At 64.4% G+C, this 53,716-nt stretch carries 56 protein-coding genes, 1 other RNA gene and 1 riboswitch (1 of these 58 cut by a window edge); of the genes, 24 read left to right on the top strand and 33 right to left on the bottom strand.

Features of this window, described 5'->3' with window-relative positions:
* Positions 1-124, bottom strand: the start of a protein-coding gene (gene clpS / locus AC0KW6_RS07305) for an ATP-dependent Clp protease adapter ClpS (protein ID WP_036762377.1). The gene continues 200 nt to the left of window position 1, outside the view; 124 of the gene's 324 nt are visible here — the first part of the coding sequence; it begins with the start codon at positions 122-124; its stop codon lies beyond the left edge, outside the window.
* Positions 125-230: 106 nt separating this feature from the next.
* Between clpS and AC0KW6_RS07300 the strand changes: the two genes are divergently transcribed.
* From AC0KW6_RS07300 to AC0KW6_RS07290, 3 genes are all read left to right on the top strand, one after another.
* Positions 231-944, top strand: a complete 714-nt coding sequence (locus tag AC0KW6_RS07300; protein ID WP_323778353.1) for an HAD family hydrolase — start codon at positions 231-233, stop codon at positions 942-944.
* A 115-nt stretch (positions 945-1,059) separates the two neighbouring features.
* Complete coding sequence (locus tag AC0KW6_RS07295) at positions 1,060-1,386, top strand: hypothetical protein (protein WP_323778352.1); 327 nt, start codon at positions 1,060-1,062, stop codon at positions 1,384-1,386.
* 261 nt (positions 1,387-1,647) lie between these two features.
* Positions 1,648-3,258: a D-alanyl-D-alanine carboxypeptidase family protein gene (locus tag AC0KW6_RS07290; RefSeq protein WP_474034564.1), complete on the top strand. Its 1,611-nt coding sequence runs from the start codon at positions 1,648-1,650 to the stop codon at positions 3,256-3,258.
* A 374-nt stretch (positions 3,259-3,632) separates the two neighbouring features.
* On the opposite strand, the gene ccoS is transcribed toward AC0KW6_RS07290, so the two are convergent.
* From ccoS to AC0KW6_RS07265, 5 genes are all read right to left on the bottom strand, one after another.
* Complete coding sequence (gene ccoS, locus AC0KW6_RS07285; RefSeq protein WP_323784112.1) at positions 3,633-3,791, bottom strand: cbb3-type cytochrome oxidase assembly protein CcoS; 159 nt, start codon at positions 3,789-3,791, stop codon at positions 3,633-3,635.
* A 30-nt stretch (positions 3,792-3,821) separates the two neighbouring features.
* Entirely contained in the window at positions 3,822-5,999 is a 2,178-nt protein-coding gene (locus AC0KW6_RS07280) for a heavy metal translocating P-type ATPase (RefSeq protein WP_474034563.1), read from the bottom strand.
* A gap of 5 nt (positions 6,000-6,004) precedes the next feature.
* Complete coding sequence (locus AC0KW6_RS07275) at positions 6,005-6,469, bottom strand: FixH family protein (protein WP_474034562.1); 465 nt, start codon at positions 6,467-6,469, stop codon at positions 6,005-6,007.
* A gap of 3 nt (positions 6,470-6,472) precedes the next feature.
* Positions 6,473-7,903: a cytochrome c oxidase accessory protein CcoG gene (ccoG, locus tag AC0KW6_RS07270; protein WP_474034561.1), complete on the bottom strand. Its 1,431-nt coding sequence runs from the start codon at positions 7,901-7,903 to the stop codon at positions 6,473-6,475.
* Between the two features lie 229 nt (positions 7,904-8,132).
* On the bottom strand, positions 8,133-9,008 hold the full coding sequence (locus AC0KW6_RS07265) for a LysR family transcriptional regulator (RefSeq protein WP_474034560.1): 876 nt from the start codon (positions 9,006-9,008) through the stop codon (positions 8,133-8,135).
* A gap of 96 nt (positions 9,009-9,104) precedes the next feature.
* Between AC0KW6_RS07265 and AC0KW6_RS07260 the strand changes: the two genes are divergently transcribed.
* Together AC0KW6_RS07260 and AC0KW6_RS07255 are read left to right on the top strand one after the other, a co-directional pair.
* The gene (locus AC0KW6_RS07260) at positions 9,105-9,284 is read left to right on the top strand and encodes a hypothetical protein (RefSeq protein ID WP_474034559.1); all 180 of its coding nucleotides are present in this window, start codon (positions 9,105-9,107) and stop codon (positions 9,282-9,284) included.
* Between the two features lie 263 nt (positions 9,285-9,547).
* Positions 9,548-10,240 carry a DUF2270 domain-containing protein gene (locus tag AC0KW6_RS07255; protein WP_323780079.1) on the top strand — a complete coding sequence of 231 codons (693 nt, stop codon included), beginning with the start codon at positions 9,548-9,550 and terminating at the stop codon, positions 10,238-10,240.
* Between the two features lie 23 nt (positions 10,241-10,263).
* Here AC0KW6_RS07255 and AC0KW6_RS07250 read toward each other — a convergent pair whose 3' ends face one another.
* From AC0KW6_RS07250 to ccoN, 5 genes are all read right to left on the bottom strand, one after another.
* Positions 10,264-11,079, bottom strand: a complete 816-nt coding sequence (locus AC0KW6_RS07250) for a class I SAM-dependent methyltransferase (RefSeq protein WP_323780081.1) — start codon at positions 11,077-11,079, stop codon at positions 10,264-10,266.
* Between the two features lie 142 nt (positions 11,080-11,221).
* On the bottom strand, positions 11,222-12,091 hold the full coding sequence (gene ccoP / locus AC0KW6_RS07245; protein WP_474034558.1) for a cytochrome-c oxidase, cbb3-type subunit III: 870 nt from the start codon (positions 12,089-12,091) through the stop codon (positions 11,222-11,224).
* Positions 12,088-12,300 (bottom strand): cbb3-type cytochrome c oxidase subunit 3, encoded by a 213-nt coding sequence (locus tag AC0KW6_RS07240; RefSeq protein WP_474034557.1) that lies wholly within the window; start codon positions 12,298-12,300, stop codon positions 12,088-12,090. Before AC0KW6_RS07240 ends, ccoP begins: the two co-directional genes overlap by 4 nt.
* 11 nt (positions 12,301-12,311) lie before the next feature.
* Positions 12,312-13,040, bottom strand: a complete 729-nt coding sequence (ccoO, locus tag AC0KW6_RS07235) for a cytochrome-c oxidase, cbb3-type subunit II (protein ID WP_323780089.1) — start codon at positions 13,038-13,040, stop codon at positions 12,312-12,314.
* A gap of 14 nt (positions 13,041-13,054) precedes the next feature.
* Positions 13,055-14,665, bottom strand: coding sequence for a cytochrome-c oxidase, cbb3-type subunit I (gene ccoN / locus AC0KW6_RS07230; protein WP_474034556.1), 1,611 nt, complete (start codon positions 14,663-14,665; stop codon positions 13,055-13,057).
* 204 nt (positions 14,666-14,869) lie between these two features.
* On the opposite strand from ccoN, the gene AC0KW6_RS07225 reads away from it, so the two are divergent.
* Positions 14,870-15,709, top strand: coding sequence for a universal stress protein (locus tag AC0KW6_RS07225; RefSeq protein WP_474034555.1), 840 nt, complete (start codon positions 14,870-14,872; stop codon positions 15,707-15,709).
* Positions 15,710-15,791: 82 nt separating this feature from the next.
* Here the strand turns inward: AC0KW6_RS07225 and AC0KW6_RS07220 are convergent, their stop codons facing one another.
* The 6 genes from AC0KW6_RS07220 to AC0KW6_RS07195 all read right to left on the bottom strand — a co-directional run bounded on the left by AC0KW6_RS07220 (position 15,792) and on the right by AC0KW6_RS07195 (position 23,374).
* Positions 15,792-16,049 (bottom strand): GlsB/YeaQ/YmgE family stress response membrane protein, encoded by a 258-nt coding sequence (locus AC0KW6_RS07220; RefSeq protein ID WP_474034554.1) that lies wholly within the window; start codon positions 16,047-16,049, stop codon positions 15,792-15,794.
* Positions 16,050-16,337: 288 nt separating this feature from the next.
* On the bottom strand, positions 16,338-17,078 hold the full coding sequence (gene fnrL, locus AC0KW6_RS07215; protein ID WP_323780110.1) for a transcriptional regulator FnrL: 741 nt from the start codon (positions 17,076-17,078) through the stop codon (positions 16,338-16,340).
* Positions 17,079-17,573: 495 nt separating this feature from the next.
* Positions 17,574-19,169, bottom strand: coding sequence for an ABC transporter ATP-binding protein (locus tag AC0KW6_RS07210; RefSeq protein WP_474034553.1), 1,596 nt, complete (start codon positions 19,167-19,169; stop codon positions 17,574-17,576).
* Positions 19,170-19,243: 74 nt separating this feature from the next.
* Positions 19,244-20,350, bottom strand: a complete 1,107-nt coding sequence (locus AC0KW6_RS07205) for an ABC transporter permease (RefSeq protein ID WP_474034552.1) — start codon at positions 20,348-20,350, stop codon at positions 19,244-19,246.
* A gap of 3 nt (positions 20,351-20,353) precedes the next feature.
* The gene (locus tag AC0KW6_RS07200) at positions 20,354-21,439 is read right to left on the bottom strand and encodes a microcin C ABC transporter permease YejB (RefSeq protein WP_474034551.1); all 1,086 of its coding nucleotides are present in this window, start codon (positions 21,437-21,439) and stop codon (positions 20,354-20,356) included.
* A 9-nt stretch (positions 21,440-21,448) separates the two neighbouring features.
* Complete coding sequence (locus AC0KW6_RS07195) at positions 21,449-23,374, bottom strand: extracellular solute-binding protein (protein ID WP_474034550.1); 1,926 nt, start codon at positions 23,372-23,374, stop codon at positions 21,449-21,451.
* Positions 23,375-23,590: 216 nt separating this feature from the next.
* On the opposite strand from AC0KW6_RS07195, the gene AC0KW6_RS07190 reads away from it, so the two are divergent.
* Positions 23,591-23,827 (top strand): putative hemolysin, encoded by a 237-nt coding sequence (locus tag AC0KW6_RS07190; protein ID WP_474034549.1) that lies wholly within the window; start codon positions 23,591-23,593, stop codon positions 23,825-23,827.
* An 86-nt stretch (positions 23,828-23,913) separates the two neighbouring features.
* On the opposite strand, the gene AC0KW6_RS07185 is transcribed toward AC0KW6_RS07190, so the two are convergent.
* Positions 23,914-24,420, bottom strand: coding sequence for a c-type cytochrome (locus AC0KW6_RS07185; RefSeq protein WP_323781796.1), 507 nt, complete (start codon positions 24,418-24,420; stop codon positions 23,914-23,916).
* 118 nt (positions 24,421-24,538) lie between these two features.
* Between AC0KW6_RS07185 and AC0KW6_RS07180 the strand changes: the two genes are divergently transcribed.
* Positions 24,539-25,372 (top strand): prephenate dehydratase, encoded by an 834-nt coding sequence (locus AC0KW6_RS07180; protein ID WP_474034548.1) that lies wholly within the window; start codon positions 24,539-24,541, stop codon positions 25,370-25,372.
* A 90-nt stretch (positions 25,373-25,462) separates the two neighbouring features.
* Here the strand turns inward: AC0KW6_RS07180 and ffs are convergent.
* Both ffs and AC0KW6_RS07170 read right to left on the bottom strand, forming a co-directional pair.
* Positions 25,463-25,561: signal recognition particle sRNA small type (gene ffs, locus AC0KW6_RS07175), an RNA gene on the bottom strand.
* Between the two features lie 63 nt (positions 25,562-25,624).
* Positions 25,625-27,484, bottom strand: a complete 1,860-nt coding sequence (locus AC0KW6_RS07170) for a 5'-nucleotidase C-terminal domain-containing protein (protein WP_474034547.1) — start codon at positions 27,482-27,484, stop codon at positions 25,625-25,627.
* Positions 27,485-27,819: 335 nt separating this feature from the next.
* Between AC0KW6_RS07170 and nudC the strand changes: the two genes are divergently transcribed.
* Entirely contained in the window at positions 27,820-28,803 is a 984-nt protein-coding gene (gene nudC, locus AC0KW6_RS07165) for an NAD(+) diphosphatase (RefSeq protein WP_323781787.1), read from the top strand.
* Between the two features lie 57 nt (positions 28,804-28,860).
* A complete protein-coding gene (locus AC0KW6_RS07160) occupies positions 28,861-29,328 on the top strand; it encodes an SRPBCC family protein (RefSeq protein WP_323781784.1) in 468 nt (155 codons plus the stop codon).
* A 39-nt stretch (positions 29,329-29,367) separates the two neighbouring features.
* Here the strand turns inward: AC0KW6_RS07160 and AC0KW6_RS07155 are convergent, their stop codons facing one another.
* The gene (locus AC0KW6_RS07155; protein ID WP_323781781.1) at positions 29,368-30,246 is read right to left on the bottom strand and encodes an alpha/beta hydrolase family protein; all 879 of its coding nucleotides are present in this window, start codon (positions 30,244-30,246) and stop codon (positions 29,368-29,370) included.
* 70 nt (positions 30,247-30,316) lie between these two features.
* Between AC0KW6_RS07155 and AC0KW6_RS07150 the strand changes: the two genes are divergently transcribed.
* Positions 30,317-30,907: a TetR/AcrR family transcriptional regulator gene (locus AC0KW6_RS07150; protein ID WP_474034546.1), complete on the top strand. Its 591-nt coding sequence runs from the start codon at positions 30,317-30,319 to the stop codon at positions 30,905-30,907.
* 19 nt (positions 30,908-30,926) lie between these two features.
* Positions 30,927-31,147, top strand: a riboswitch (cobalamin riboswitch).
* 110 nt (positions 31,148-31,257) lie between these two features.
* Positions 31,258-31,662, top strand: coding sequence for a hypothetical protein (locus AC0KW6_RS07145; protein ID WP_323781775.1), 405 nt, complete (start codon positions 31,258-31,260; stop codon positions 31,660-31,662).
* Positions 31,663-31,771: 109 nt separating this feature from the next.
* Here AC0KW6_RS07145 and AC0KW6_RS07140 read toward each other — a convergent pair whose 3' ends face one another.
* Positions 31,772-32,314 carry a protein-tyrosine phosphatase family protein gene (locus AC0KW6_RS07140; RefSeq protein ID WP_474034545.1) on the bottom strand — a complete coding sequence of 181 codons (543 nt, stop codon included), beginning with the start codon at positions 32,312-32,314 and terminating at the stop codon, positions 31,772-31,774.
* A gap of 195 nt (positions 32,315-32,509) precedes the next feature.
* On the opposite strand from AC0KW6_RS07140, the gene AC0KW6_RS07135 reads away from it, so the two are divergent.
* Positions 32,510-34,327, top strand: a complete 1,818-nt coding sequence (locus AC0KW6_RS07135; RefSeq protein WP_474034544.1) for a DNA polymerase III subunit gamma/tau — start codon at positions 32,510-32,512, stop codon at positions 34,325-34,327.
* 240 nt (positions 34,328-34,567) lie between these two features.
* A complete protein-coding gene (locus tag AC0KW6_RS07130) occupies positions 34,568-34,912 on the top strand; it encodes a YbaB/EbfC family nucleoid-associated protein (protein ID WP_323784035.1) in 345 nt (114 codons plus the stop codon).
* 60 nt (positions 34,913-34,972) lie between these two features.
* Here the strand turns inward: AC0KW6_RS07130 and AC0KW6_RS07125 are convergent, their stop codons facing one another.
* On the bottom strand, positions 34,973-35,476 hold the full coding sequence (locus tag AC0KW6_RS07125) for a GNAT family N-acetyltransferase (RefSeq protein ID WP_323784037.1): 504 nt from the start codon (positions 35,474-35,476) through the stop codon (positions 34,973-34,975).
* A gap of 134 nt (positions 35,477-35,610) precedes the next feature.
* Between AC0KW6_RS07125 and recR the strand changes: the two genes are divergently transcribed.
* Positions 35,611-36,210 carry a recombination mediator RecR gene (gene recR, locus AC0KW6_RS07120; protein ID WP_323784040.1) on the top strand — a complete coding sequence of 200 codons (600 nt, stop codon included), beginning with the start codon at positions 35,611-35,613 and terminating at the stop codon, positions 36,208-36,210.
* Here the strand turns inward: recR and AC0KW6_RS07115 are convergent.
* A complete protein-coding gene (locus tag AC0KW6_RS07115) occupies positions 36,188-36,496 on the bottom strand; it encodes a beta-eliminating lyase-related protein (protein WP_474034543.1) in 309 nt (102 codons plus the stop codon). The genes recR and AC0KW6_RS07115 overlap by 23 nt on opposite strands.
* The gene (locus AC0KW6_RS07110) at positions 36,493-36,816 is read right to left on the bottom strand and encodes a hypothetical protein (protein ID WP_474034542.1); all 324 of its coding nucleotides are present in this window, start codon (positions 36,814-36,816) and stop codon (positions 36,493-36,495) included. The genes AC0KW6_RS07115 and AC0KW6_RS07110 overlap by 4 nt, the downstream gene beginning before the upstream one ends.
* Here AC0KW6_RS07110 and AC0KW6_RS07105 point away from each other — a divergent pair.
* Both AC0KW6_RS07105 and AC0KW6_RS07100 read left to right on the top strand, forming a co-directional pair.
* Entirely contained in the window at positions 36,802-37,044 is a 243-nt protein-coding gene (locus AC0KW6_RS07105; protein WP_323784044.1) for a LysR family transcriptional regulator, read from the top strand. The genes AC0KW6_RS07110 and AC0KW6_RS07105 overlap by 15 nt on opposite strands.
* 35 nt (positions 37,045-37,079) lie before the next feature.
* On the top strand, positions 37,080-37,373 hold the full coding sequence (locus AC0KW6_RS07100; RefSeq protein WP_323784046.1) for a type 2 periplasmic-binding domain-containing protein: 294 nt from the start codon (positions 37,080-37,082) through the stop codon (positions 37,371-37,373).
* 148 nt (positions 37,374-37,521) lie between these two features.
* Here the strand turns inward: AC0KW6_RS07100 and AC0KW6_RS07095 are convergent, their stop codons facing one another.
* On the bottom strand, positions 37,522-39,660 hold the full coding sequence (locus tag AC0KW6_RS07095) for a sensor histidine kinase (RefSeq protein WP_474034541.1): 2,139 nt from the start codon (positions 39,658-39,660) through the stop codon (positions 37,522-37,524).
* A 309-nt stretch (positions 39,661-39,969) separates the two neighbouring features.
* Entirely contained in the window at positions 39,970-40,737 is a 768-nt protein-coding gene (locus AC0KW6_RS07090; RefSeq protein ID WP_323782690.1) for a DUF1013 domain-containing protein, read from the bottom strand.
* Between the two features lie 130 nt (positions 40,738-40,867).
* Between AC0KW6_RS07090 and AC0KW6_RS07085 the strand changes: the two genes are divergently transcribed.
* A complete protein-coding gene (locus AC0KW6_RS07085) occupies positions 40,868-41,512 on the top strand; it encodes a ribonuclease T2 (protein ID WP_323782687.1) in 645 nt (214 codons plus the stop codon).
* A 285-nt stretch (positions 41,513-41,797) separates the two neighbouring features.
* Entirely contained in the window at positions 41,798-42,655 is an 858-nt protein-coding gene (locus AC0KW6_RS07080) for a DUF2189 domain-containing protein (RefSeq protein ID WP_323782684.1), read from the top strand.
* A gap of 67 nt (positions 42,656-42,722) precedes the next feature.
* Here AC0KW6_RS07080 and AC0KW6_RS07075 read toward each other — a convergent pair whose 3' ends face one another.
* Together AC0KW6_RS07075 and AC0KW6_RS07070 are read right to left on the bottom strand one after the other, a co-directional pair.
* Complete coding sequence (locus tag AC0KW6_RS07075; protein ID WP_474034540.1) at positions 42,723-43,706, bottom strand: NAD(P)H-quinone oxidoreductase; 984 nt, start codon at positions 43,704-43,706, stop codon at positions 42,723-42,725.
* Positions 43,707-43,832: 126 nt separating this feature from the next.
* Entirely contained in the window at positions 43,833-44,534 is a 702-nt protein-coding gene (locus AC0KW6_RS07070; RefSeq protein WP_474034539.1) for a COQ9 family protein, read from the bottom strand.
* A gap of 118 nt (positions 44,535-44,652) precedes the next feature.
* On the opposite strand from AC0KW6_RS07070, the gene rpsU reads away from it, so the two are divergent.
* The gene (gene rpsU / locus AC0KW6_RS07065; protein WP_024088814.1) at positions 44,653-44,859 is read left to right on the top strand and encodes a 30S ribosomal protein S21; all 207 of its coding nucleotides are present in this window, start codon (positions 44,653-44,655) and stop codon (positions 44,857-44,859) included.
* A gap of 725 nt (positions 44,860-45,584) precedes the next feature.
* Entirely contained in the window at positions 45,585-46,628 is a 1,044-nt protein-coding gene (locus tag AC0KW6_RS07060; protein WP_474034538.1) for a CAP domain-containing protein, read from the top strand.
* Positions 46,629-46,701: 73 nt separating this feature from the next.
* Here AC0KW6_RS07060 and ppk2 read toward each other — a convergent pair whose 3' ends face one another.
* Both ppk2 and AC0KW6_RS07050 read right to left on the bottom strand, forming a co-directional pair.
* A complete protein-coding gene (gene ppk2, locus AC0KW6_RS07055; RefSeq protein WP_474034537.1) occupies positions 46,702-47,619 on the bottom strand; it encodes a polyphosphate kinase 2 in 918 nt (305 codons plus the stop codon).
* Between the two features lie 215 nt (positions 47,620-47,834).
* Positions 47,835-48,293 carry an Lrp/AsnC family transcriptional regulator gene (locus AC0KW6_RS07050; RefSeq protein ID WP_323778598.1) on the bottom strand — a complete coding sequence of 153 codons (459 nt, stop codon included), beginning with the start codon at positions 48,291-48,293 and terminating at the stop codon, positions 47,835-47,837.
* A gap of 139 nt (positions 48,294-48,432) precedes the next feature.
* Here AC0KW6_RS07050 and ald point away from each other — a divergent pair, with 139 nt between their 5' ends.
* From ald to AC0KW6_RS07035, 3 genes are all read left to right on the top strand, one after another.
* Positions 48,433-49,551, top strand: a complete 1,119-nt coding sequence (gene ald, locus AC0KW6_RS07045; protein ID WP_323778535.1) for an alanine dehydrogenase — start codon at positions 48,433-48,435, stop codon at positions 49,549-49,551.
* 522 nt (positions 49,552-50,073) lie between these two features.
* The gene (gene mscL / locus AC0KW6_RS07040; protein WP_474034536.1) at positions 50,074-50,505 is read left to right on the top strand and encodes a large conductance mechanosensitive channel protein MscL; all 432 of its coding nucleotides are present in this window, start codon (positions 50,074-50,076) and stop codon (positions 50,503-50,505) included.
* Positions 50,506-50,583: 78 nt separating this feature from the next.
* Entirely contained in the window at positions 50,584-51,390 is an 807-nt protein-coding gene (locus tag AC0KW6_RS07035; protein ID WP_323778539.1) for a mechanosensitive ion channel family protein, read from the top strand.
* A gap of 504 nt (positions 51,391-51,894) precedes the next feature.
* Here AC0KW6_RS07035 and AC0KW6_RS07030 read toward each other — a convergent pair.
* Complete coding sequence (locus tag AC0KW6_RS07030) at positions 51,895-53,049, bottom strand: IS110 family RNA-guided transposase (protein WP_474034535.1); 1,155 nt, start codon at positions 53,047-53,049, stop codon at positions 51,895-51,897.
* 20 nt (positions 53,050-53,069) lie between these two features.
* On the bottom strand, positions 53,070-53,716 hold a 647-nt coding region (locus tag AC0KW6_RS07025), incomplete at its 5' end, for a hypothetical protein (protein WP_474034534.1).

Genomic DNA, 53,716 nt, shown 5'->3' with positions numbered 1-53,716 from the left:
ATTCCATCGGCGTGTAGTCGTCATTCAGCAGCAGCACCTTATAGCGCGGCGGCCGCTTGGTTTTCGGCCGCGTCTTGGTCAGGACGCCGGATTCCGTGTCGTCGTCTGAATGGTCGGTCATCATGATGTGCTGCAGCGGCATAAGCAATTTGATCCGTTGATGCGTGGATTTTCCTGTGAGGCTTATATAGCCTCTATACTGTGCAGGAAAAGAGTCTGAGACCCGTAGATTGATACGTAATTTGACAACAATCGGCTTTGATGCCGACGATACCCTTTGGCACAACGAACGGTTCTTCCGCGTCACGCAGGAAAGATTCGCCGAATTGCTAATGGATCACACCCCCGCCGACATCGGCCCGCAGCAGCTGGAACGGCGGCTGCTGGATGCCGAAAAGCGCAATCTGGGGCGCTATGGCTACGGGGTGAAGGGATTCACGCTCTCAATGATCGAAACCGCGATCGAGGTGACGCAGGAACACCTGCCTGCCGCTGTGATCAAAGAACTGATCACCGCGGGCCAGATGATGCTGTCATACCCGATCGAACTGCTGCCCCATGCGCGCGAAGCGGTGGAGGCGGTTGCCGGCCGGTACAAAGTGGTGCTGATCACCAAGGGCGACCTCCTGGACCAGGAACGCAAGCTGGCGCAATCGGGCCTGGGCGAGCTGTTCGACGGGGTCGAGGTGGTCTCGGAGAAAACACCGGAGGTTTACCTGGACATCTTCCGCCGTCACGGCGACGGCGCTGAGCGGGCAATGATGATCGGCAACTCAATGCGCTCGGACGTGGTGCCGGTGATCAAGGCCGGCGGCTGGGGCACCTATGTGCCGCACGGGCTGGTCTGGGAGGTGGAGCATGCCGAAGCCCCCGAACACAGCTCCCGCTATACCGAGATCGCCGATCTGGGCGGGCTGGCGGATTTGGTGGAGCAGCTTGGCTGACAGTCACAGCCCCCCGTTTGATTTCCGGCGCAGCCCTAAACCCTGGGGCGGCACGCTTTTCATCGCACCGGCAATGGCATAACAGCACCCGCACAGCCTTGGGAGACGCCGGAAGATGCCGCACGCCGAACTGAAATTCTCCAGCGATCTGGAATTCGACGCCAAATCCATCCTGGCCGAAATCGAGACCGTGATCCTGAAACACAGCAGCGGCGCCGGCGCCTGCAAGGGCCGGGCCTATCCGGCAGAGCAGTTTCACCACAGCCATATCGCCATCACTGTGGCCCTGCTGGCCAAGCCGCATCGGGACGCGGCATTTTCCCGCGCCCTGCTGGCGGATCTCGAATCCCTGATCAAGGCGCGGTTGTCCCAGCCCTGCAAATTCTCCCTCGGCCTCAGCTATTCCCCCCCCTTCTACGTGACCAATTTTCACGCGGTTTAACGGCGCAGTCCCGGCGTATAGGGCCGCGGGACAGGAAATCGGCTGCTCTGCAATCGGGAAAACTCAACTTTTTTCGGTAACCTTTTGTTAGCACTTACTGCATCTTGCGGCACCTTCCGGCACCCCCACAAGATGCCGGCAGAACAGCGGGCGTAGTGCTCAGCAGCCCCTGTCGCCGCGGTTTATTCCTTGGCAACCTTATGGTAGGCTTTTGCTCACAGGCAAAATCGTCAGCCGGAAAACCGGCGGCATGAGGCAAACATGGCAGTGATCACGCAGGTCAATCCGGCGTCAGGCCGGTATTTCCGTACCCGGTTCCTATGGGCAGCCGCGGTTTTTCTTATTGCAGCAATTGTGCTGGCTCTCCAGCCGCACCGGGCTGCTGCGGCACCCTATGCGGCGATGGTGATTGATTCCCGGACCGGCGAGGTGCTGCATTCGCGCAATGCCGACACCCGTCTTCACCCGGCATCCCTGACCAAGATGATGACCCTTTACATCGCCTTCGAAGCGGTGCGGAACGGCGAAATCTCGCTTGATACCAAAGTTAAGATCAGCCGCAACGCCGCCGCTGAGCCGCCCTCGAAACTGGGCCTGCGCTCCGGCCAGCGGATTGCCTTCCGCTACCTGATCCGCGCTGCAGCCGTGAAATCCGCCAATGACGCCGCGACCGCCATCGGCGAGACGCTGTCCGGCTCCGAGGCCGCCTTTGCCCGCCGCATGAACCGCACCGCCAGGGCGCTGGGGATGAGCCGCACAACCTTTAAGAACGCGCATGGCCTGACTGCCAGCGGGCATCTGTCGACGGCCCGCGACATGACCACACTGGGGCGGCATCTGCTTTATGACTACCCCGAATATTACAACCTGTTCTCGCGCCGCACCACCAATGCCGGCGTGCGCGAAGTGCCCAATACCAACCGCCGCCTGCTGGCCAGCTACCGCGGCGCCGACGGGATCAAGACCGGCTATACCCGCGCCGCCGGCTCCAATCTGGTGGCCTCGGCCAAACGCGGCAACGAACGGATCATCGCAACGGTGTTCGGCGGCACATCCTCCACCGCCCGCAATGCCAAAGTGGCGGAACTGCTGGACCTCGGCTTCCGCCGTGCGCCGACGCGGGCGGCCCTGCGCAAGCCGCAGCGGCCCGCCTACCAAGGCACCGGCGTGGTCATAGCGGACGCAGGGGGCAGCAGCAGCGAAGGCGCTGCAGGCAAGACCATCCGGGTCAGCGGCCAGGTCAACACCAGTTTGCGGCCCAGGACGCGCCCGGGCCTCAGCGAGTCGCCGGTGCTGGTGGCCGCACTTGAAGAAGCGCTGCAGACACCGCCCGCCAAGGACGCGTCACCTGCTGAAGCTGCCGACCAAACCGGAAAGATTGAAAATGTCCAGACCGTCAGCGCCGCAGGCGCGCTGCAGGGGGAGGCCATCCGCAACAGCATCGCCGTTGCCCTCGCCGAAGCAGAGGCAGAACCCGCGCCGGCAGCCCGGCCCGCAACAGCCACGGTCATCGCTGCGGTGCAACAGGCGCCCTTCACCGGCCTGCGGCCCGCAGCCCGCCCGGCCAGCCTGGCCGATGCGGCCGCCTCACCCGAACCGGAGCCGGTGGTTGTGACCCGTCTCTCCACTTCCGGCGGCCGTTACTGGGGCGTCAATGTTGGCCTCTACACCAACCGCTACCAAGCCGAAAAGGTGCTGCTGCGCACCGCGATGTCGGAGCTGGAAACGCTGGACGGGTCGCTGCGCAAGGTGGCCAAGACCCGCCGCGGGTTCGAAGCCAATTTCCTCGGCATGAGCCAGGAGCAGGCGGAACTGGCCTGCCGCCGCCTGAACGCCCGCAACGTGACCTGCAAACCGATCGGCCCGTCCTGAGCCGGGGTCAAAACCCTGCAACGGTACAGCAAACCATACTAAAGGCGCCCCCGCGGCGCCTTTTCCATGCCGGATGCCACCTTCGTGCCGGAAACATGCCGCCCATCAGCCGCTCCCGCCCGTCGTCAGTCTTTCTTGCAAAAAGACTTCCTCCCGTTGGGCGTGGGGGAGAGGCAGGGGCGGGGGCGAGGCCAAAAGAAACCAAGGGGGGTGGGGGTAGGCCCCCCTTTTCTCTTTTCCTTCCAAAAAACCTCTCCCCTTTTTGTGTGCCCCCCCCCCCCCCCCCCCCCCCCCCCCCCCCAACGCCGCCAAGGGGCTCTGGCGCCAGCCAGCGCAGCTGCGGGGGCGGGAGAGCTTTGTTTCCGGACAGGATCTCAGGGCTTTGGCTTGTCGTCCCACTCATCGCTCAGGATGCGGCGGGAGTCGCCTTCCGGGTCGTCATACTGGTTGCTGCGCACGGTGTAGATAAAGGCCGCCAGCCCCACCGAGCCGAGGATCAGCGAAATCGGGATCAGATAGGCAAGGACGCTCATGGCTTCAGGTCCGCTTTGGCAGGCGCCGGCTTATCGCAGCCGCAGCGCATTGAGGGAGACGCTTATGGAAGAGGTAGACATCGCCAGCGCCGCAATCAAGGGCGTCGCCAGCCCGGCAATCGCCAGCGGCACCGCAATCACGTTGTAGAGCGTGGCAATGCGGAAGTTCTCGCGGATCCGGCGGGTCGCCTTTTGCGCCACGCCGCAGGCCTCGGCAATCGGCGAAAGATCCTGCCCCAGCAGAACGATATCCGAGGCCACCCGTGCCGCATCCAGCGCCGATGCGGGGGAGATCGACACATGCGCCGCTGTCAGCGCCGCGGTGTCATTCAGCCCATCGCCCACCATCAGAACTTTTCTGCCTTGCGCTGTCAGCATCTGCACACGGGCGCATTTGTCAGCCGGCAGCGCCTCGGCCACCCAGTTGCTGATGCCCAGCCGCCCGGCCAGATCCTCCACCGCACCGGCGGTGTCGCCGGAGACCAGAAGCACTTCCTTGCCGGCCTCCTGCAGCGCCTGCACCGCCTCCGCGGCACCGGGACGCAAGGCATCGGTGAACAAAAACGCCTTGGCCTCCCCTGCCCCGCTGTCGAGCCAGGCCGCCGTCTGGCTGCCCTGCTGTGCGCCGGCCCAGGCCGCCCGGCCCAGCCGCACGGGCCGGCCGCGGAACAGGCCTTCGGTGCCATAGCCAGGCACCTCAGCCACCTTCTGCACCTGGGCAGCAGAGACCCCGGCGTCGCGGGCTGCGCCGGCCAGCGCCACTGACAGCGGATGCGAAGAGCCTTCGGCCAGGGCCAGCGCGATCTCCAGATCCGCGCGGGCGTGCCCGCCCAGATTGGTGACCTCCGGCGTGCCGGCGGTCAGCGTCCCGGTCTTGTCAAACACCACCGTATCGACCTCCGCCAGCCGCTCCAGCGCGGTGGCGTGTTTGATCAGCATGCCCCGTCTGAACAGCCGGCCGGAGGCGGCGGTGGTCACCGCAGGCACCGCAAGGCCCAGCGCGCAGGGGCAGGTGATGATCAGCACCGCCGCGGCGATGTTCAGCGCCATGCGGATGTCGAACGTCCACAGATACCAGCCGGCAAAGGCCAGCGCCGACAGGATATGCACACCGGGTGCGTATAGCTTGGCGGCACTGTCGGCGAGCGAAGTATAGCGCGACCGCCCCGACTCGGCGATGGCCACCAGATCGGCCATCCGGTGCAGCGAGGTATCCTCGCCCACTGCCGTTGTCCGGATGGTCAGCGGGCCAGTAAGGTTCACCTCCCCGGCAGAGACCGCCAGACCAGGCGCTGCAAACACCGGCAGCGTTTCCCCGGTCAGCAGCGAGCGGTCGAGCTCCGACTGGCCTGACACGATCTCGCCATCCACCGGCATCCGCCCGCCAGGGCGCACCAGGATCAGATCGCCAATCGCCAGATCCGCCACCGGCACCTCGTGTTCCTTGTCATCCAGCAGCCGGATCGCCCGCGGCACTTCCAGCGCCGCCAGCTCCTCGGCGGCGGAGCGCGCCACCGCACGGGTGCGGTAGTCCAGATAGCGGCCCGCCAGCAGGAAGAACGTCAGTGTCAGCGCAGCATCGAAATAGGCGTGTTCGCCCGACAGCGACGTCTCCCACAGCGAGGTAGCCAGCGCCAATACCAGCGCCAGCGCAATCGGCACATCCATGTTCAACCGCCCCACCCGCAAGGCGCTCCAGGCGTTACGAAAAAACGGCTGGGCGGCAAAGATGATGGCTGGAAAGGCGATCGCGGCAGAGATCCAATGGAACATGTCCCGCGTCGCATCCGAGGCCCCGGACCAGACCGAGACCGACAGCAGCATCACATTCATCGAGGCAAAACCCGCCACCGCCAGCCGCATCAGCAGGTCACGCCCCGCCTTGTCGTTCTGTGTTGCCGCCAGCGCCGCCAAGTCCAGCTCATGTGCCTCATATCCGATGCTTTCCAGCACCGGGATCAAGTCCGCCGCCCGCAGGTCCGGCTCGGCCTCGATCAACGCGCGTTTCAGCGTCAGATTGACCCGCGCCGAATGGATACCGGGGTGCCCGTTCAACTCCCGCTCCACCGCGGAAATACAGGCCTGGCAGTGGATGCCGGGCAAGGACAGCGCCAGCCGCGCCTCGGCCGGGGCCTGTTCCCCGCCGTCATGCGGGGCCGCGACACAGGCCGGACAGGCGGCAAGCGTGGGGCGGATCCGCGCGGTCATGAGGGTCAGCCTTTCACATGCAGGATCACCCGCTGGGTGAACGCGGTGCCGTCCTTGGCCCGCGCCGCCATGCGGATATTCCAGTTGCCCGGCCCCAGATCGGCCGGCGCCACATAGGCCTTTCCGTCAAAGATAAACGCCGGCTGCTGGTCGTCCTGCACATGGGTCGCCCGGCCCAGCGTCGCGTTCAGCTCGGCGACCTCCACCGGGTTGCCCGCGGCATCGGTGATCTCCAGCTTGACAATATCGCCCTGCGACGAGGCATAGACCGACCAGCCCAGTGCCTGCTGCGCCGAGCGGCGCTGATCAAACTCCTGGCTGGCGACATAGGAGTTCTTCACCTCCAGCCCCGGAAAGGTCTGCACTGCATTCACCGCAAGGGCAATGTTCACCCCGATGATCACCGCAAAGGCGCCGCCGAACAGCATCAGGGCATGCTTGCCGGTAAACTCGCGTTCGCGCTTGGCCATGGCTCAGCCCCCCGTGCCGTTAAAGCTGGTGTCCTTGTGGGCCCGTTCGCCGCTGTCCAGATCTTCCACCCAAATACGCACCGGAGTCGAGCCTGCGCTGGACGGGGCGGCGTCTTTCGGCGCCACGATATAGACCCGCTGCAGCAGCGCCGTGTCGGCGGGCACCATCACCGTCACCCCCTCGGTGCCCTCCAATGCGATCTGCATCGACGGGTCGCCCTTCAGCGACAGCTGGAAAGGGCGCTCCTCGCCGTGCTTGTTGCGCAGCCGCACATCATAGGTGTTGCGGATCGCGCCATCGGACAGTGTCACATAGGTCGGGTTGCGCACCGGCGCCACGGTCAGTTCGATATCGGCGCGGATGAACAGCGCAAACAGCAGCCCCGCGCCGACCAGCGACCACAGGGCGGTGTACAGGATGGTGCGCGGCCGCAGGATGTGCTTCCAGATGTTCCGGGGCGGCTTGCCTGCGCGCTCCTGCGCCTCGTCCGACAGCGCCATATAGTCGATCAGTCCGCGCGGCTTGCCGATCCTGGCCATCACATCATCGCAGGCGTCGATGCACAGCGCACAGGTGATGCATTCCATCTGCTGGCCGTCGCGGATGTCGATCCCCATCGGGCAGACATTGACGCAGGCCATGCAATCGATGCAATCTCCCTGCCCCTCGGCCGCCTGGCCCTTTTTCAGATTGCCGCGCGGCTCGCCGCGCCAGTCGCGGTAGCCGACGGTCAGCGTGTCCTCGTCCATCATCGCGGCCTGGATGCGCGGCCACGGGCAGGCGTAGATGCAGATCTGCTCGCGTGCGAAACCGCCGAACAAAAAGGTGGTGCCGGTCAGCACCAGCATGGTGCTATAGGCAACGGGGTGCGCATTCAGCGTCACCAGGTCATAGGCCAGCGTTGGCGCATCCGCGAAATAGAACACCCAGGCGCCACCGGTTGCCAGACCGATCACGAACCAGGAGACCCATTTGGTCAGCCGCAGCCGCGCCTTGCGGAAATCCATCTTCTTCTGCCGGTGCAGGCGCAGCCGGGCGTTGCGGTCGCCCTCGATCCAGCGCTCCACCAGGATGAACAGGTCGGTCCACACGGTTTGCGGGCAGGTATAGCCGCACCAGACCCGCCCCAGCGCCGAGGTGAACAGGAACAGCCCCAGCCCGGCCATGATCAGCAAGCCGGCGACAAAATAGAACTCATGCGGCCAGATTTCGATCCAGAAAAAATAGAACCGGCGGCCCGCCAGATCCAGAAGCACCGCCTGATCCGGCAACGATGGCCCGCGGTCCCAGCGGATCCACGGTGTCAGATAGTAGATCCCCAGCGTCACCGCCATGATGTACCATTTCAGGTTCCGGAACGGACCGGACACACGCCGCGGATAGATCGGCTCCCGGGCGGCGAACAGGCTGGGGGCTGGATTGGAATCGCTCACTGACTCTCTCCGTCTTGTGGCAGTCTCGCGCCGTTGTCACAGACGCGCAGTGCCAGAACATTGACGTGGATCAAAAAGCGCATCGCACAATCATGTTTCCGGCCCGCACAGGCGCATCGTGAAGGCAACACGCCACCTATGCCTGTCCGCCTGGCGCCGCTAGAGGCAAGTTGCCGCAGCGCAGCGATGCGGCGCTGCAAGGAGGATTTCCGTCAGAAGGCCGCCGGATTCACCGCTCTGCCCGCTGCCGCCGCAGCCAGCCGGTCAGCCGCCGCGCCGCCGGGCGCAGCACACCGGGGCGGGTGGCGATATGGTAGCCCCGGTCTTCGCCTTCGGTGAACAGCTCCAGCAGCCGCCCGCAGCACAGATCCTCGGCAACAAACTCCCGCACGCTGACCGCCACCCCCTGGCCCGCCCGCACCGCCTGCATCAGCAGATTTCCGGGCAGCCGGGTGCGCGGCCCGCGCAGCACCCCGGTGACACCGCGCGATTCCAGCCAGCGCGAAGCCTCCGAGGTGCCAAGCTCCTCCAGCCAGGGCAGATCCAGCAAATCCTCCGGGGCGGTCACCTGCCGCCCGTCCAGAAGACTGCCCGCCGCAATCACCACCATCGGCGATTGCAGCAGCATCTCCACCTCCAGCCCCGGCCAGTTGCCGTCGCCGTAGCGGATGGCGATGTCGATCCCGCCCGGCTTCAGCTCGGCAATCTCGCCGCGCGGATCCAGCACCAGATCGATCTCCGGATGCTCCGTCTGGAACCCGGCCAGCCGCGGCATCAGCCAGTGCGCGGCAAACATCGGCGTGCAGGTCACATGCAGCGGCCGGGCGGCCCCCGCGGCAGAGATCTCCTGCACCGCCGCCTCGATCGCGCCGAACCCCAGATGCAGCGCACGGGCCAGATGCTCCCCGTCCGCTGTCAGCGCCAGCGCCCTGCCGCTGCGGTCCAGCAGCGCAGCCCCCAGATGCGCCTCCAGTCCGCGCAGCTGCTGGCTGATGGCGGCGTGGCTGACATTCAAAGCTGCCCCCGCCTGCACCACATTTCCTGTCCCGGCAAAGGCAGAAAAGGCCCTTAGCGCTGTCAATGGCGGCATGTTCAGCCAATCCATATGTAACCCTGCCTTACATGAAGCGATTTTTCTTAACTCGCAAGAATCACCGTTTCCGGCAAGCATATTCCCAGACGCCGGATAGGAGGCACTGAAATGCTGATTGATATCTACGCCCGCTCGATGATGGCCGCCACGCGGCAGGACGGTGCAAGGCTGCGGAATCTGCCTGCGCCCGCCCCCCTGCCGCGCCCTGCAGGCAGGGTCACCCGGCTGATGCGCTGGCTGGCTGCCAAACCGCCGAAAACGCGCTGCAGCCCTCCCCAGAGCATCTGACCCCTGCCCCCTGCCCACACGGGAAGACAGAAAAAGCGCCGGTTTTCCAGGAAACGCGCGAACAGATCGGAAAACCGGCGCATGACCCGTTCAGCCTGCACGTCGGCCTTGCGGGGTATCATGCTGCCCAGGCGGGCTGATCTGCCCAGCAGCAATCTCTGTCATCTGCGGTTTTATCCGGTTTGCCGCCGGCAAAATTTGACAGCGATCAAAGTTGCGTAAAATATTTGCCCGGTTCCGGTAAAAATCCTACGCTCGCCTTTATGGAAACAGCAAAGACTGAGCAGACAGCCGCCGAAAACCGCGCACCGCTGACCTCGGCCGAAATCGGCGCCCTGGCGCATTTGTACCGGGGGGAGATTTACCGCAGCACGGTCTGGCGCACCCGCCTGGACACCACCACCAACTGGTCGGTGGTCACTCTGGGCGTGGCTCTGTCGATTTCCTTTTCCTCGCCCAACGCCTCGCCGCTGCCGCTGATCCTGGTGGGGGTGCTGATCATCTTCTTCTTGATGCTGGAAGCCCGCCGCTACCGCTATTTCAATGTGTTCCGCGCCCGCGCCCGCTGGATGGAAACGCATTTCTACACCCCGATGCTGATCGAGGGCGATCTGCATCTGGAAAAGCACTGGCAGGATGTGCTGGCCGCCGACTATCTGCGCCCCGAATACCATGTCGGCGTGATGACCGCGATCGGGCGGCGGATCCGGCGCAATTACTTCTGGATCCTGCTGATCCAGTCAATGGCCTATGGCGGCAAGCTGGCGGTGCATCCCGCCGGGGTGCAATCCTGGCAGCAGGCGCTGGACCGGGCCGACATCGGCCCCTTCCCCGGCGAACTGGTGCTGGGAACCGGCGTTTTCTACGTGCTGCTGTGGGGCGGCATCGCCTGGTGGAGCGCCAACACCGACGCCGCCCGCGCCCGCGCGCGCAGCTCGAAAACTTCGATGGGCTGAGGCCTGTACCCGCCTGCGGCACGTCATTTCGCTGTCTTGCCTGCTACCATTGTAAAACTCATCGGCAACTGCGCCTGCCGGTTCTGGTAGACCTCGAACTCTGCTTCCCGGTTGGAATGCGGAAATTCCTCGAACCGGGTGATATCCATCCCGGCATGGATCAGCCCCATTACGATATCGCTCATCTTATAGCTGAACCAGTAAGACGGCGATGCGGATTGTTTGCTTCCGTCATAGGTGATTGCCTGCTTCACCACCGCCGGCGCCTCGCTGAAATAGGAATAGGCCGGCAGATGCGGCTGTTTCGATGTTGGCTCGAACATCTCCAGCACCGGGTGCGTTTCGTAAATCACCAGCCGCCCGCCCGGCCGCAAAAGCCCGGCCACCGCCTGAAAAAACCGGCCCAGGTCGGGCATCCAGTTCAGCACGCCGATGGTGATCACGGCAAAATCAAAATCGCATCGGATGCCGGATGGCAGATCATAGATATCTGCGCATAGGAATTCACAGTCTGATCGGGCGATGCCTTTCAGGATCGCCGCCTGCTTCAGGAACTCCGCCGAATGATCTATCCCCAGGCAGCGCTCTGCTCCGAAGGCGGCCAGAGACAGCGTCTCGCGTCCATTGTTGCAACCGACCTGAACCCCTGAAAGCCCCTGAAGCTCAAGCCCTTCCAGCGTCCGGGTCATCGTTGCGTCAAACGCCGAATACCCGCTCCGGGCAAATCCCGCGGTCAGTTCCTGCCACAGAGCATTGCCCTGATGCAGCCGCGCCGAATCGTCCCAGGCACGGCGATTGGCCGCAACCGCCTGCTCCAATCCTATGTGTTCACCACCCATATCCAGCCCTCGCAATAATTTGATCAAATAATGCGAACGATGCCGAAAGACCGAACTTCGATCAACCCCCGGGAGACTCACCTATGAAAAAGGGCCGCCCGCAGGGCAGCCCTTTCGCAGTTCTTGCAAAACCGGCTCCGGCTTATTCGCCGCCGCCCAGCTGATGCACATAGGCCGAGACCGCCCGGATCTGCGCCTCGGTCAGGCGGCTGTTCCAGGCCGGCATCACGCCATAGCGCGCATTGGTCACGGTCTCGGTCAGGCTGGCGTAATCGCCGCCGTACAGCCAGATCGCATCGGCCAGGTTCGGCGCGCCCTGGCTGCGGTCGCCGGTGCCGTCCCCGGCGTGGCAGGAGGCGCAGTTGTCGGCAAAGACAACCGATCCGGCCGCAACCTGGGACCCATCCTGCGCTTCACCCGACAGCGACATCACGTAGTTCACCACCTGAGAGATCTCTTCTTTCTCAAGCAGTTCGTCGCGGCCAAAGGCGGGCATTTCGGAATAGCGCGCATCATCGCTGTCCTCATTGCGGATGCCGTGGGTGATGGTGGCGTGGATCTCCTCCACCGAACCGCCCCACAGCCAGTCGTCATCCAGCAGGTTCGGATAGCCCTTGGCACCCGCCGCACCAGAGCCGTGGCACTGGGCGCACCAGGTCTTGAAGACGGCAGACCCCGCCGACACCGCATAGGCGTTCAGCCCGGCATCCCCTGCTATGGCTGTCAGATCAGCCGCTTCCAGCTTGGCATTGACCGGCGCGTTGGCCTCTTCCACCGCAAGGATCTCTGCCGCCGCGTCAGCCCGGGTCGACCAGCCCAGCACCCCGGCAGTGGCGCCGTTGATCAGCGGCCAGGCCGGATAGGCCACAGTGTACAGCACCCCCCAGATGATGGTGGCGTAGAAGGTCCACAGCCACCAGCGCGGCATCGGGTTGTCGAATTCCTCGATCCCGTCCCACTCATGGCCGGTGGTGTTCGGATCGCCTTCGAACTTTTGCGGTTTCTTGCTCATGTCCTCGCCTCCTTGGTCCCGGCGGGTTTGACTGCATCTTCCCGGGGCGCCGGTGCGTCAACATGCCGGAACGGGATGTCGGCAGTGTCCTTGTAGACCTTGGTGCTGCCCGGGCGGAACGCCCAGACCACGACACCGATGAAGAAGGTGAACAGAAACAGCAGCATCCAGCTGTCCGCGAATTGCCTGAGGAGCGTATAGAATTCCATCTTTGCCTCCGTTACCGGCTTGCGTCCGGGGTGAAGGTCGAGAAATCGACCAGCGTGCCCATCATCTGCAGATAGGCGATCAGCGCATCGGCCTCGGACACCCCTGGCTGGCCGTCGAAGTTGCGCACGTTGACCTTCTCGCCGTAACGCTCCAGCAGCCCGTCATAATCGCTGTCGGGATCTGCCTGGGCGCGGAAGTCGGCCTGCGCGGCCTCGACCATCGCCTCCGTGTAGGGGGTGCCCAGCAGCGCGTTGGTGGCCATCACATCGCCGATGTATCTGCCATCAATGCGCGTCTCCTCGAGGAAGCCGTATTTCGGCATCACCGATTCCGGCACCACCGCCTGCGGGTCGCGCAGGTGGTCCACATGCCACTCGTCCGAGTAGCGGCCGCCGACGCGGGCCAGATCCGGCCCGGTCCGCTTGGAGCCCCACTGGAACGGCCGGTCGTACATCGACTCGGCCGCCAGCGAATAATGGCCGTAGCGTTCGACTTCGTCCCGCATCGGGCGGATCATCTGGCTGTGGCAGACATAGCAGCCCTCGCGGATGTAGATGTCGCGGCCAGCGAGCTCCAGCGGGGTGTAAGGGCGCATGCCCTCCACCTTCTCGATGGTGTTTTCCAGGTAGAACAGCGGCGTGATCTGCACCAGCCCGCCGATGGTCACCACCAGGAAGCTGAAGATCAGCAACAGGGTCGCGTTGGTCTCGAGGATCTTGTGTTTGTCGATAATGGACATAGCTGCCTGGCTCCTTATTCAGCCGGGACCGGAACCGTCAGGCTGGCTTCTTTGGCCGGCGCCTTACGGACAGTCATCCACAGGTTGTAGCACATGATGATCGCCCCGGTCAGGAACATCACCCCGCCCAAGCCCCGCACCACATACATCGGGAACTTCGCGGCCACGGTGTCGGCAAAGGAGTTCACCAGGAAGCCGTTGGCATCCACTTCACGCCACATCAGGCCTTCCATGATCCCGGTCACCCACATCGACGCGGCGTAAAGCACGATACCGATCGTGGCGAGCCAGAAGTGCCAGCTGACCAGGTTGAGCGAATAGAGTCGCTCGCGCTTCCACAGCACCGGCACCAGATAGTACAGCGCGCCAAAGGTGATCATGCCGTTCCAGCCCAAAGCGCCGGAATGCACGTGGCCGATGGTCCAGTCGGTGTAATGCGACAGCGAGTTCACCGCGCGGATCGACATCATCGGGCCCTCGAATGTGGTCATGCCGTAAAAGCCGACCGAGATCACCATCATCCGGATCACCGGGTCGGTGCGCAGCTTGTCCCAGGCGCCTGACAGGGTCATCAGGCCGTTGATCATGCCGCCCCAGCTGGGCATCCACAGGATCACCGACATCACCATGCCCAGGGTCGAGGCCCAGTCCGGCAGGGCGGTGTAATGCAGGTGGTGCGGACCGGCCCAGATATAAAGGAAGATCAGCGCCCAGAAGTGGATGATCGACAGCTTGTAGCTGAACACCGGACGCTCTGCCTGTTTCGGGATGAAGTAATACATCATCCCCAGGAAGCCCGCAGTCAGGAAGAAGCCCACGGCGTTGTGGCCGTACCACCACTGGATCATCGCATCCTGCACGCCCGGCCACACGATCACCGACTTGGAGCCCCAGATCGACACCGGAATGGTCATGTTGTTGATCAGGTGCAGCATCGCCACGGTGACGATGAAGGACAGGTAGAACCAGTTTGCCACATAGATATGCGGCTCCTTGCGCTTGATGAGGGTGCCCAGGAACACCGCCAGATAGGCAACCCAGACCACAGTCAACCACAGGTCGACGTGCCATTCCGGCTCGGCATATTCCTTGGACTGGGTGGCGCCGAACAGATAGCCGGTTGCCGCCAGCACGATGAACAGCTGATAGCCCCAGAACACGAACCACGCCAGGTTGCCGCCCCACAGCCGCGCGGCGCTGGTCCGCTGCACAACATAAAAGGAGGTCGCGATCAGCGCGTTGCCGCCAAAGGCAAAGATCACTGCCGAAGTGTGCAGCGGACGCAGGCGGCCGAAATTGGCAAAGCCCTGCGCCCACTCGAAATTCAGCGCCGGAAAGGCCAGTTGGAACGCAATGAAGGTCCCGGCCAGAAACCCGACCACGCCCCAGGCAGCGGTGGCAATTGCACCAGCGCGGATCACGCTGTCGAAATACTCATTTTCCAGGCCAGCAACTGCCGGTTCCGGCTCGTTGGTCTGGCGCAAAGTATAAAGGAACAGGCCGCCGGCCACCATCATCACGATGATCGCATGCACCTGGTAAGCCAGATCCCGCGCGTAATTGGAACCGATCATCGCAAACAGCGTGACCAGACCAAGCGCTATCAGCTTGATATAGTTAGACATCTTGCGTCCCTTCACCATGCCCCCGCGAATCCTGCCGATACGGGGACGTTATTAGACCGCGCCCTTCATGCAGACGCCGCATCTTCGCTGCCTTGATCTGCATCAAGACATCTTCGAGCAACATGTGACACTTCTGCCTGTGTATCGAAATTCTCTGCACCGCAGCTGTCCGGGCTGCGCCGCATCATCTGACGAGAGGTGCCAATGTCCTACAAGTCCATGCTTACCATTCTCACAGCTGCAGAAACGGCTGCGGCGCCTTTGGCGCAGATTACGGCCCTGGCCGAAGACTTCGGCGCCCATGCCGATGCGCTCTGCCTTGGTGTCGACCGCACTCAGACAGGATATTATTACGCAGGCGCCAATGCCTTGGTGCTGCAGGAAACCCTGGCCCGTGCCCTGGAAGAGGCTGAACAGGTTGAGGCCCAGGCACAAGCGGCACTGCAGCAGGCAGGGGTGCCCTATGGCACCGACAGCGGTGTGGCGCAGATCGCGGACCTCGGCCGCCATGTGGCGCGCCAGGCCCGGTTTTCCGATCTGGTGGTGCTGGGCAAGCCTTATGGCCCGGGCACGCGCGCCGAGGCCGAACCGATTGTCGAAGCCGCCCTGTTCGAGGGCCGCGCCCCGGTGCTGGTGGTGCCCGCCAAAGCCGCGCCGATGCGGCGGCCCAAAACTGTTCTGGTGGCCTGGAACGAAAGCATCGAGGCGATGACCGCGATTCGCAGGGCGATGCCGTTCCTGACCGGCGCCGATCTGGTGCGCATCGCCGTGATCGACCCGCCGCAGCACGGGCCCGAACGCTCCGACCCCGGCGGCCTGCTGGCGCAGATGCTGTCCCGCCACGGGGCCACTTGCGAAATCGATGTGCTCAGCAAGACGCTGACCCGGGTGTCGGACGTGCTGAACCGCCATGCGGCAGACACCGCCGCCGATCTGATCGTGATGGGCGCCTACGGCCATTCCCGCTTCCGCGAGGCGATCCTTGGCGGTGCCACCCGCAACATGCTGGAGCAGGCCACGGTGCCGGTGCTGATGGCCCATTGACGGCCCGGCCAGGCTTCAGCCCTGCCGGTCACATAAAAGGCGCCCTCAAAGGCGCCTTTTGCAGCCGGTTGCCCCCTGTGCTTCAGCGGGCCTTGCGGATCAGGCTGATCAGGAACAGCAGGATCACCGCGCCGATGGTGGCATGGATCAGCGACCAGAAAAAGCCGCCGCCGGCAGCAAACCCCAGCGCCGGAAAGATCAGGCCCGCCAGAAAGGCGCCAACGACGCCGACGATGATATTGCCAAGGATGCCAAAACCGCGCCCTTGCATGATCTTGCCGGACAGCCAGCCGGCCAGCGCCCCGACGATCAGCATCCCGATCAAGCTTCCAAACTGCATTTCCGCCTCCATTCGTTGTGATGGTGCCAGTAGACCACAACCGCAGCGCCAGGTCACCTGCAGGCGCGGGAGAGCCCCCGCCGCGCGGGAGCTGGACGAGCCTGCCGGCGCTTTCCGCAACAGATGGCCCTCAACGCCCTGGACGCGGAGGCTGCCGGAATTCATTTCGGCCTTTGATCATATCCACGCCGCGCTCCGCCACCTGCGCGAAGCAGAGCAACCCGGCGGCACAGGCTGCGCGACGGCTGATCGGAAACGGCTGGGGGAGTGCGGGCATATGCGGCGGCCTCAGCCGGGGAAACCGCCGTCGCTGTCGTCGCCGGCTTCTTCCATCAGCAAGTGCATATCGGGCACCGTGACGTGGCGCTTGCCTTCCAGCTCGATGACCCCGTCCCGTTTCAGGGCCGATATCTGGCGGCTGACGGTCTCCAGCGTCAGGCCCAGGTAATCCGCCATCGCCTCGCGGGTCAGCGGCAGGTCGAACACCATCCTGTTGGTGGCACCGCGCGGTGTCAGCGAGGCATCGCGGCGGGCAATGATCAACAGCAGGCTGGCAATCTTCTCGCGCGCGGTCTTGCGGCCCAGCACCAGCATCCACTCGCGGGCTGCGTCCAGCTCGTCCAGCGTCATCTGCAGCAGCCGGTTGGCGATATGCGGAGTGCGCTCCATCAGCTCTTCAAACGGTTTCCTGCGGAAGCAGCACATCACCACATCAGTGGTCGCAGCCACATCATAGGCCGCGACTTCGCGGCCCGGCCGGCCGACAAAATCGCTGGGCAGCAGCAGGCCCACCATCTGGGTGCGCCCGTCCTCCATCGTCTGGGTCAGAGAGGCAATGCCTGACACAACCGAGCCGACAAAGGTCATCACGTCGCCGGACCAGATGATCGGCTGCCCGGCCTCATAGGTGCGGTAGTATTTGATCGCATCCAGCTCATTCAGCTCATCCGCGTTGCAGCGCGCGCAAACCGCGCGGTGGCGGATCGGGCAGTCGCCGCATCTGGTCTGTGACAATGCTGGAGCGTTCATCAGCGGATCCCGGTTGATCTGGGTCAAGGCTTGCCCAGGCTGGCCTGCCTAAAGCTAAAGGAATGGACCGAAAACCTCAATTGGCCGGATTCGGATTATTCGACGCCATAGTGCCGCGCTATACAAGCAACCCGCCCGCGGCGCATTTCGCAAACGCGGTGGTTCCGGTCCGGTTTTCCAATTGGGTGTCAAAGGTCAGCCCCAGCAGCAGTATTTCACTGTACCTGCATGTGCCAGTCTGCAGCAAACTGTGCTGGTTCTGCGCCGGCAGCCTCTCCCGCCGGCCGCCAAGGTCCGCCCGGCATCAGCCGGAGGGGTCTGCGGGCGCGGGAGTCTTCCGCTGGGTCCGGTGCGGCGCGGATAGGTCAGCAACTCTGCCGCAATGTTTCGCGCGCGAAACATTCGGTCAACAGGGCTGCCGCAATTTATGGGCGTTGCGCAGGCCGCGCGCGCATAGATGCTGCAAAGCCTGCCACAATGTTACCCAGGGGCGGGTTAACCCGCCGCCGCCAGCAGCCTGCGGGTGTACTCTGCCTGCGGGTTGGTGAACAATTCCTCGGCCGTTCCGGTCTCTACCACGTCGCCTTGGTTCATCACCACCACCTTGTGCGACATCGCCCGCACCACATTCAAATCGTGGCTGATGAACAGATAGGCCAGCCCGTAGCGCGCCTGCAGATCCCGCAGCAGTTCCACAATCTGCACCTGCACCGTCATGTCCAAGGCCGAGGTCGGTTCGTCCAGCACCACCAGCTTGGGGCGCAGCACCATAGCGCGGGCGATGGCAATGCGCTGACGCTGGCCGCCGGAGAACTCATGCGGGTAGCGGTCCATCGCGGCCGGATCCAGGCCGACCTCCCGCATCACCCCGGCGACCAGTTCGCGGGGTTTGCGGTGCTGATCGACCTTGTGAATCGCCAGCCCCTCGGAGATGATCTGGGCGCAGGTCATCCGCGGGCTGAGCGAGCCGAAGGGGTCCTGGAACACGATCTGCATGTCCTTGCGCAGACGGCGCAGGTCGCGGGTGGACCATTGGCGCAGATCCTGGCCCTGAAAGGTGACCGCCCCCTCGGACGCGATCAGCCGCATGATGGCCAGCGCCAGCGTGGTCTTGCCGGAACCGCTCTCGCCGACGATGCCAAGGGTTTCGCCGGCCTGCACCGAGAGGGACATCGGGTTCACCGCCTTCACATGGCCCACTGTGCGTTTCAGCAGGCCCTTCTGGATCGGAAACCAGACTTTCAGGTTCTGCGCTGCCACCAGTTCCCGGGCGCCCGCGGGCACCGGCGGCGGCGTTCCCGACGGCTCAGCCGCCAGCAGTTTCCGGGTGTAGGGGTGCTGCGGGCTGGCAAAGATTTCTGCCGCCGGGCCTTCCTCGACAATTTCGCCGTCCTTCATCACGCAGACCCGGTCGGCGATGCGGCGCACGATGGCGAGGTCATGGGTGATGAACAAGAGCCCCATGCCCTCGCTGGCCTTCAACTCTGCCAGCAGCTCAAGGATCTGCGCCTGAATGGTGACGTCCAGCGCCGTTGTCGGCTCATCCGCGATCAGGATGTCGGGCTTGTTGGCCAGCGCCATGGCGATCATCACCCGCTGCCGCTGGCCGCCGGACAGCTGGTGCGGATAGGCGCTGAGCCGGCTTTCCGCATCGCGGATGCCGACCTTGTTCAGGAGTTCCAGAATACGCTCCCGCGCCGCGCGGCCCGCCAGCCCCTGATGCAGGGCGATGGATTCTTCCAGCTGCCGTTCGATGGTGTGCAGCGGGTTGAGCGAGGTCATCGGCTCCTGAAAGATGAAGCTGATGTCATTGCCGCGCACATCCATCAGGTGCTTCTCATCGGCGCCGACCATTTCGGTGCCGCCATAGGTAACCGAGCCTTCGACCCTGGCGCTGTCGCCCAGCAGCGAGACTGTGGAGAGCGCCGAGACCGATTTGCCGGAGCCCGACTCGCCCACCAGCGCCACGGTTTCGCCGCGGTCCACCGAGAAGGAGACGCCGCGCACGGCTTCGGTGATCTTGCCGTCCTGGCGGAAGGAGACGCGAAGGTTCCGGACGTTCAGGAGGGGCGTGGAGTTAGCGCTGCTCATTATTCTTTATCGTCCCGGTTGGTCCGCATTGTGCCCGGGGCGCTTGCGGCCCGGGCTGCGCTCAGCAAACAGCATCATGAAAACGTCTTTCTCGGATCAAACGCATCGCGCACGCCTTCGAAAATGAAGACCAAGAGCGACAGCATGATGGCAAAGGTGAAGAAGGCGGTGAAGGCGAGCCAGGGCGCCTCCAGGTTCTGCTTGGCCTGCAAGGTCAGCTCGCCCAGGGACGGCGCCGAGGACGGCAGGCCGAAGCCGAGGAAATCCAGCCCCGCCAGCGCCGAGATGGTGCCGGTGACGATGAAGGGCAGCATGGTCAGCGTTGCCACCATCGCATTGGGCAGCATGTGGCGGAACATGATGGTCATATTGCCGACCCCCAGTGCCTTGGCGGCACGGACGTATTCCAGATTGCGGGCGCGCAGGAACTCGGCCCGCACCACCCCGACCAGCGCGGTCCAGCCGAACAGGATCATCAGGAACACCAAAAGCCAGAAACCGCGCCCCAGGATCGCAAACATGATGATGATCACATAAAGCGTCGGGGTGGAGCTCCAGATCTCGATCACCCGCTGGAACACCAGATCCACCCAGCCGCCGAAAAAGCCCTGCACCGCACCGGCCAGGATGCCCAGAACGGTTGCGGCACCAGTCACGATCAGGGTGAACAGGATCGACAGGCGGAAGCCGTGGATCACCCGCGCCAGCACGTCGCGTTTGGTGTCATCGGTGCCCAACAGGTTCTGGCGATTGGGCGGCAGCGGCGCCGCGCCGGGCCGGTCGACGGTGGTGTTGAAGCTGTAAGGGATCACCGGCCACAACGTCCAGCCTTTCTGAAAACCATCCGCGGCATAGGTGCCTGCGGCGATCTCCTCCAGAATGGTTCCGGGTTCGTCAAAGCAATCCTCGATGCCGCCGGAGCGGATCAGGCATTCGACCTCCGGATCGCTGTAGATCGCCTCGGTCTGGAAATCGCCGCCGAACTCTGTCTCCGGATAGAATTTGAACACCGGCGTGTAGATCCCGCCGCGGTAGCTCACCAGGATTGGTTTGTCGTTGGCGATGAACTCGGCAAACAGCGAGAGCGTGAACAGCACGGAGAAAATGATCAGCGACCAGAAGGCGCGTTTGTTCTTGCGGAAATTGTTCCAGCGGCGCTGGTTCAGGGGGGAAAGCGCCATCCTTCAGCCCTCCCGCTTTTCAAAGTCGATGCGCGGGTCGACCAGCACATACATCAGGTCGGAAATGATGCCGACCACCAGGCTCATCAGGCCGAAGATGAACAGGGTGCCGAAAATCACCGGGTAGTCGCGCGCCACTGCGGCCTCGAACCCGAGCCGGCCGAGGCCGTCGAGCGAGAAGATCGTCTCGATGATCAGCGAACCGGAAAAGAAGATGCCGATAAAGACCGACGGGAAGCCGGCGATCACGATCAGCATCGCGTTGCGGAACACATGGCCGTACAGCACCCGGTTCTCGCTGAGGCCCTTGGCGCGGGCGGTCATCACATATTGCTTCTTGATCTCGTCCAGAAACGAGTTCTTGGTCAGCAATGTCAGCGTCGCAAAGGCGCCGATGGTCGAGGCCAGCACCGGCAGCGCGATGTGCCAGAAATAATCGCCGATCTTGCCGATCAGGCTCAGCTCATGCCAATTGTCCGAGGTCAGCCCGCGCAGCGGGAAGATCTGCCAGTAGGAACCGCCGGCAAACAGAACCAGCAGCATGATGGCAAACAGGAACGACGGGATCGCATAGGCGGCGATGATGAAACCGCTGGTCCAGGTGTCAAAGCGCGAGCCGTCGCGCAGCGCCTTGCGGATGCCCATCGGGATCGAGATCATATAGGCGATCAGCGTCGACCACAGGCCCAATGAGATTGAGACCGGCATTTTCTCCAGCACCAGGTCGATGACGTCGATCTTGCGGAAATAGCTCTCGCCGAAATCAAACCGCGCATAGTTGCCGAGCATCGTCAGGAAACGCTCCAGCGGCGGCTTGTCGAGACCGAACTGCTGCTGCAATTCCTCGATCAGCTCCGGCGGCAAACCCTGGCGGCCGGCATAGTTTTCATTGGCGCTGATCGCCTCGGTGCCGGTATCGCCGCCGCCGCCGGCAAAGCCTTCGAACACATCGCCGCCGCCTTCCAGCTGGGCGATGATCTGTTCCACCGGGCCGCCGGGCACAAATTGCACCAGCGCAAAGTTCACCAGCAGGATGCCGAACAGCGTCGGGATCACCAAAAGCAGGCGTCGAAGAATATAGGCTGCCATGTCAGGTCCTTACCGCAGCGCACCGGCGGCTTTAAGCTCCGCCTCGCGGGCGGCGTCGATCCACCACAGGTCCAGGATGCCGGTGTCATAAGGCGGCAGGTTTTCCGGATGGCGGTACATGTCCCAATAGGCAATCCAGTTCACATCCAGATACCAGGCCGGCACCATGAACCGCTTGGCCCGCAGCACCCGGTCCAAGGCGCGGGCATTGGCGCGCAGCTCTTCTTGCGTCTTGGCGTTGACGATGTTGCCGATCAGCGCATCCACTGCCGAATCGGCCAGCCCCGCCGGGTTGAACACCGAATACTCATGCGCCTCGGAGCCGAAGTACTGGTACAGGCCGGTCGAAGGCTCCAGCGACATCGGATAGGCGGAGGAAATGATATCGAATTCCTTTTCCCGGCGGCGGCTGGTGTATTGGGCGTAATCGACCCGGTTCAGCATTGCATCCACGCCCATGGTGCGCAGGTTGGTGACATAGGGCTGCACGATGCGTTCGATGGTCGGGCTGTCGGCGAGGAATTCGACCTTCAGCACCTCGCCATCCGCATTGCGGCGCAGCCCGTCATCGCCAACGGCCCAGCCGGCCTCGTCCAGCAGCTTCATCGCCCGGCGCAGGTTCTTGCGGTCGCCCGGGCGGGACGCCCCGGAGCTATGCGCCACCACCGGTTCCGAAGTCAGAATCGACGGGTCGATCTGATCGCCGAGCGCCTCCAGCACCGCTTTCTCGCGGCCTTCTGGCAGGCCTTCCGCCTGCAGCGGCGAATCCTGCCAGAAGGAGGAACGGTGGCGGAACAGCCCGTATTGCAGGCTTTCGTTGGTCCATTCGAAATTAAACCCCAGCTGCAGCGCCTCGCGGACGCGGATGTCCTGGAACTTGGGCTTCAGCAGGTTCATCACAAATCCGTTGGCGGCGGGCACATTGCCGTCGGGGATTTCGCCCTTGATCACCTGGCCCTTGTCCACCGCGGCAAAGTCATACGCCGTGGCCCAGCTTTTTGAGTTGTTCTCGGGCCGCAGGGTGTACACGCCGGCCTTGAACCCCTCCATCGCGGCGATCGCGTCGCCGAAATATTCGACCCGGATACGGTCGTAGTTGTGACGGCCGGCGTTCACATTCAGCCCTGCGCCCCAATAGTCCGGGTTCCGCTTGTAGATGATGCGCTGGTTCACCTCGGCGCTGTCCAGGACATAAGGGCCAGAGCCGATGCCGGGATCCAGCCGCGGTTCGTCCAGGCGGCGGTTTTCGGGATCTGCCTCGAACCACGCCTTGGAGAACACCGGCGTGCCCGCCACCTGGCTGATCATTGCCCGGCGCGGAAAATCAGGCGAGAAGTGGAATTTGACCCGGTGCGGGCCCAGCGCTTCGGCCTTGGGGATCCGCTTGCGCACCGCCTCGGCATAGGATTTCAGCCCCTGATCCAGCAGGATGTTGTGGGAGAACACCACATCATCGGCGGTGACCGGGGTGCCGTCGGAAAACCGCGCTTCGGGGCGCAGATTGAAAATCACCCAGTCCTGGCTTTCAGGATACTCCAGGCTTTCGGCGATCAGCCCGTAGTAGGAACCGGGCTCGTCGTAGGATGCCACCAGCAGGCTTTCGAACTGGTCCGAAGACAGCGCCCCGGCGCGCCCGTTGCGGGTATAGGGGTTCATGCTGTCAAAGGTGCCGACGGCAGAAATCGACAATTCGCCGCCTTTCGGCGCCTGCGGATTGACGTAATCGAAATGGGCAAAGCCTTCCGGGTACTTCAGCGCCCCGAATTCGGCAAAGCCATGCGCCTTGATAAGCGCATCCTCCGCCCGCGCCAGCGTCGCTGCGGCCACCGTCAGGATAAGCCCCAGAAACAGCGCATGGGCCATCGCCGCAGCCGCCTGCAGCGGGGTCATCCATTCTCTTGCGCGCACGCGCGCCGCAGCTCGAGCGGTGTTCATCTGCCATGACCTCCTTTGCCCGGAACTTCGGCCCGGATTTCCGCTGCCAAGCTAATGGCCGGGGGCGGTAACATTCAAGTTGAGATTAAGTGTTATCCCCCGCTGTCTGGGCGCAAAGCAGCCGAAAGGCGTGCATTTGCAAGGCCGCGCTTGCCCGCAATAAAATTGCCTGCCAGCCTCGCATCACGATTGCGTTATGTAACGAGGGAGTTTCCGATGCTGAAGTCAATGAAATTTGCCGCCCTTGCGGTTGCCGGGGCCGCCGCGCTCAGCGCCTGCGCCCAGCAGGAAGAGGAAGTGGTCTATAGCAGCCCGGAAGAGGCCTATTGCGTGCAGACCGGCGGCAGCTACGTGCTGCGCAGCGGCAAGGCCGGCACCATCGGCGTCTGCATCCTGCCGGACGGCCAGGAACGCGATGCGCTGGCCTATTACCGGGAGAACAACCCGGCCTGAGCCGGACCGGCGTCTGCCCGCATCAAAAAAGCCGCTGCAGATCTGCAGCGGCTTCTTCAATCGGATAGCTTTGACAGCGTTCCGGATCAGCCGTCCAGGCTGTCCAGATAGGCGATGAGGTTCACCCGGTCTTTTTGCTTTTTCAAGCCGGAGAACGACATGGTGGTGCCCGACGCATAGGCCGACGGCTTGGTCAGGAAGGCGTCCAGCGCCTCCGCGGTCCAGCTGCCGTCCAGGCCGGTCAGGGCGCCGGAATAACCAAAGCCCGGTGCGGTCGCGATGTCGCGGCCGACAACGCCATAAAGATACGGGCCGGTCGAGTTGGCGCCGTCTTCCAGCTTGTGGCAAGCGGAGCACTTCTTGAAGACTTTGGCACCTTTGGCAACATCGGCGGAGGCCATCAGCTCTTCAAAGCTGACTTCCGGCTCGTCGCTGGCTGCGGCATCGGCCGAGGCGACTTCGATCACATAGGACGCCTCACCGTGGCTGTCCATGTGATACAGTGCTTCTGCGCCCCATTTGCCCAGAAGGAGAACCAGGAACGCGCCGCAGACGCCTGCGGTCGCTTTGGTGAGGGTCATCGTGTCAAACATGATCGCGAGTCCATTTAGCTGTCTGCGGGGGTGTCTAAGGCTTCCCCTTCAAAGTGGCAAGGTATAGACAGCGCGACGAAACGCCCAATTCTTGAAGTTTTGCACGGGGAACACACCCATGAGCCGCAAAATCGCCATTCAGGGGGAGCTTGGCTCCTACAGCCACGAAGCCTGCCGCAGCGCCCGGCGCGAACTGGAGGTGCTGCCGTGCCGCACCTTCGAGGACGCCATTGAAGCGGTCAAAAGCGGCGCTGCCGATCAGGCGATGCTGCCGGTGGAGAACTCAACCTATGGCCGGGTGGCAGACATCCACCGGCTCTTGCCGCACAGCGGGCTGCACATCATCGACGAGGCCTTTGTGCGGGTGCATATCAATGTGCTGGGGGTGCCGGGCGCCAGTCTGGAAGACATCCGCGAGGCGAAATCGCATCTGGTGCTGCTGCCGCAATGCGGGACATTTCTGCGCGAACACGGCATCACCGGCCGGGTCAGCCCCGACAACGCCCGCGCGGCGCGGGATGTGGCCGAGGCCGGCAACAAACACGTGGCGGCGCTGGCCAGCGAGCTGGCGGGCGAGATCTACGGGCTGGACGTGCTGGCCCGCCACATCGAGGACAATGGCGACAACACCACCCGTTTTGTGATCATGTCGCCGGAGCCGGACTACCGCCGCCGCGGCGCCCACAGCATGATCACCAGTTTTGTCTTTCAGGTCCGCAATATCCCCGCCGCGCTGTATAAGGCGATGGGCGGATTTGCCACCAATGGCATCAACATGACCAAACTGGAAAGCTATATGGTGGACGGATCCTTTACCGCCACGCAGTTTTATGCGGATATCGAAGGCCACCCGGAAGATCCCAATGTGCAGCTGGCAATGGATGAGCTGAGCTATTTCACCACCAATGTGGAAATCCTCGGCGTCTACCCGGCCGACAACGGCCGCTATTGAGGCGCCGGCTTCCGGCCCGGAGAAACCGTTTTTTTTCGGGCCGTTTTCATTGCCTGAAACGGCACCCTCGATCAATCTGCGCGGGGAGTGAAGTGAGAGGCTGGACATCGACCCAAGCGGGGCTCGTTGTGGCTGCTTCCTTCCGGACCTGACCAGGTTGGCGAGGCGCCTGCCCGCGCCAACCTCTCGAATCCCGATATAAGCGCCGCCGCCGGGAATGGCAAGTGCCCGGGCTGTCCGGTCTCCGGCGTTTTAAAGCCGCAGTTCCAGTTCCAGAAAGCCGCCGCTGCTGTGGCCGCATGGCGTCGCCAGCCCGGCAGGCAGTTCCTCGAGGTATCCGGCGGCCCCCGGTCCGGTCACCGCAACCGCGCTGGTGCCCGGCATCGGCGCCAGCTGCCAGGGATAAGGCGCCTCTGCCAGCGGATCAGCGGGCAGCCGCCCGGCGATGTAATCGCGGATTGCCTCGTGGATCCGGATCGGCGGCAGCGGCAGTTCTTCGGCCTTCCGCAGCATTGCGAAACTGCCGCCGCCGCAGACCCGGTAGCTGTTGACCGCAACCGCAAAACGCTGGCCGGGTTCCACCGGCCGGCCGTTCCAGCACAGCTTCCGGATCCGCCGGGCATCGGGGTTGATCCTCACCCCCGCGGCCGAGAACCGGGGCGGCTGCGCCGGGTCGATCTGATAGCTCAGCCCGAAGATCACATCGAAATTATGCCCTGCCCGCTGCGGGTCGGCCAGCATCTGCCCGGAACTGCCCGGCGCGATCTGGCTGAACAGCCCTGCCGACATTTCCAGCCAGTCCAGAAGCTGCGCGCCGGTCACCGCGACCACCCGCAATTCGTTGTGGAAGACCTGCAGATCCGCAATATTGCGGACACAGAGATCCCCGGCCGCAATGTCGGTATAAAAATGCGGCCCGGACCGGCCGCCGAACTTGCTGGGTGCGACAGCCGACAGCAACGGCAGGCTTTCTGCGCCGGCGCTGTCAAGCATCGACCGCACCGCGGCGGCCTGGGCGCTGCCGACCAGCGCCAGGCCGCGGTCCGGCGCGAAAAAGGTGAAATAGGAATGCATCGCCACCGGGCTGAAGCCCGCCGGCTGGCGCATCCGCTGCAAGGTGCGTGCGTGGTCTTCTGCCAGCGCGCCCGCAAAATCAGGGTCCTCCGGCACCAGCGGCTGGGCTGCGCCGGTCTGCCGGTGGCGGCCCACCGGCTGCAGGCTGGCGGTGCCGCCGCCGGGCCGCCAGACCCCGCAGCGATGCTCCAGCTCCAGCCGCAGAACCCCCAGATGCGAGCCATGCGCCCCCGGCATCACGACGGGTTTGGCAAAGGGATGCGCCGGATCCGGCAGCGTCAGATGGGTGTGGCCGCCCACAACGGCGTCAATTTCCGGCAAGGCCGCAAGCCGCTCCAGTTCATTTTCGCCGCAGCCCGCACCGGTCTTGCTGCCAAGGCCGGTATGGGCCAGCGCCAGCACCAGGTCGCAGCCCTGCGCCTTCAGCCGGCCGGCCTGGGCCGCGGCGGTTTCCACGATGCCGCCTGCAGCCAATTGTGCCTGCAGGGCCTCGCCGCACCAGATCAAAGTCTGCGGCGGCAGCACCGAAAACAGCCCGATCCGGACCGGCGGCAGCCCGGGCTGCCCCGGGATCTTGCGTTCCAGCACCGCCGAGGGCGCAAACGGCAGCCGCAGGTCCGGCTGCCGCGCCGTCAGGCTGGCGCAGAGCACCGGGCATGTCACGTCTTTCAGAACGCGTGCCAGCGCCGCCAGGCCGGAATCGAAGTCATGATTGCCAAGACCGACTGCATCATATTTCAAAAACCGGAAGGCGCGCGCCATTGGATGCGGGCCCTTGGCGCCCGGCATGATGTCCCCCAGCGGCGCCCCCTGAAAGCCATCGCCGTTATCGACCAGAAGGCAGGCCGCGCCCAGGCGGGCGGCCTCTGCGCGGGCTCGGCGGATCAAGGTGGCCGCGCGGGACAGGCTGATGGCCCCGCCGGGACGGTCGGCATAATAATCATGGCTCAGCAGATTGCAGTGCAGGTCCGTCGTGGCAAGCACGTGCAGCTGCCCGGTGACCGTCCGGGTTTGCGAGGCCCGCGCCCCGCTTGTCATGTGCGAAATTCCGTTGCCACTGCCTGCCGCCGCTCCTGCCCGCACCATTCGGCGCCGTTCTTGTTTTGCGGCTATTTGAATCAGCGTATTAACGATTTGCAAGGAACCCTTTCGGCTGCCTGTGATTTTTTCCCGCCGCCGGTGCGTCAACAGCGCGGGCGCCCCCGACCTGTGGCGGAAAAGCCGCAATTCCTGCCCGGCAGGTGTGGCGGCGCAGCGACAGGCAAGCGCGGATCACTGGCAATTGCTGGCAACGCCTGCGGCACGCTGTCATGGATGGCGGTATCTCAGCCCTTGACCGCAGGGCAGCCGCCGCCAGCCAAAGGAGAGACGCAATGAAACACGCAGAACAAGTGACCTTCGGCCGCGGCGGGCTGGAGCGGGCGGCGCATTTGCGCACCGACAGCGCTGCCCTGGAAACCGCCTGGAACAGCCCGGAGGCCCAGGTGCTGCTGATGTGGCGCGGCAAGCCGCTGACCCTCCGCATCGCCGAGGACGGCCTGCCCTGCGGGCTGGGCTGGACCGCTCCGGCGCACCCGCTGGCCGCCAGCCGCCAGGACGCGGCGATTTTCCTTGGTCTGGCCCCCGGCGGCGCGCCGTGTTTTGCCTGCGATATCAGTGACTGGCAGCCCCAGGACCTGGACAGCGGGGCCCTGAGCGGTTTTGCCGATGCCAGCGAGCAGCAGCACCCCGATCTGGCCGCGTCCCACGTCTTTGCCGAACTGCGCCGGGTCATGACCCGGCTAACGCCGCTGGAGGCGGAACTGGCGGCCACCGCCAAGGCGCTGCTGGCCTGGCACCGCAGCCACCGGTTCTGCGCAGCCTGCGGCGCCCCCAGCAGCATGGCGCAGGCGGGCTGGCAGCGGATCTGCCCCGCTTGCAAGACACCGCATTTCCCGCGCACTGACCCGGTGGTGATCATGCTGATCACCCATGGTGATGCGGTGCTGATGGGCCGCTCTCCCGGCTGGCCTGAGGGGATGTATTCGCTGCTGGCGGGATTTGTCGAACCGGGCGAGACGCTGGAGGCAGCGGTGCGCCGCGAGACCTTTGAGGAAACCGGCGTGCAGGTCGGGCCGGTCAGCTATCTGTCCAGCCAGCCCTGGGCCTTTCCGATGTCGCTGATGTTCGGCTGCGCGGGCGAGGCGCTGAGCACGAAGATCACCATCGACCCCGGTGAAATCGAAGACGCGCTGTGGGTCAGCCGCCAGGACATGATGACGGTCTTTGCAGGCGATCACCCGGTGCTGAAACCCTCGCGGGAAGGAGCAATTGCGCATTTTCTGCTTAAGAACTGGCTTGCGGACACGCTGGACTAGAGCGCATATTGCGGCAAACAGCGCGGCAGCACAGCGGCGCAGCTGAGGCAGGCAAGCATGGAATTTCAGAGCAAAGAAGATATCGAAGCCCCGATTGCCGAAGTCTTTGGCGCGATCTCCGATTTTGACCTGCTGGAACGCTCGGCCCTGCGGCGCGGCATCGACGTGCAGCGGACCGGCGATACCGCCCGTCCGGAGAACGGCCTGGCCTGGGATATCGGCTTCCGGTTCCGCGGCAAGCAGCGCGACATCCGGCTGACGCTGGCGTCTTATGCGCCGGCTGCCGGGCTGGCGCTGACCGGCAGCGGCAGCGGCCTGGACGGCCGCCTGGAGGTCGAGCTGCTGGCGCTGTCGCCGCGGCGGACCCGGATGTCGGCGCAGCTGAAACTTGCCCCCACCACCCTGACCGGCCGGCTGCTGGTGCAATCGCTGAAACTGGCCCGCAGCAATCTCACCCGCCGGTTCAAGCTGCGGCTGGCCGATTATGCGAGGATCACCGAGGAACGGCTGAACCGCACCGCCTGACCCTATCGCCTGCCCCCATCGTCAAGAGCGGAGCGCGCGCTATTGCGGCGGCAGCAGCCGCGGCCACAGGGCGGCATTGTCGCGGGCAAAGGCGCCCAGATGGCCGATCTTCTTCACACCAGCCTCCCGCGGCACCAGCACCGTCCGGCGCTGCGGCACATTGCCAAAGACCTCCCCCAGGCGCCAAACCGCCGCCGGCGGCACGACATCATCATCCGCCATTGCAAACAGATCCACCGGCACGCCGCTGTTTGCCCATTCGGGCAGCGGCAAGGCCGCGCCGGTTTCCGGCAGGTAGCTGCCCGGCGTGGTGCACCAGCGCCGCCACTGCCAGTAAACCCCGGCGGGCAAATCGGCCCCGAACCCCACCGCGCGCCCGGGCAGATAGCCCAAAGCACGGACCAATGGCGGCACATGGCCGAACCAGAAAGCCAGCGCCAGCGCGCGGTAGGGCCAGGGATGATCGTGGTGATGCACCAAGCCGCCCGCAACCACGATCATGCGGGCGACGTCCTTCAAGCCATCCTGCAGGGGCATCAGCATCGCCCCGAGCGAATGGCCGATCACCCACAACGGCACGCCCGCATAGTGCCGTTGCAGTTCGGCCCGGGCAGCTGGCTGATCTTCCAGCGCCCATTGGGCCATTGTCGCACCGGAATGGCGCGGATGGCCCCGCGCCGAGTCTCCGAAATCCCGGTAGTCATAGGTCAGGCAGGCCACCTGCTGCCTGGCTGCCAGCCAGCGCGCGAAATGCCGGTAATAGCGCTGCGGCACCCCGGTTGCGCCATTCAGCACCACTGCGGCCCGCGCCTGCCCCGCCGGATGGTACAGCCGCCCGGCCAGCTCTGCGCCGGCCGCGGGAAACCGCAGCTCTTCTTCCCGGATGCCCGCGGCATGATCTGCGTTTCTGTCCAGCACGGCGACCTCCTAGACCAATCGGTCCACTCCACCTCTGGACCAATCGGTCCAATGCTGTCAAGCTGTTGTCATGACTGACGTGACGACACCCCCTGCCAACCCGGACAGCCCGCCCCCCACCCGCGAGCGGCTGATCCGCGCCGCGGCAGCCCTGTTCCGCAACAAGGGCTACAGCGGCACCGGGCTGGCGGAACTGCTGGCAGAGGCCGGGGCGCCCAAAGGCTCGCTCTACCACCATTTTCCCAATGGCAAATCCGACCTTGCCCTGGCCGCAGCGGATTGGGCGTCAGCGCAGATGCTGCTGCTGATCGAGGCGTCATTCACGCCGGCGCCAACCTTTAGGGAGGGGGCCAAGACGGTCTGTTACAAACTGGCCAAGCTGTTTGACCAGCAAGGCAAATGGAGCGGCTGCCCGGTCTCTGCCACCCTGTTCGAAGGGCCGGAGAACGAGGCGTTCCACCAGCATGCCGCGCATCTGTTCGAGGGCTGGATAACTGAGACCGCCCGCCACGCCCGCCGCCTCGGCCTGCCCGCGGCTGAGGCCCGCGCGGCGGCGGAAAACTTCTATATCCTGCTGCAGGGCGGCTGGCAGCTGGCCCGGGTGCGGCGGGAGTCGGATGTGATCCGGGGGCTGTATTTGCAGCTGCAGAAAAACGATTGACGACTCGCGGAAGAAACCGCTACCGCTTGTGGCGATGGTTCCCGTGCCACAGAAGCTTGTGTCCGGGATGAAAAGGGAACACGGTGCGGCCTGCGCAGAAACAGGCCAATTCCGCGGCTGCCCCCGCAACTGTAAGCGGCGAGCGACCCCGATAGAGCCACTGGCCCGACAAGAGGCCGGGAAGGATCGGGAAAGCGACGACCCGCAAGTCAGGAGACCTGCCATCAGACGTGTAACTCGAACCCGGGCGGGGTGTCCGGACAGGGTCTGATGGCTGCGGCGGCTGTGAGCCGTCTTTCATCCGGTCTCTTGTCCCCAAAACCCCCGTGCCACGCGCGGAGGGCGCAGATATGATGTGGACCGACCAGACGCATTTCTATGCGGCAACAGATTGCAAGTATTTGGGGCGCCCCTGCCCCGCAGCGGAGCGGATGATCGCCAAGCTGGCCGAGGCGATGTCCAGGGCCAAGCCGCTGACCCAGGAGGATTTCGAAATTACCGGCACCACCACGCTGGACGGCTGCCCGCGCAGCTGCCCGGCGCAATTTGCCGCCAGCCATGACCGGATCCGGCTGTATTGCGGCGTCGGGGAAGAGGCGCCGCGCGAGGGGCTGGACCGCTTCGCCGATGCCATCCTCAGCCGTAACGGCACCGGCTTTGCCGCCTCCAAGCTGGACACCCGCCCCTGCGCGCTGATGGAGGCGCTGCCGAAAACCGCCGCGGCGCGGCAGGCGGAACAGATGCTGGCGCTGTGAAACCTAAGCTTTGAGGGCAGCGCCTGACCCTGTGCCGAAGGCAAGCCAGCGGATTGACGGAAGCGGCGGGTGCTGCCCGGCTTGTCGGCCGGGTGAAAGGCTATGCGGTCTAGCCTGCCGCCTGCCCCGCGCAGGCCCAATCCAGCTGCTCATCCGTCTCCACCGCGCAGGGCCGCACCGCCCGCAGCCGGGCCAGCGCCTGCGCCGGATCCTCGCCGCATTCGATCATCAGCCGCAGCACCGCCATGCCGGACCGCCCGCAGCCGCCCCGGCAATGCACCAGCACCCGGCCGCCGCCCGCCAAAGCCTGCCGTGCGGACGCGCTGGCGGCTGGCCATTTCGCTTCCACGCCCGGCGGCGGCGCTTGAAAATCCGGCACCGGCAAATGCAGCCAGCGGCAAGCCATGCTTTGAACATCAATCCCCAGCCGCGGCACGCCTGCGGCTGCGTGTTCGGCCTCGGTGGTCATCGAGATGACCAGCCCCGGTTTCCACTGATAGATCTGGATCAGGTCATTGCGGTAATCGCCGCCGCCGCCGGGCAGCGGGCATAACGCCAGAATACCGCCGCCTGCTGACAGCGCGTGGATGGTCAGGCCTGCCGGCGCCGCGCCGTCCTGCGCCGCAGGTCCCGGAATGTCTCCAGATCGCATACCGCCTCCTTAGCCGTTGCGTTCCTGCATTCCCCCCCGCAGTCCCCTGCCGCCGCAGCCTAACGGCTTAGCGGGCAATCCCAAAGCCCTTTTGCTGTCCCGGGACAGCCCCATCGGCGGTGGACGAACGGGCTGCGCTTCAATACCCTGCGCGGAACGCGGACGCCCCGCATCCCGAATCCGGCACGAGACATCATGAACGATACCCCCAGCGGCACCCCCGGCGCATCCGGCCACTCCAAATACCAGGTTCTGGCCCGCAAATACCGGCCCGAGACCTTTGCCGATCTGGTGGGCCAGGACGCCATGGTGCGGACGCTGAAAAACGCCTTTGCCGCCGACCGCATCGCCCAGGCCTTCATCATGACCGGCATCCGCGGCACCGGTAAGACCACCACCGCGCGGATTATCGCCAAGGGCATGAACTGTGTCGGCACCGATGGCCAGGGCGGCCCGACCACCGACCCTTGCGGCCAGTGCGAACATTGCACCGCGATCATGGAAGGCCGCCATGTCGACGTGATGGAGATGGACGCCGCCAGCCGCACCGGTGTGAATGATATTCGCGAGATCATCGACTCGGTGCAGTACCGCGCCGCCTCGGCCCGCTACAAGATCTACATCATCGACGAAGTCCACATGCTGTCGACCAGCGCCTTCAACGCGCTGTTGAAGACGCTGGAGGAACCGCCCGCACATGTGAAATTCATCTTCGCCACAACCGAGATCCGCAAGGTGCCGGTGACGGTGCTGTCGCGCTGCCAGCGGTTCGATTTGCGCCGGATCGAGCCGGAGGTGATGATTGCCCTGCTGCGCAAGATCGCCGGGGCTGAAAACGCTCAGATCGCCGAGGATGCACTTGCGCTGATCACCCGCGCGGCTGAGGGCTCGGCCCGCGATGCCACCTCGCTGCTGGACCAGGCGATTTCCCATGGCGCCGGCGAGACCACCGCCGATCAGGTCCGCGCCATGCTGGGCCTTGCCGACCGCGGCCGGGTGCTGGACCTGATGGACATGATCCTGCGCGGCGATGCGGCGGCGGCGCTGACCGAACTCAGCGGCCAGTACGCCGAGGGCGCCGACCCGCTGGCGGTGCTGCGCGATCTGGCCGAGATCACCCATTGGGTCTCGGTTGTGAAAATCACCCCCGACGCGGCCGAAGACCCCACTGTCAGCCCCGACGAGCGCGCCCGCGGTCAGGCAATGGCCGAACGGCTGCCAATGCGCGTCCTCACCCGCATGTGGCAGATGCTGCTGAAGGCACTGGAGGAAGTGGCCGCCGCCCCCAACGCGATGATGGCGGCTGAAATGGCGGTGATCCGCCTCACCCATGTGGCCGACCTGCCCTCACCCGAAGAACTGATCCGCAAGCTGCAGGACACCCCGCCGCCGCCCCCACCGCCGAATGGCCCCGGCGGCGGCGCACCGATGCAAGGCATGGGTGCGCCCGCTTTGGGGGGCGGCGGCGGCGCTCCTTCCGGTTACGGCGGCCAGAGCGGACCCGCTGGCGGCGCGCCGGCGGCGCAAGGCGGCTCCGGCCCTGTTGCGGCCCTGGCGCCGCAGGTCAGTTCCGCGCTGGCCCGTTATCCGTCCTTTGAACATGTGGTCGAGCTGATCCGCACCAACCGCGACGTGAAGCTGCTGGTCGAGGTTGAGGGCGGCGTGCGCCTGGTCTCCTACCAGCCGGGACGAATCGAATTCACTCCGTCCTCACAGGCACCGCGCGACCTGGCGGCCCGGCTTGGCTCGGCGCTGCAGAACTGGACCGGCGCGCGCTGGGTGGTCTCCATCGCACCGGACGGCGACGCAGCCACCATTGCCGAGCTCCGCGACGCCGCCGAGAACGCCCTGCGCGAGAAAGCCGCCGCGCATCCGCTGGTGCAGGCGGTGCTGGAAAGCTTCCCCAAAGCAAAGATCAAGCGTATCCGCACAGCGCAGGAGCTGGCTGCCGAAGTCGCCGCCGAAGCCCTGCCCGAGGTGGAAGACGAATGGGACCCGTTCGAGGACGGCTGAGCACCGCCGCAAACAAATTGCGTATGCGGCCATCTCCCTGCAGATTGTTCCAGCCCCCGGTTCAGCCGGCCAGGGCGGTGCCCGTCCCGGCGGGACTGGATGGGGGCAGAACAGGCGTTGCCCGGCCTTGCGGCCGGGCAGAAGGGTGCCATGTTCCCCGAATCCGGTGAACCTTCCCCCTTGTTTCACGTCCCCAGCCCCCGTATCTACGCTCCAAACCGGAATCTCAGGAGACTTCAGATGCTCAAAGGCCTCGGCGGTCTTGGCGACATGGCCAAGATGATGAAATCGGCACAGGAACTGCAGGGCAAGATGGCCCAGATGCAGGAAGAGCTGCACAATGTGATGGTGACGGGCGAGGCCGGTGCCGGCCTGGTCAAGGCCACAGCGTCCGCCAAGGGCGACCTCAAGGGCCTGGATATCGACCCGTCGATCTTCAATGGCGATGACAAGGAAGTGGTCGAGGACCTGATCCTGGCCGCCATCAAGGACGCCCAGGGCAAGGCCGCGGAAAAGGCGCAGGAAGAGATGACCAAGCTGACCGAAAGCATGGGCCTGCCCAAGGACATCAAGCTGCCGTTCTGATCCCGGACAGCCAACATTCAAAAGGCGGCCCGGCTGGAGCCGCCTTTTTCTTTGCTCGCCTCAAGCAGTCTCCAGCCGGAATTTCAGGAAACGTTGCCCCTCGTATTGCACCTCCCCGGTCTGCACCGCCCCCAGCCGCGCCAGCGGGCGCAAGTGGCGACGTGTCGGCGGCAGCAGGAAAGTCACATAAGGTATGCGCGGATCTTCACGGGCGAACGCCAACGCCTTGCAGGTAATGGCGGGACCAAGGCCAAAGCAGCCCACCCGCAGCACCAGCCCGAAATCCCACTCTCTCCCCTCCTTCTGAAATCCGCCCCAGCCGAGATATGCATCCCCGCGCAAGAAAGCCCAATGACCCAGGCCGTCGCGCTGCCAGCAGGTCTCCTTGGCGGCAACAAATTCCCTGGCCGCGGCCTCATCCCAGCTCCCGGTCAGCAACGGCATATGTTCCGCCATCCGCGGGTCGCGCATATGGCGGGCAATCTCCTGCGGCGGCACCTCTGTCAGCCGGGCAAACCGCAGAAGCCCAGAGCCGTTTTCCGTTTGCTCTGCCGCACCTGCCATCGCGATCCCTCCGCCGACCTTGCCAAGGCATACCCCCGGCTCGCGGAAAAACAAACCCCGAACATTTTTCGCGCGGCCCTTGCGCTCCGCTGTCCCGGGTGGCCTATATGGCAAAGAACCAAAAGGTCCGAGGCATGATCAGAAACTCCACCAGCGACATCGACGACCTGATTGCCCTGATGGCCAAGCTGCCGGGGCTGGGCCCGCGCTCTGCCCGCCGCGCGGTGCTGCATCTGATCCGCAAGCGGGCGCTGCTGCTGACGCCCCTGGCCGATGTGATGACCGAAGTCGCCGCCACCGCGCGCGAGTGCCTCAACTGCGGCAACATCGGCACCAGCGAGATCTGCCCGCTTTGCACCGATCCGGAGCGCGCCAACGGCGAGCTGTGCGTGGTCGAGGATGTGGCCGACCTCTGGGCGATGGAGCGGGCGTTGGTGTTCAAGGGCCGCTATCATGTGCTGGGCGGCACCTTGTCGGCGCTGGACGCGGTGGGGCCGGAAGATCTGCGCATTCCCCGGCTTGTCGACCGGGTGGCAACCGAAGGTGTCAGCGAAGTGATCCTGGCGCTCAACGCCACCATCGACGGCCAGACCACCGCGCATTACATCGCCGATCAGCTGCAGGGGCAGGTCAGGCTGACCTCGCTGGCCCAGGGCGTGCCGATCGGCGGTGAGCTGGACTATCTGGATGACGGCACCATCTCGGCAGCCCTCAGGGCGCGGAAGGAAATCTGACGGCGCGTCCGGGCGCCGAAAATTCTTCAAAGAATTTTGGCTGGAAAATTCGAGTTTTCCGGAGCCGCGCCCTGGCGATCAGATCCCCCGGCCCCGCCAGAACCGACCCCGCAGGCGCGTCCAGCCCTTTGGACAGGCAGACCGAGACCGTATCCATCAACCCGGCCAGCCCTGCCGCGGCACAGCCCAGCGCCACCGTGGCATTGAACAGCCGCGCCCCCTCCAGATGCGCCGCCAGCCCGGCGCCGCGCCCCGGCGACCGCGCCGGGGTCCAGCGCACCATCATCCCTCACCGGCACCGGGTACAGCCAATGCCCCCAGAATTGAGGCGCCTGCCGCCTCGCGCGGCTCCTCGACATAGCGGTCATCGGCGCGCAGCCAGTAGCGGCCCGAAAGATCATTGGCGCTCCATTCGGTCTGCCCGGGGCGCCGGGTCAGCGGCAGCGCGGCAAAGCCCTGGTCCTGCCAGCCGCCCATGAAAGCCTCGCACTTCAGGCACTCCTCCAGCGCCGCAAGATCCCGCCCGCCTCTGCCCTCCTGTGCTTCGAGGCCGCCGCCCGCTCCGGCAGCTTTGCCCAGGGCGCCCGGGAGATGAACCTGTCGCAAAGCGCCTTCAGCCGCCAGATCCAGAGCCTGGAGGCGCTGACCGGCCAAACCCTGTTCAAGCGCGAACGCCATCGGGTGCAGCTCAGCGGTGCCGGACGGATGCTGCTGGAGGAACTGGCACCGCAACTGGAAGCGCTGGAGGCCACCTTCTACCGCCTGCGCACACGGGACAATCCTTCCGGCGCGCTGAATATCGGCACCTGTCCGACGCTGGTCAGCCGCGGCTGACCGTCAATACCATCACCTATCGAAACACTGCCCAGGTGGATCCCAGCCTGGTGGATCTGGCCATCGTGCAGGGCGATCCGCCCTGGCCGGGCTTTCGCGCGGACCTGCTGATGCCGGAAACGCTGATTGCCGTTGCCGCTCCCGGCCTGCTGGCGCTGCTGGTGCGCCGCGAGCTGGCCGAGGGCACGCTGATCCAGGCCCATCCCCACCGCTGCACACCCGTCAGCGCCTATTGCCTGCTTGCACCGCAGGCCAAGGCAGGCACCAGCCGGATCGAACGGGTCCGCGACTGGCTGCTGGGTGACGCCAGCCCCCGCAGGGCCGGCTGACCGGCTTTTGTCCGCAGTAATATGTAACGTTCCTGCCGGGCGCCCCCCGCCGCGCGCCCGCGCGGCGCCGGGCCCAAGGCTGCCAAGGAGCCCCGTCAGGGGCACCTGCGGGCGCGGGAGCCTTCCGCCGGCTCCAATGCCCCCGGCCTCAGGTGAAAACCGCCCTGTACAGCTTTTCCTTGGTGAACGGTTTGTCCAGCACCGGAACCTCGGACAGATCCGGAAACCCCGCCGCCACGGCGCTGATGGCAAAGCCGCTCATCATCACCGCCTTCAGCCCGGGCTGGATCTTGCGCAGGCCTGCCAGGGTCTCCCAGCCGCCGCGCCCCGGCATGCTCATGTCGATCACCGCGCCATCAAGCGGCCCTGCCGCCTGCAGCTGCGCCAGCGCCGCCTCATAGCCATCGGCCTGCAGCACTTTGCAGCCGCGCAGCTGCAAGAGCCCGGCCACAGCCCGGCGCACGGTGTCCTCGTCATCCACCACCAGAACCTGCCGCACCGCCAGGCGGCGTTCCCGCACCGGCACAGCTGCCGCTGCTGCCGGTTCCGCGGCGCAGGCCGGAAAATAGAAGCGGAAGGCACTGCCCCCGCCCTCGCGGCTTTCCACCGCCAGGCCGCCCTGATGGCGGCTGATGATCCCCAGCGCCGCAGCCATGCCAAGCCCGCGCCCGCCGGGCTTGGTGGTAAAGAACGGGTCAAAGATCCGGGTCACGGTCTCGCGGCCCATGCCGCTGCCGGTATCGCGCACCTCCAGCAGCAGGCAGGTGCCGGCCGGCATGGTCCGCCCCTTCAGCAGTTTGCGCCGCTCTGCATCGCTCAGGCTGGTCCGCCGGGTGGTGACCGTGACAATGCCCGCGCCCGGCCCGATCGCTTCTGCCGCGTTGAACACCAGGTTCTGCAAAAGCTGGCTCACCTGCGACGGATCCATCCGGGCCGTCAGCGCCCCCTGTTCCAGGTCAAGCACCACCTGTTTGCCCATCATGCGCGCATCCGGCACCAGCGCCATGGCCTGTTGCACAATCGCGTTCAGATCACAGGCCCCCTGCTCCCGGCTGTCGCCGCCCTTGGCGTAGTTCAGCAGCTGCCGGACCAGCACCGCAGAGGCCTGCAACCCCTGTTCAACCTCCTGCAGATGCGCCGCTGCCGGATGCGCGGCATCCAGATGCGCCAGCGCCAGTTCGGCCCGGCCCTGCATCGAGGCCAGCAGGTTGTTGAAATCATGCGCGATGGTGCCCGCCAGCAATCCCAGGCTCTCGGTCTTGCGCTTGATCAGCAGCGCCTCTTCCGCCTGGTTGCGGCGCCTTTCAGCCTTGCGGCGGCGCAGCTCCAGCCCGATCCGCGCGGCAAAGGACGCGATCAGACCGCTCTCCTGCGTGCTCCGTCCGATTTCGCGGTCGTGCTGCAGCGCAAAGTGGCCGATCACCGTGCCCTCCGGATCGGTCAGCGCGATGCCCAGGTAAGAGTGCAGGTTCTGGCTGCGGTACTGCAGCTGCCCGGGAAACGCCTCCTGCAGCCCGTCCTGCACCAGGAATTTCTTCCGTTCCTTTAAAAACGCGCAAGGGGTGCCGTCATAGGGCACAACCCTGTCTTCCATACCGTCCATCTGCTGCCCGTCACAGCAGCAAGCCAGCACCCGGAAGCACTCCGGCCTGCCGCCGGGGCATTCCGCAATGAAGGCCGAGCGCACCTTGAACGCGCCCTGCAGCTGCCCGGCCAGCTGCCGGAAGGCCGTGCGCGGCGAGGTGCTGCCCGGCCCTTCGGCCAGCGCCGCCAGCGCGGCCAGAGTCTGCAATGCCGCGGCCTCCGCCCCAAGCCGGGGCGCGAAGTGCTGCATCTCGGCCACGATCTGCTGCGCCAGCGCGCCGTCGATTTCGTTCCGCCAGGCGGCCTGGATCAGGCCGATCGCCTCGCCATCGGCGTTTTTCAGGGCAACCCCGGCATAGCTTTGGAGGCCGTCCTCGCTGAACATCCTGTCATCCGGGTACAGCTCCTGCACCTGGCACAGGAATACATGCGGTTTGCCGCTCAGCACCACATCATGGCACGGCGTCCCGCGGCTTTCGTATTCGAAATCCCCCAGTTGCAGCCCGTCAAACCAGCTTGCCAGCACCTTGATGCGCTCGGTCTCCTTGACCTTCAGCTCACCCGCGGTCACCAGATCGGCCCCATAGGCCTGCGCCAGCTGATCGACAAATTCCTGGCAGAACTCCAGGCCGCTCAAACAGGCCAGTGTCTCCAGATCCAAGCGGCTGCCTTCCCCAAGCGCCGTGGCCCCTGCTGCGTCCATTGCTTGTACTCCTGCCATCCCTTTGCGGGCAGGCCTGCAAGACCGGACCGCTGGCAATACTCATTAACTCCCCGGTCTCTGCGCATGGGAAAAACGGCCCCGAAACAAAAGGCATATCCCGCACCCCGGTCTTTGCGGACAATCTGGAACACAACTGCCCGCAACATAATGCTGCGCAAAACGGAGACAAATAGTCAACATATTGTAACGTAGAGTGTAAATGTTAACAGAAAAAGCCGCAGATCCAGAGCACCGGATCTGCGGCTTTTTAAGTAGTTCCTGCACCCGGCCCTGCCGGGCCGCACCGGATCAGAAGCGGGAATCTTCGTCGTCGTCCTCGTCATCGCCGCCCGAGGGCAGGTTGAAGAAGCTGTCCGCGTCCGGGATTTCCTCTTCCTTTTTCTCGTCTTCACTGTTCAAGCCGCTGCCCAGAGTAAAGGTTTCCAGCCCCTCGATCGCGCTTGGGATCTTCGGCTCGGTGTCCATCTCCAGCGACTGTTCGGTCGAGACCAGCTTGCGCCGCTCATCATCGCTCATCACGCCGCCTTCGGCGGCTTTCTTGGCGGCGGCCTTCTGCACGACGGCATCCAGTTCGGACTGCCGGCACAGGCCCAGCGCCACCGGGTCGATCGGCTGCATGCTGGAGATGTTCCAATGGGTGCGCTCGCGGATCGACTGGATAGTCGGCTTGGTGGTGCCGACCAGCTTGGCGATCTGGCCATCGCTGAGCTCGGGGTGGAACTTGACCAGCCACAGGATCGAATTCGGACGGTCCTGGCGTTTGGACAGCGGGGTATAGCGCGGGCCGCGGCGCTTTTCCTCGCCGGCCGCCGCCGGGTTGAACTTCAGCTTCAGCTTGTGCAGCGGGTTGGCCTCTGCCTTGTCGATCTCGTCCTGGGTCAGCTGGTTGTTGGCCACCGGGTCGAACCCTTTGACGCCCACCGCCACTTCGCCGTCGGCGATGCCCTGGATCTCCAGCTCGTGCATGCCGACGAAATCGGCGATCTGCTTGAAGCTGATTGTGGTATTGTCCACCAGCCACACGGCGGTTGCCTTGGCCATCAACGGTTTTGCCATGCGCTCATCTCCTTAAAACACATCTTCCCCGCCGCCTGGATAAAGGCTGCCCCGCTTTCGGGGTCTGGTTTCCGTTGTCGGGGAACTTCAGGTCTATATAGTCGGCTTAACTGCATAAGGAAAGAGGCCAATGCGCAAGTTGTTGCTGGGGTTTGCGGCTGTATTGACCTGTTTTGCCGCCTGTGCAGCGGCAGAGGGCGAGCCGGCCGGGGAATTCGACTATTACGTTCTGGCACTCAGCTGGTCGCCGAACTGGTGCGAACAAGAAGGCGATGCGCGCCGCGCGGAGCAATGCGATGCCCGTCATGATCATGGCTGGACCCTGCACGGGCTGTGGCCGCAGCACCACCGCGGCTGGCCCAGTTACTGCCGCACCGCTGCCGCCCCGCCCAGCCGCGGCATGAGCCGGGAGATGGCGGATATCATGGGCAGCCCTGGCCTGGCCTGGCACCAGTGGAAGAAGCATGGCACCTGCTCCGGCTTGACTGCACGCCAGTATTACAGCCTGATGCGCGAGGCCTACACCCGCGTCACCCGCCCCGCCATCTTCCGCAGGCTGAAGACCCCCGTCACCCTGCCCGCTGCCGTGGTAGAGGAGGCGTTTCTCAAAGAAAATCCGGGGCTGTCGCGCGACAGCCTGACCATCACCTGCCGCGACGGCGCCATCCAGGAGGCCCGCATCTGCCTGTCGAAAACGCTGCAGCCGGTGCCTTGCGGGCGGGATGCGATCCGGGATTGCACGTTGAAAGACGCCCGCCTTGCGCCGGTGCGCTAAGACCAAGACCGGGAGGGGCGCGCCACCCCTCTTGGCCTGGCGGCCGATTCACCCCGGAATGCTTCAGACCAGAAAGATCCGGCGCCCGCGGCCTTGGCTGGCCGGGTGATCCGCCAAGGCCGCCCCCCTGTCACTTTGCCGGAAACAGCCCTGTCCTGCTGCACGCGGCAATAAATGGCCTGTGACGCACACTTCGCGCGGTTTTGTGCTAGTATAAAGATATGTGCCGCACCCGGCCCTGCCTGAACGGCACTTCCGTTGTAGTCAGCGAGGAGGATGACGCGCATGGCAAAAACAATTGGGAACCCGCTCAGCTGGCTTCTGCAAGGGGCAGAGACAACCGGGCACCATATCGGCCAGACGGTCGAAGAGATGGGCAGCAGCGGCGTCAAGGAACTGCCCAAGGCACGCAAGCTTACCATGGATGACATCATTCATTCGCTGGCTGCCGGCCTGGAGGATTTTGCCGCCTGCCGCAGCGATGCCATGTTCCTGGTGCTGTTTTATCCGCTGATCGGCATCACGCTGATCGTGATGAGCCTGTCAATGAATCTGTTGCCCCTGATCGTGCCGATGATCATGGGTTTTGCGATCCTTGGCCCGGTGGCCGCGGTTGGGCTTTATGAAATGTCTTCCCGCCGTGAAGCCGGGTTCGAGCCGCGCTGGATGGATGCCTTTGGCGTCATCCGTTCCCCCGCGTTTGGCGGCATTCTGGTGCTGGGACTGTATCTGGCGGCGCTGTTCATTGTTTGGCTGGTGGCCGCTGACATGATCTACAGCCGCACCCTGGGGCCGGAACCGCCGGCCTCGCTGCTGGGCTTTGCCACGGAAGTGGTGACCACCCGCGCGGGCTGGATCATGGCCATAACCGGCGGCATCGTGGGCGCGGTCTTTGCCTTTGCCGCGCTGGCGATGAGCCTGGTGTCCTTTCCGCTGCTGCTGGACCGCCATGTCGGCCTGCCGGTGGCGGTGGCCACCTCGATCAAGGTGCTGCGCAAGAACCCCCTGATCTGCATGACCTGGGGTATCATCGTCGGCTCCGCGCTGGTGATCGGTGCGATCCCCTTCCTGGCCGGGCTGATCATTGTGGTGCCGGTGCTGGGGCATGCGACCTGGCATCTGTACCGCCGCGCCGTGCAGTAAAAGGCACCGCTTGGCAAAAAAAGGGCCGGCAGATCTGCCGGCCCTTTGATGTGACACCGCTGAGGTGTCAGCCCACCTTCAATACGATCTTGCCGATATGGCCGGAGCTTTCCATCCGTGCGTGCGCCGCGGCGGCCTCGTCCAGCGCAAACTCGCTGTCCATCACCGGTGCGACCTTGCCTGCCTCGATCAAGGGCCAGACCGCCTCGCGCAGGTCCTGGGCAATCTGCGCCTTGGCCAGATCGCTCTGCGGCCGCAGGGTCGAGCCGGTCAGGGTCAGCCGTTTGACCATCATCAGGGCGAAATTCAGCTCCACCTTCGGCCCCTGCAGAAAGGCGATCTGCACCAGGCGGCCGTCTTCGGCCATGGCCTTCACATTGCGGGGGATATAAGCGCCGCCGACCATGTCGAGAACCAGATCGGCGCCGCCCTCCTCCCGCAGCACCTCGACGAAATCCTCGTCGCGGTAGTTGATCGCGCGTTCGGCGCCCAGCTCGAGGCAGGCCTGGCATTTCGCGTCCGACCCGGCCGTGGCAAAGACCCGTGCGCCAAAGGCCTTGGCCAGCTGGATTGCGGTGGTGCCGATGCCGGACGAGCCGCCATGCACCAGGAACCGCTCCCCCGCCTTCAGCCCGCCGCGGGTGAAGACATTGGACCAGACAGTGAAGAAGGTTTCCGGCAGGCAGGCCGCCTGTTTCAGATCCAGCCCCTTGGGAACCGGCAGGCAATGCGCCGCCGGGGTTGCCACATATTCCGCATAGCCGCCGCCGGGCAGCAGCGCGCAGACCTGATCGCCCACCGCGATGCCGCTGACGCCTGCGCCCGCAGCCACCACCTCGCCCGAGGCTTCAAGCCCCGGCAGGTCGCTGGCGCCCTTGGGCGGGTCATAGGCCCCGGCGCGCTGCAGCGCATCGGGACGGTTCACGCCGGCATAAGCGACCTTGATCACCACCTCGCCATGGCCCGGCTGCGGCACCGGGCGCTTGGTCAGCTGCAGCACCTCCGGCCCGCCGGGTTTGCTGATTTCAACCGCGCGCATCATCTTTGTCATGGCAATTCGTCCTCCTGATCCTTGCCCCTTGCCTACCACCCGTCCGGGCGAGCGCAAACAGCAAAGGCGCCGCAGCCAGGCGCCTTTGCGGAGCACACCCGCCCAAAAGTTCGGTCCGGACCTGTGTCAGCGCCGCGGGTTCAGCGACCCAGGCAGATCATCGCGGTCTTTCGGCGGCTTGATTTGCCCGGCCAGCCAGTTCGGCCCCGCCAGGAATGGTTTCAGCAAGGGATTTTTCTGCAAACCCGCCTTCAGCTTCTCAAAATCCATCACATTGCCGATCCGGCGGTCGAGAAACTCCCAGGTCGCCTGATGCTCAAGACTGTCATCGCCCAGCCAGAACAGCACCGTAGCGGAATAGACCCCGGCGAGCGTGGCACGTTTGGTGTACCAGTTCAGATCATCCGAGCCGTCGCCCAGCGTCTCCCAGATCAGATCGCAGGTGCCCCAGATCGCCTTGACCCCGTCGCCGGCATATTGCGGCAGTGTCAGCAGCGTGGTGCCGCGGCGCACCGCTTCCTTGTCATCGACCGCTTCCAGCCGGAACCGCACCGCGGCTGCCACCTTGTCGCGGAACCTGAGGCCGGACAGGTCCTCGGCCTCAAGCCGCGCCAGCATCCGCGAATCGCCGCGGGCGTGATAGGCCAGCGCCAGGTCCACCCCGCCGCGCGGGCAGACCGCATGGGCCAGCACCTCAGGCACATCCGCCTCCTGGCAGGCAGCACGGAATGTCACCTCGGACCAGCCGTCAAACGGCACGTGATTCAACGCTGCATCCAGCAGCCTTGCCTTGATATCGTCCTGCGCGTGATCCTGATTTGCAGTCATGCCGCTCTCCCGCTTTCAGCGTCCTGATACCCTACTAGACAAAATAACCTGCCTTTGCTATACGGCCAGTTCCTGCAATTTCCTTGCAACTCAAACTTAGAAAGGTGGTGAAAACCACATGCAGGTTAGTGTTCGCGACAACAATGTCGATCAGGCGCTTCGTGCCCTGAAGAAAAAGCTGCAGCGTGAAGGCGTATTCCGCGAAATGAAGCTCAAGCAACATTTCGAGAAGCCGTCCGAGAAAAAAGCGCGCGAGAAAGCTGAAGCGATCCGCCGTGCCCGGAAACTGGCACGTAAGAAGCTCCAGCGCGAAGGTTTGCTGTAAGCAGCAGACCGTCCAGCTTTGGACAGCACTTGGCCGGTCTTGCGACCAGCCGGAACTTAAGTTCAGACGACCCCCGCGGCCCCGCCCCGGGGGTTTGTCATTTCTGCCCCCATGAGCAAAACACCTCGTCTCGAGGGGAGGCACAAAAATGCCTCAATTTTGCCCGACTTACATCTTTAAGGTGTATTTCGCTAAACTCTTCTGCTATACAGGTAGTGCGGCAGGGCAAATCTGATGCGTTTCCCTAACCATTGCCCCGCCGGCCGGGATTGGAACACCCGGTTCATTGAAATCCGGAGCAGGCCGCGTCCCCCCCGAAAAAAACGACACCGGCGCCTGTCTTGGTCCCTGCAAACAAGGCATAGCCTCTGCGGGTTTTCAATATGGCCGGGCGCCGGCAGCTTCCCCCGACGGCGCCCGGCCCACCCTTTTCTTTGGCTGTTTCCCCGGCAAGGCCCCATGCCCTGACGGCCGCCGCCCCCCCCCGAATCCCCCACCGCCCTGCCCGCTGCCCTGCAGCGGGATTGCGCCGGTGCCGCGCCGCCAGCTGCATAGGGCAGCCCAAGGCGGCCGCGCGCGCAGGAATCCGCGTATCCGCCCCCCACGCTACGGCAGAGCCTTGCCGCAATTCCGCGCTGCACCCTCCGGCCCTTTCGGTGCCTTGAATTTCCGTTAACCGAAGGCAGCACCGCCGCCCAGCCGGCACACTCACGGAGCAGTTACCGATGTCACAGGCAAGCCAACTCGAGCGCCAGATGCTCGACCTGATCAACGCCGAGCGCACGTCGCGCGGGCTTAACCCGGTCCAGCTCGAGCTGCGCCTGAACGATTCGGCAGAAGACCACAGCGAATGGATGCTGCAGCAGGATGTCTTCTCCCATACCGGCGCCGGCGGCTCCAGCGCCGGCGACCGGATGAAGGATGCCGGCTTTCAGTTTTCGGGCGGCTGGACCTGGGCCGAGAATATTGCCTGGCAGAGCGAACGCGGCGCCGCCGGGCTGGCCGATGACGTCGTCAACCTGCACGAATCGCTGATGAACAGCCCCGGCCACCGCGCCAATATCCTCAGCGCCAGTGTCGAAGTGATCGGCATCGGCGTCGAGCAGGGCAATTTCAATGGCTGGGATGCGGTGATGGTGACCCAGAACTTCGCCAAGACCAGCGCAGACCTGCAACTGGACTCCGGATCAGGGGGCAGCGCGGGCGGCGGCGGCACAGGCACCGGTGCCACATCGGGAAATGATAACCTGACCCTTGGCAGCGCAGGCAGCCTGGACGGCCTCGGCGGCAATGACACGCTGACCGGCAGCAACGGCCGGGACCGCCTCGACGGCAGCGAAGGCCGGGATAAACTGAACGGCAGGGCCAGCGGCGACGAGTTGCACGGCGGCTCCGGCAATGACACGCTGCGCGGCAACAACGGCGCGGATGAGCTGAACGGCGGCTCCGGCAACGACAAGCTGTTCGGCGGCCAAGGCAAAGACACTCTGGATGGCGGCAGCGGCAACGACAAGCTGGCCGGCAAGGGCGGCGGCGACCTCTTCATCTTCAGCGGCGGCGACGACACCGTGACCGATTTCAACCCGGATGCCAGCGGTGAACGCATCGACCTGAGCGCCGCCACAGGCATCACCGGCTTCAGCGATCTGGTGAACAACCACACCAGCCAGACCAATGCCGGCCTGCTGATCAGCGACAGCGATGGCGACAGCCTGCTGCTCAGCGGCATAACAGAGCAGGAGCTTCAGCAAAGCGACTTCCTGTTCTGATCCCGGCCGGGCAAACGTGCAACGGGCGCGCCGCGGCACGCCCGTTCGCCCGCTTGGCGTCTAAGACGGACCCTCAATAAATTTTGGGCACATACAATTCGTCCGGCAGCACCTTGCGTTCATAGTCCGGGTTGTACTTGCGGTCCGGCAGCTCGACCTTGTCGCTCGGCACCTCTTCATAGGGGATCTTGGTCAGCAGATGCTCGATGCAGTTCAGCCGCTCGCGCTTCTTGTCGTTGCCCTCGACGATGTACCATGGCGCCTCGGGGATGTTGGTGCGTTTGAACATCTCCTCCTTGGCCTTGGTGTACTGCTCCCAGCGGATCCGGCTTTCCAGATCCATCGGCGACAGTTTCCACTGCTTCATCGGATCGTGAATGCGCATCATGAACCGCAGCTGCTGTTCCTCGTCGGTGATCGAGAACCAGTATTTCAGCAGGATGATCCCCGACCGCACCAGCATCCGCTCAAATTCCGGAACGTCCTGGAAGAACTGCTCGACCTGGTCGTCGCTGGCAAAGCCCATCACCCGCTCGACGCCTGCACGGTTGTACCACGAGCGGTCAAACAGGACGATCTCGCCGCCCGCCGGCAGATGCGGCACATAGCGCTGAAAATACCACTGGCTCTGCTCGCGGCGGTTCGGCGCCGGCAGCGCCACCACCCGTGCCACCCGCGGATCCAGCCGCTGGGTGATCCGCTTGATCACCCCGCCCTTGCCCGCTGCATCGCGGCCTTCAAACAGGATGCAAACCTTGGCGCCGGAGTTCTGCACCCAGTCCTGCACCTTGATCAGCTCCGCCTGCAGCCGCAAAAGATTGCGGAAATAAATCTGCCGGTCGAGCATTTCCGGATGTTGTTCCCGGTAGATCTTGCGGATCTCCTGGCTCAGCATCGGCTCCGAGAATTCAATCTCGATATCCTCGTCCAGCGTGTCCTGCAGCTCCGCTTCCAGCCAATCCAGGGATGCGGTTTCAAATTCGCGGGTCACGGGCAGGGTTCCTTCCTTGTCAGGTCGTGCAAACACCGCCTTGTACGGGCGGCATGTGACTGTTTGATGTCACTCCGCCGGGGCAGCAGACAGCCGTCGCCGCAGCAAAGGATCCGTCATGCGGCCCTGGCTGCACTTTCCCCCAAGGCAACTGGAATTTCCACCGGGGTTCAAGCGCAAAAGCCCCTGGTCCGGCAATAAGCATCAGCGCCGCATCAAACCGGCAGCGCCGTGGTCTTGAACACGGTGCGCAGTGCAAAACTCGACTGCATCTGCGCCACCCCCGGCAGCCGCGCCAGATGCTGGCGATGGATGCGGGCAAAATCCTCGGTGTTTTCCGCCACCACCTTAAGGATATAGTCCGCGGTGCCCGCCATCAGGTGGCACTCCAGCACATCCGGGATCCGCGACACTGCCTTTTCAAACGCGTCCAGCACCTCATCCGCCTGGGCCTGCAGGGTGATCTCGACAAACACCGTGGTCGGCACGTTCAGCTTGCGCGCATCCAGCAGCGCAACATAATCGCGGATATACCCGTCCGTCTCCAGCCGCTGCACCCGGCGGTGGCAGGCGGAGGCCGACAGGTTCACCCGCTCCGACAGGTCGGCGTTGGAAATCCGTCCCTGCTTTTGCAGCACCGACAGAATGCGACGATCTGTTTCGTCTAACGACATTTCTCGAAGAACCTTGCTCATTTTCGCCTGAATTGACGAAGATTATTCGAAAGCCCTATTTCATTTCCACCTCAAAAAGCAGCACATATTGCGGTATCTGCGGCAAAATGACCGTATTGAATTTGGAGGAGAAACACACATGAAAATCGGCTGCCCCACCGAGATAAAACCGCAGGAATTCCGCGTCGGCATGACCCCGGACGCGGTCCGAGAAGCCGTCAACAACGGCCACGATGTTGTCATCCAGAAAGGCGCCGGCACCGGGGCCGGCTTCACCGACGAGGATTATACCGCCGCCGGTGCTGTCATCCTCGGCACCGCGGAGGAAGTCTTTGCCACCGCCGGCATGATCGTCAAGGTGAAGGAACCCCAGGCCGCCGAGCGCAAGATGCTGCGCGAAGGCCAGCTGCTGTTCACTTACCTGCATCTGGCACCCGACCCGGAGCAGACCCATGACCTGCTGGAATCGGGCTGCACCGCAATTGCCTATGAGACCGTGACCGACGACCGCGGCGGCCTGCCCCTGCTGGCGCCGATGTCCGAAGTGGCCGGCCGTCTGGCTCCGCAAGTGGGCGCCTACACCCTGCAGAAAGCCAATGGCGGCCGCGGCGTGCTGATGGGCGGCGTCCCCGGCGTGGCCCCGGCCAGGGTTGTGGTGATCGGCGGCGGCGTCGTCGGCACCCACGCCGCCAAGATCGCAGCCGGCATGGGCGCGGATGTCACCATCCTCGACCGCTCGCTGCCCCGCCTGAAGTATCTCGATGACGTGTTCGGCCGCACCTTCAAAAACCAGTACTCCACCGCCGGCGCAACCGCCGAGCTGGTGCGCCAGGCCGACATGGTGATCGGCGCAGTTCTGATCCCGGGCGCCGCGGCACCCAAGCTGATCTCGCGCGCACAGCTAAGCGAAATGAAGCCCGGCGCGGTGCTGGTGGATGTCGCCATCGACCAGGGCGGCTGCTTCGAAACCTCCAAGGCAACCACTCATGCCGACCCGATCTATGAGGTCGACGGCATCATGCATTACTGTGTCGCCAACATGCCGGGCGCGGTGGCGCGCACCTCGACCCAGGCCCTGGGCAATGCAACTCTGCCCTTCCTGCTGAACCTGGCAAACAAGGGCTGGCGCCAGGCCTGCGAGGACGACCCGCACCTGCTGAACGGCCTGAACGTGCATGCGGGCCAGCTGACTTACTACGCGGTCGGCGAGGCCCTGGGCATCGACGTGCTGTCGCCGAAACTGGCGCTGAAACAGTAACCGCCCCAGCCCGCAGCGAAATGCACCAAAGCCCCGCCAGACCCGGCGGGGCTTTCCTTTTGCGCAGCCCCTATTGCCCCGCTGCTGGTGCCGGCGGAAGCAAGCGGCGGCACCTGTCGTTGCCTGCAGCGCGAGCCGCCCCTGCAACAATCTTGCGCTGCCGCAAGCCACCGAACCGGCCTTCGGGAATTACCTGTCCGGCTACTTCCCGGATGCGGGCGGCGATCTGGAAACGCTGGAGGGCGCCGTCTTCTACGGCCAGGCGGAGGGCGGCAGCCAGGAGGAGCTGTTCCGCAGCGATGCGCCTGATGGCCGCGTTCAGCCTGGGCAGCGGTCTCCCGGAGGTTTCCAAGGACGGCCCTGTCCCCGGGAGGTGGAAGAGTTCGATCTGATCTCCGGCAAAACCCGCCGTTTCCGGCCTCGCACTGACGCCGGGGCCGGAACATTCCCCGTTTACAGGCTGCAAGGCCGCTCCTAGCCTGCTCCTGCGAACATAACCGCTGGGACGGAGAGGGAACGGATATGCTGGACGAATTCAAGGCCTTCATTGCCAAGGGCAATGTCATGGATATGGCGGTGGGGATCATCATCGGCGCCGCCTTTACCGCCATTGTGAAATCCATGGTCGATGACCTGATCAACCCGATCATAGGGCTGTTCACCGGCGGTGTGAATTTCACCAACAACTTTATTGTGCTGGGCGGCGACGGCGCCAGCTACGGCTCGCTGGAGGCCGCGCGCGAGGCCGGGGCTTCGGTTTTTGCCTATGGTTCCTTCCTGATGGCGGTTCTGAATTTCCTGATCATCGCCTGGGTGGTGTTCCTGCTGGTGAAATCGGTGAACCGCGTCCGTGACGCGATGGAGCACGAAGAAGACACCCCGGCAGAAGAAACGCCCGCCGGGCCGTCTGAGCTTGACGTGCTGCTCGAAATCCGCGATTCGCTGAAAAAATAGCGCCGCAACAGCGGAATGCGACAATTGCAAAGGAGCGGGCGTCCGCTCCTTTCGCGCGTTTTCAAAGGACTGAATTTGATGGAACAACTGATTGAACAGGCCGGCGCCTACTGGCCGCTGATGGTCAGCGGCACCAAGGCGCTGCTGGTTCTGATTCTTGGCTGGATCGCCACCGGCTGGATCAGCAGCGCGGTGCGCAGCCGTATCAACCGGACCCCGCGGATCGATCCGACGCTGGGCAATTTTGCCGCCAGCCTGGTCCGCTGGGCACTGCTGGCGGTGGTGCTGGTGGCGGTGCTCAACATCTTCGGGATTGAGGCCACCAGCCTGGTTGCCATGCTGGGTGCCGCCACGCTGGCCATCGGCCTGGCGCTGCAGGGCACGCTCAGCGATCTGGCGGCGGGCTTCATGCTGATCCTGTTCCGCCCCTATAAAATCGGCCAGTATGTGGACATCGGCGGCACCTCCGGCACAGTGAAAGATCTGAACCTGTTCATCACCGAACTGGCGACGCCGGACAACGTGCAGATCATCGTGCCCAACGGCCAGGCCTGGGGCTCGATCATCACCAATTTCTCGCATCACCCCACCCGCCGCGTCGACATGGTGTTCGGCATCGACTACGGCGACAGCGCTGATGCCGCCAAGGCGATCATTCTCGAACAGGCCGGCGCCGATGCGCGGGTGCTGCAGGATCCGTCGCCCTGGGTCCGGGTGACCAATCTGGGCGACAGCGCGGTCGATTTGACAGTCAGGGTCTGGTGCAAGGCCGAGGATTACTGGGAAGTGAAATTTGCCCTGACGCAAGGCGTGAAGGAGGCTTTCGACGCCAAGGGCATTTCAATCCCCTATCCGCATTCTGTGGAAATCAGGAAAGAGGGCTGAGGCCCTCCCGCCCGTTTCCGGCCCTGACGGGCCTGCCTCCGTTGGGCCGGGCGCCCCGCCTTTGGCGGGGCGTGTCTGCGCTGCTGCCTAAGAGGGCTGGCCCGTCCGTGCCCTCTGCGCGGCCAGTTCGGACCGCGCGGCCCCGGCGCGGTCCTGCAGCCTGTTCTCCGACTCGGCAGGCGGCCAGCCGCACAGAACAGCCCCCCTCATATGATGAGTTGGAGGTCAAGGGGTGTACGACCATTTTGTAGCCCTTTCTTTCTGCCATCGACGGTATCCAGTTGCGCCCATTCTCAGTACCGGCAGGCCGCGCCTCACCTGTACCACCTCATATCCGGTCGCCGCTCGGGACGGCTGCACCATAATCCCGCATCCGGGGTGGGCTCAGGGGAACGGAACCATTCTTTTTTAGCGGCGATTGAAGCCATGGGGGGCTTCGGTCCGTTCGCCTGGATCCGTCAGGGCTGCTCGCCCCGAGGATTGGGTTGACCTAGGGGAATGTGCTCAGGCTTTGGTCATGACGGCTCCCTCGATCACGGTGCCGTTGGCCGTATACTTCCACAAGGCGACGAGGAGTTTGCGCGCCAGTGCCACGATCGCGACCTTCTTGCCGCGCCCACCGCTGTGGCTGATACGTTCATGGAACCAATGTGTCAGGGCTGAGTCTGGCTGATAGCGAAGCCAGAGCCAAGCCAACTGGATCATCGTTGTGCGTAGCCTTGGATTGCCTGCCTTCGAGACACCCTGCTCACGATCGATGCCGCCGCTGCGCCAAGGTGAAGGCGCAAGCCCGGCATAGGCTGCGATCTGGCGCCGGTTGTCGAACTTCCGGAACAGTCCCTCATGCGTCAGAGTGCTGGCAAACTCCGCGCCAATGCCCTTGATGTCTTTGAGCATCGCCTGCGGCGAAGCCTCACCCGCTTCGGCACACAACGCATCACGCTCGGTCTCAACGGCCTTGATCTGCTCAACCAGTAGTTCCAGCCGGTCGAGCTCGCGGCCGATCTGCGACTTGAGGTGGACCGGCATTGGCAAGCCGGCGCCCGTCCGCAGCTCCTCGAGACGCGCGCGCCGGTCGCGACGCACCGGCTCATAGCCTCGGATGCCAACGCTGAAGAGCAGCCCCTTGATCCGATTGACGTGCCGCTTGCGCTCCTCGACCAGCGCCTTGCGCTCCCGACCGATCCGGCGGCGATCCTCATCCTCAACCGTCGGCACGCGCACCATCGAGCATACCCGCGGTTCGCCCCGCATCCACGCCATCAGCGTGCGAACCAACGTCTCCCCGTCGATGCGGTCGGTCTTCGCCCGGCGGTGCCGGCGCGACACCGCAATCGAGGCGGCGTCCACGACATGGCTCGTGATCCAGTCTTCCGCCTCAAGCGCGCGGTGGATCCAGAAACCGTCGAGCCCCGCTTCCTGGATGACAACCACCGGAAAGCGCTTGCCGGCACGCGCCACTGCTTTCTCCCGCAATGCGGTTAGACAGGCCAGAAGGGCTGCCATGTCACCGCCCGGCACCGAATGCCGGGACATCTTCTCTCTGCTTGGCGTAAGCGACGTTATCAGCCAGGTCGATTTCGACAGTTCCAACGAGACGAAAATTGCACCAAGATCAACGCGGATAGCGGCAGGTGGCGAAGCTGGTTCAGCTGTCATGGCAAATCCCTCCAGAGTGGTTAGTAGCAAACCGACTCTGATCTCCCACAGGCCGCTGTCCACCACTCATCATGGGATCTTTCCGCATCGGCAAAGACCCATTGCGCGGCCAGCAGCTGATAGCTCTTGACCTCCCAGCCAGAGGCATCGCGGTCGAAACGCAGCCGCCAGGTGCCCCGCACCTGGACTGGCAGGCGCAGATTCCGGGGACAGCTGATCGCCTCATGGCCGTTCATCGCGGTACGCACCCCCTGCACCCGCAGCCTCTTCATTTGCTCGACCAGACCTGCCGCTTGGCGCTTCCGGCGGCCGGCAAACACCACCTCGATCTCGGTGCCGGGACTGACGATCCCCTTGACCACAAGATCGCCGCGGTTGTTCATGCTGAACACCGGCACCAGTTCCACCGCGACATCGCGGACTTCCCGCTTGAACAAGCCCCCGTCCTCAATCAGCGGGGTGATCTGAGAGGCTGGCTTTCGACGATTTTTCATACGTGCATTTCCGGCGCCCTGCTCAGCAGGCACCATATCAGGTTGGACGTCTGTTTCAGGGCTATAGACTACCCTGCCCGGCTTAACGAAGCGTTGCCGGTGCCAGGGCTGTTGCTCCGCGCCGCCCCCCAAGCCCGGCAGCGGCTGCGCCGGCAGCCCCCCAATACCCGCGG

The sequence above is a fragment of the Leisingera sp. SA215 genome (genome assembly GCF_055902035.1).
This window is presented reverse-complemented; position numbering and strand designations above follow the sequence as displayed.

What these genes read in the sequence shown, in the direction of transcription:
- AC0KW6_RS07145 (WP_323781775.1), top strand. Translation starts at nt 31,258, where the DNA reads ATGATGTGGACCGACCAGACGCATTTCTATGCGGCAACAGATTGCAAG.
- mscL (WP_474034536.1), top strand. Translation starts at nt 50,074, where the DNA reads ATGCTGGACGAATTCAAGGCCTTCATTGCCAAGGGCAATGTCATGGAT.
- AC0KW6_RS07150 (WP_474034546.1), top strand. Translation starts at nt 30,317, where the DNA reads ATGACTGACGTGACGACACCCCCTGCCAACCCGGACAGCCCGCCCCCC.
- AC0KW6_RS07080 (WP_323782684.1), top strand. Translation starts at nt 41,798, where the DNA reads ATGGCAAAAACAATTGGGAACCCGCTCAGCTGGCTTCTGCAAGGGGCA.
- AC0KW6_RS07265 (WP_474034560.1), bottom strand. Translation starts at nt 9,008, where the DNA reads ATGGATTGGCTGAACATGCCGCCATTGACAGCGCTAAGGGCCTTTTCT.
- AC0KW6_RS07240 (WP_474034557.1), bottom strand. Translation starts at nt 12,300, where the DNA reads ATGGAATTCTATACGCTCCTCAGGCAATTCGCGGACAGCTGGATGCTG.
- AC0KW6_RS07130 (WP_323784035.1), top strand. Translation starts at nt 34,568, where the DNA reads ATGCTCAAAGGCCTCGGCGGTCTTGGCGACATGGCCAAGATGATGAAA.
- AC0KW6_RS07060 (WP_474034538.1), top strand. Translation starts at nt 45,585, where the DNA reads ATGTCACAGGCAAGCCAACTCGAGCGCCAGATGCTCGACCTGATCAAC.
- AC0KW6_RS07050 (WP_323778598.1), bottom strand. Translation starts at nt 48,293, where the DNA reads ATGTCGTTAGACGAAACAGATCGTCGCATTCTGTCGGTGCTGCAAAAG.
- AC0KW6_RS07200 (WP_474034551.1), bottom strand. Translation starts at nt 21,439, where the DNA reads ATGGCAGCCTATATTCTTCGACGCCTGCTTTTGGTGATCCCGACGCTG.
- AC0KW6_RS07095 (WP_474034541.1), bottom strand. Translation starts at nt 39,660, where the DNA reads ATGGACGCAGCAGGGGCCACGGCGCTTGGGGAAGGCAGCCGCTTGGAT.
- ccoO (WP_323780089.1), bottom strand. Translation starts at nt 13,040, where the DNA reads ATGTCCATTATCGACAAACACAAGATCCTCGAGACCAACGCGACCCTG.
- AC0KW6_RS07140 (WP_474034545.1), bottom strand. Translation starts at nt 32,314, where the DNA reads ATGCGATCTGGAGACATTCCGGGACCTGCGGCGCAGGACGGCGCGGCG.
- AC0KW6_RS07295 (WP_323778352.1), top strand. Translation starts at nt 1,060, where the DNA reads ATGCCGCACGCCGAACTGAAATTCTCCAGCGATCTGGAATTCGACGCC.
- fnrL (WP_323780110.1), bottom strand. Translation starts at nt 17,078, where the DNA reads ATGAACGCTCCAGCATTGTCACAGACCAGATGCGGCGACTGCCCGATC.
- AC0KW6_RS07260 (WP_474034559.1), top strand. Translation starts at nt 9,105, where the DNA reads ATGCTGATTGATATCTACGCCCGCTCGATGATGGCCGCCACGCGGCAG.
- AC0KW6_RS07125 (WP_323784037.1), bottom strand. Translation starts at nt 35,476, where the DNA reads ATGGCAGGTGCGGCAGAGCAAACGGAAAACGGCTCTGGGCTTCTGCGG.
- AC0KW6_RS07210 (WP_474034553.1), bottom strand. Translation starts at nt 19,169, where the DNA reads ATGAGCAGCGCTAACTCCACGCCCCTCCTGAACGTCCGGAACCTTCGC.
- ald (WP_323778535.1), top strand. Translation starts at nt 48,433, where the DNA reads ATGAAAATCGGCTGCCCCACCGAGATAAAACCGCAGGAATTCCGCGTC.
- AC0KW6_RS07205 (WP_474034552.1), bottom strand. Translation starts at nt 20,350, where the DNA reads ATGGCGCTTTCCCCCCTGAACCAGCGCCGCTGGAACAATTTCCGCAAG.
- AC0KW6_RS07075 (WP_474034540.1), bottom strand. Translation starts at nt 43,706, where the DNA reads ATGACAAAGATGATGCGCGCGGTTGAAATCAGCAAACCCGGCGGGCCG.
- AC0KW6_RS07085 (WP_323782687.1), top strand. Translation starts at nt 40,868, where the DNA reads ATGCGCAAGTTGTTGCTGGGGTTTGCGGCTGTATTGACCTGTTTTGCC.
- AC0KW6_RS07070 (WP_474034539.1), bottom strand. Translation starts at nt 44,534, where the DNA reads ATGACTGCAAATCAGGATCACGCGCAGGACGATATCAAGGCAAGGCTG.
- AC0KW6_RS07115 (WP_474034543.1), bottom strand. Translation starts at nt 36,496, where the DNA reads ATGATGGTGCGCTGGACCCCGGCGCGGTCGCCGGGGCGCGGCGCCGGG.
- ccoN (WP_474034556.1), bottom strand. Translation starts at nt 14,665, where the DNA reads ATGTCTAACTATATCAAGCTGATAGCGCTTGGTCTGGTCACGCTGTTT.
- AC0KW6_RS07035 (WP_323778539.1), top strand. Translation starts at nt 50,584, where the DNA reads ATGGAACAACTGATTGAACAGGCCGGCGCCTACTGGCCGCTGATGGTC.
- ccoP (WP_474034558.1), bottom strand. Translation starts at nt 12,091, where the DNA reads ATGAGCAAGAAACCGCAAAAGTTCGAAGGCGATCCGAACACCACCGGC.
- AC0KW6_RS07280 (WP_474034563.1), bottom strand. Translation starts at nt 5,999, where the DNA reads ATGACCGCGCGGATCCGCCCCACGCTTGCCGCCTGTCCGGCCTGTGTC.
- AC0KW6_RS07105 (WP_323784044.1), top strand. Translation starts at nt 36,802, where the DNA reads ATGAACCTGTCGCAAAGCGCCTTCAGCCGCCAGATCCAGAGCCTGGAG.
- AC0KW6_RS07190 (WP_474034549.1), top strand. Translation starts at nt 23,591, where the DNA reads ATGCTGAAGTCAATGAAATTTGCCGCCCTTGCGGTTGCCGGGGCCGCC.
- AC0KW6_RS07195 (WP_474034550.1), bottom strand. Translation starts at nt 23,374, where the DNA reads ATGAACACCGCTCGAGCTGCGGCGCGCGTGCGCGCAAGAGAATGGATG.
- AC0KW6_RS07170 (WP_474034547.1), bottom strand. Translation starts at nt 27,484, where the DNA reads ATGACAAGCGGGGCGCGGGCCTCGCAAACCCGGACGGTCACCGGGCAG.
- AC0KW6_RS07225 (WP_474034555.1), top strand. Translation starts at nt 14,870, where the DNA reads ATGTCCTACAAGTCCATGCTTACCATTCTCACAGCTGCAGAAACGGCT.
- AC0KW6_RS07220 (WP_474034554.1), bottom strand. Translation starts at nt 16,049, where the DNA reads ATGCAGTTTGGAAGCTTGATCGGGATGCTGATCGTCGGGGCGCTGGCC.
- ccoS (WP_323784112.1), bottom strand. Translation starts at nt 3,791, where the DNA reads ATGAGCGTCCTTGCCTATCTGATCCCGATTTCGCTGATCCTCGGCTCG.
- recR (WP_323784040.1), top strand. Translation starts at nt 35,611, where the DNA reads ATGATCAGAAACTCCACCAGCGACATCGACGACCTGATTGCCCTGATG.
- AC0KW6_RS07180 (WP_474034548.1), top strand. Translation starts at nt 24,539, where the DNA reads ATGAGCCGCAAAATCGCCATTCAGGGGGAGCTTGGCTCCTACAGCCAC.
- AC0KW6_RS07290 (WP_474034564.1), top strand. Translation starts at nt 1,648, where the DNA reads ATGGCAGTGATCACGCAGGTCAATCCGGCGTCAGGCCGGTATTTCCGT.
- AC0KW6_RS07185 (WP_323781796.1), bottom strand. Translation starts at nt 24,420, where the DNA reads ATGTTTGACACGATGACCCTCACCAAAGCGACCGCAGGCGTCTGCGGC.
- AC0KW6_RS07250 (WP_323780081.1), bottom strand. Translation starts at nt 11,079, where the DNA reads ATGGGTGGTGAACACATAGGATTGGAGCAGGCGGTTGCGGCCAATCGC.
- AC0KW6_RS07255 (WP_323780079.1), top strand. Translation starts at nt 9,548, where the DNA reads ATGGAAACAGCAAAGACTGAGCAGACAGCCGCCGAAAACCGCGCACCG.
- nudC (WP_323781787.1), top strand. Translation starts at nt 27,820, where the DNA reads ATGAAACACGCAGAACAAGTGACCTTCGGCCGCGGCGGGCTGGAGCGG.
- AC0KW6_RS07135 (WP_474034544.1), top strand. Translation starts at nt 32,510, where the DNA reads ATGAACGATACCCCCAGCGGCACCCCCGGCGCATCCGGCCACTCCAAA.
- AC0KW6_RS07090 (WP_323782690.1), bottom strand. Translation starts at nt 40,737, where the DNA reads ATGGCAAAACCGTTGATGGCCAAGGCAACCGCCGTGTGGCTGGTGGAC.
- AC0KW6_RS07275 (WP_474034562.1), bottom strand. Translation starts at nt 6,469, where the DNA reads ATGGCCAAGCGCGAACGCGAGTTTACCGGCAAGCATGCCCTGATGCTG.
- rpsU (WP_024088814.1), top strand. Translation starts at nt 44,653, where the DNA reads ATGCAGGTTAGTGTTCGCGACAACAATGTCGATCAGGCGCTTCGTGCC.
- AC0KW6_RS07160 (WP_323781784.1), top strand. Translation starts at nt 28,861, where the DNA reads ATGGAATTTCAGAGCAAAGAAGATATCGAAGCCCCGATTGCCGAAGTC.
- AC0KW6_RS07030 (WP_474034535.1), bottom strand. Translation starts at nt 53,049, where the DNA reads ATGACAGCTGAACCAGCTTCGCCACCTGCCGCTATCCGCGTTGATCTT.